We start from the raw sequence: 56436 nt of genomic DNA on the forward strand, positions 1-56436 counted from the left end.
TGGCCGGCAATGACGACGGTTCCGAAGATCAGCCCGGTCAGCGTGACGCTGCCGGCGCCCGCGCTGCTGCCCAGGGCCCGCAGGGTGATGCTGCCGCCGTCGCCCCCGCTGGCGCCCAGGCCGCCTTCGGCGAGGATCCCGCCCAGGACGATGTTGCCGTCGGCCGATTCGACCTTGACGTCGCCGGCCCGCGCGCCGACGTCGCTGCAGCAGAACGGCGAAGCGCTCGCATCGATGGAGAAGCCGGAGATGTCCTTGCGTGCGCTCAGCGTCACGGTGCCCCCGGCCAGGCCGGAGAACGAGCCGCGCGAGTGGATGGAGCCGAACGCGAGCGAGCCGCCGCTGGCCGTGAGCGTGACGGCGGCCCCGGGCGCGAAATAGTTCCCCGCACCCGTGATGCTGCCGGTGGCGCTCACGTCGATGGTGCCCGGCGCGAACGTGCCGTCCTGGTTGAAGCGGGGAAAGGCGCTGACGAAGCCGTCGACCTGCGCGTCGCCGGCGCGCGCCTCCAGCCTCACCTTGCCACCCGCGGTGGACACGGTGTTGGCGCTGATGAATCCGCTGTGGGTCAGGCTGCCGGCGAACATCGCGACGGCATCGCCGCTGAGCGTGCCGAGGTTGATCGCCTCGCTGCCGGCGGGAAGGGTCATCACGATGCCTTCCAGGCCGGGACCGGTGACGTCGACGCTCTGGCCGGCCGCGAGCACGACCCTGCCGCCGTCCGTGCTGACGATCGCGCCGCCCGCCGGGTTGTCGGTCGTGCGGGCATCGACCTCGATATGCGGGCTGATCAGGATCACGTCGCCGGTGGCCGTGATCGCGCCGCGGACGAACAGCCCACCGGGCACGCCCCTCGCGGTGTCGACGCCGAAACGCATCCTGCCGTTGATCGCATCCGCATCCGTCATCCACAGCGTGGAAGCGGTGAAGGCCGCGGTGTCCACGGCGACGTTCGGGCCGATGGTGATGCCGGCCTGGTTCACCAGCACCAGCCTGCCGTTGGAGGACAGCCGCCCGTAGATCTCGGAAGGGCTGGCGGTCGTCACCACGCGGTTGATGGAGAGGCTGGCGGCATCCGGCTGCGTGAAGACGACTTGCGCCTGGCTTCCGATGGAGAACGACTTCCAGTCGATCACGGTGTGGGTGGTCGGCGCGCCAGCCGGCGTCCTGTGGTCGGTGACCACCGTCAGCACGGGATTGGTCGGCGTGCCCCCCGTCGTCGGCGTGGCGGTCCCCAGCCTCACCTGATCGAGCACAGGCACCGTCGTCGGCGCGGGCTGGGCCCAGGCGTAGGGGGGCATCGCGCAAGCGGCGGCGACCGCGAGCATCACCGCCGTCGGCCGGAAGCGCCGGTCGGACCTGGTCGAAATGCTGGCCATGTTCTTCTCCTGCTGCCGCCCGCATTGTCCTCGCGCCGACGGCTTCGTGCCCTCGCTGAACCCGCCTGCCGCCTCCGCCTTGCGGACGATGCGCGGCCTGCCCTCTGTGGAGTTCGACGGTAGCACGGCGCCAGAACGGTCCGCAATGCCACCGGTGACGGATGCCTGTGGCGCCGTTGATAACATGGCGTGACAAAGTTGCCATGCGCCTGTTCGTCAGCATCGCGTCGTATTGCGATCCGGTCCTTGCCTTCACGCTGCGGCGCGCGGTGGCGGCGGCGGCCGATCCCCGGCGGCTGCACTTCGGCGTCGTGGACCAGTCGCCGGCGGGCACGCCGCGCGTGGCGCATCCGGGCGGCGGCTGCCGGCTGTCGCAGGTGCGACTCGGCGTCGAGGATGCGCGCGGCCCGTGCTGGGCGCGCGCGATCGCGATGTCGCTGCACGAGGGCGAGGAATGGTTCCTGCAGCTCGATGCGCACATGGACTTCGATGCGGGCTGGGACGAGCGCCTGGTCGCCGCCGCCCGCGCGCTCGGCGCGCCGGGCCGCCCGCTCGCGATCTCCACCTATCCGGCGGCGTTCCGGCTGGTGCAAGGCGGGGTCGTGCGCGACACGCTCACGCGCGGCGTGCTCGCGCAGGTCGTGAAGCCCGGCGCGTCGTTCGAGGCCGGGCATCCGGTGCTGCCCTTCCAGGCCCATCCGGTGGACACGGACGCGCCGCTGCCGGCCTTCCACGTCGGCGCCGGCTGCCTGTTCGCGCCGGGGCGCATCGTGCAGCAGTTCCCGTACGACCCCTGGCTGTACTTCCACGGCGAGGAACAGGCGCTGGCGCTGCGCCTCTACACGCACGGCTGGGACGTGTTCCACATCCCCGACCTGCCGATCCACCACCAGTACAACGAGCCGGGGCCCGACGCGCCGGCGCGGCCCCTGCACTGGGATGCCGCGCACGACGCGGACCGCGAGGTGGACTGGTGGACGCGGGAGCGGCACTCGCGCGCGCGGCTGGCGCGGCTGGTCGCGGGGAAGGACCTGGGCGTGTACGGGCTCGGCGCGATGCGCACGCTGGCCGACTTCGCGGCCTTCAGCGGGATCGATTACCGGGCCCGCACGATGGGGCCGCAGGCCTACCTGCCTATGCGAGCCCGCGCATGACGCTCTGCGCCAGGCACAGGTCGGCCCAGGCCTTGGCCTTGTCCGGCAGGTTGCGCAGCAGGTAGGCGGGGTGGTAGGTGACCACCAGGGGCACGTCGTTGTAGCGATGCACGCGCCCGCGCAGCTTGCCCACGGGCTCGGTGGTCTGCAGCAGCGTCTGTACGGCGAAGCGGCCCATGGCCAGGATGATCTTCGGCCGCAGCAGTTCGACCTGCCGGCGCAGGAAGGGCTCGCACTGCGCGATCTCCTCCGGCAGGGGATTGCGGTTGCCGGGCGGCCGGCACTTGAGCACGTTGGCGATGTACACGCCCTGCCCGCGGCGCACGCCCAGCGCCGCCAGCATGTTGTCCAGGAGCTTGCCGGCCTGGCCGACGAAGGGTTCGCCCTGCAGGTCCTCCGTCTCGCCGGGCGCCTCGCCGATCACCATCCAGTCGGCCTGCAGGTCGCCGACGCCGAAGACGGTCTTCGTGCGGCCTTCGCACAGGCGGCAGGCGCGGCACTCGGCCACCGCGCCGGCCAGCGCTTCCCATTCCATGCCGGCGACGCCGGGGATGCGCTGGCGCAGGGGGGCTTCGGCGATGGCGGGTGCCTGGCGCTGCGGCGGGGCAACGGGCTCGGGTGGGCGGGCTCGCACGGGGGCTTCGGCGATCGGCGCCACCTGCGTCGGCGCCAGCTGCACGGGCTGCTCCGCAGGCGCTTCCTCGCGCACCTCCGCCGCGGGCCAGAACAGCTCGATGCCGATCTCGCGCAGCATTCCCCGCTGCCTGTCGCCGAGGTCGAGGCTCACAGCTTGTAGCTCATGACGATCGCGTCCTCGCGCCCATGGTCCGCCGGGTAGTAGTTCTTGCGTTCACCCACCCGCCGGTAGCCATAACGTTCGTACACGTCCTGCGCGCGCTCGTTGCTCGTGCGCACTTCCAGCCAGACCCAGTGGGCGTTCTGGGCCCGCGCCCACAGCGAGATCGCATCCAGCATCACGCGGCCCCAGCCCTGCCCCTGGAAAGGCACGTCCACGGTGATGTTCAGCAGGTGCACCTCGTCCACGCCCAGCATGGCGACGAAGTAGCCGATCACCACGTCGCCCGCGCACAGCAGCTGGGCCTGGTAGCCAGAACGCAGGGAATCCGAGAAGTTGCCGCGCGTCCACGGGTGGCCGTAGGCGCGCCGCTCGATGGCCACGACCTCGTCGAGCCTCAGGTCGGTCATGGGTTCGAAACCCGCTTCGACGGTCTTGAATACGGCGCTCATGAAGAAGAATCCGCCGCGGCGCGGCGCAGGTCCTTGCGCGCCCGCTCGGCGGCGCGCTCTTCCGTAGTTTGCGCCACTTTGTCGCGGATGTAGAGCGGAAGGGCTTGCGCCGCCTCGTGCGGGCGGCCATCCGCCAGCGCCGCGGGGGCCAGGCGCAACACGGCGCGGGCCGTGGGCTGCGCCGCCACCCGCGCGGCCGCGGCTGGCAGGCGTTCGCCATGCAGGTCCAGCACGTTGCCGGCGATGGCCCAGCCCGGGGGCACCTGCGCGTCCTCCGGCCGGCCGAGCGCGGGAGGCGTCCGGGTCACCCAGGCCTCGCCCACGCGCTCGTAGGCGGCGAAGTACACCTCGCCCATCCGGGCGTCCAGCATGGCGACGACCTGGGTCACGCCGGCAAGGCCGTGCGCTTCCTCCGCGATGGCCAGCAGCGTGCCGATCGGCAGCACGGATACGCCGGCGCCGAAACCGAGGCCCTGCGCGACCGCCGCGGCCGTGCGCAGGCCGGTGAAGGAGCCCGGCCCGTGGCCGAAGGCGATGGCGTCCAGCGCCTGCAAGGCTAGGCCCGAGCGCGCCAGCAGGTCCTCGATGGCCGGGATCAGCGTGGCCGAAGCCTGGGCGCCGCCCGGCCCGGTGAACTCCAGCAGCGGCCGGCCCGGCCCGCTCGCGAGGGCGATGGACAGGGTTTCGGTGCTGGTGTCGAAGGCGAGCAGTTTCAAGTGGATCCCGTGCGGTGCGCCATTATCGAAGCTTCGCCGAACCCATAATGGCGCGCATGCCGCGCTGGTTCCGCCTCGCCTGCTGCCTGCTCGCCTGGGCGGGTGCGCAGGCGCTGGCCCAGCCGTTGCCGCCGGAGATCGAGGCGGTGCTGGCGCAGGGCGAGCTGCCCCGCGATGCGGTCACGGTGCTGGTCGCGCCGGCCGAAGGCGGGCCACCCCGCATCGCCCACCGCATCGACGCGCCGGTCAATCCCGCCTCGATCGCCAAGCTGGCCACCACCTTCGCGGCGCTGGAGCTGCTGGGGCCCACCTTCACCTGGACGACGCCGGTCTACTTCGACGGCCCGGTGCGCGACGGGGTGCTGCAGGGCAACCTGGTGATCAAGGGCCAGGGCGACCCGAAGCTCGTGATCGAGCGGCTGTGGCTGCTGCTGCACCAGGTGCAGTCGCTCGGGGTGCGCAGCATCGCCGGCGACATCGTGCTCGATCGCAGCGCCTTCGCCCTGCCGCCGCACGACCCGGCCGCCTTCGACGGCCAGCCCCTGCGCCCCTACAACGCCAGCCCGGACGCGCTGCTGGTGAACTACAAGGCCGTGACGCTGACCATCACGCCCGCCAACGGCGCCGCGCGCGTGCGCGCCGACCCGCCGCTCGCCGGCGTGCAGTGGCCGGCCGCGGTGCCTCTCGCCACGGGCACCGACTGCGGCGACTGGATCACGGCGCTGGCCGCGGACTTCAGCAACCTCTCGCAGGTCCGCTTCGCCGGCCGCTTCCCCGCTTCCTGCGGCGAACGGGTCTGGCAGCTCGCCTTTCCCGACCCCGCCGGCTACACGCTGCGGGCGGTGGCCGCCATGTGGCGCGACATGGGCGGACAGCTGCGTGGCGGCGTGCGCGACGGCAGCGTGCCGCCAGCATCGAAGCCCGCGTTCGAGTTCGCCTCGCCGCCGCTCGCCGAGGTGGTGCGCGACATCAACAAGTACAGCAACAACGTGATGGCGCAGCAGGTCTTCCTGACGCTGAGCCTGCAGCAGCGCGGCACCGGCACCTTCGAGGGCTCGCGCGAGGTGCTGCGCGCCTGGTGGCGCGATCGCTTCGGCAGCGAACCCCCGGTGACGGAGAACGGTTCGGGCCTGTCGCGCTTCGAGAGCATGACGGCGCGCCAGCTCGGGGCCTTGCTGCAGGCCGCCTGGGTGTCGCCGCTGATGCCGGACCTGGCCGCTTCGCTGCCCGCGCTGGGTCTGGACGGCACCCTGCGCCGGCAGCGCCAGAACGTCGGCCTGGCGCACCTGAAGACGGGCAGCCTCAACGAGGTGTCGGGGGTCGCCGGCTACGTGCATGGCGCCAACGGCCGCCGCTGGATCCTGGTGGCGATCGCCAACCATCCCCGCCGCGCCGGCGTGATCCGCAACGCCGCGCAGGCCCTGGTCGAATGGGCGGCACGGCTGCCATGAGCGCCACGGAGGCGATCGGGTACGCGGCGGCGTTCCTCACGACCTGCAGCTTCGTGCCGCAGGCCTGGCTGACCTTCCGCACGCGCGACGTGCGCGGGATCTCGCTGGGCATGTACGGCGTCTTCACCCTCGGCGTCGGCCTGTGGCTGCTGTACGGCCTCATGATGGCCGCGTGGCCGATCGTGATCGCCAACGCGATCACCTTCGCCCTGGCCGGCGGGATCCTGCTGATGAAGATCGCCTACGGCCAGGGAAAGTGAGTTACCAGCGCTCGCGGATGCGGTTGAAGGCGAAGTCGCCGAAGATCACGTGGCCGCGCGGCGTGGGATACACGCGGTCGGCGAACAGGAACTTGTTGTAGTCCGCGCCCGCCGTGACCGTGGCCGGCGTGCACAGGTTGGAATTGACCTGGCCCGCGCCGGTCCCGATGCCCGGGCCGGGATCCACCGAGGTGCACACCACCGTATTGGCGTTCGTGAGTTCGAAACCGCTGGAGCCCGGGTTGGCCGTGACCAGGTTGTATTCGAGCGCGGCGTCGATGTAGAGCACGGTCGCGCCGAGGTCCACCATCGAGATCAGCAGCCGCTCGTTGAAGCTGCGCGGCTGGTTGGCGCCGGTATTGCCGGACACCGCGCTCAGGCGCTCCAGCAGGGCGGCCCGGCCCGTTTCCACCGCCCAGGCCGAGCGGCCCAGGTTGTAGGGCCCCACCACGGCGACGTGCTTCGCGCCCGCGTTCACCAGCCGGCGCACCTGCGCGGCGAGTTCGTCGGCGGCCTGCTGCACGTTCTGCTGCGCCTGCGCTTCGCTGATGGTGCCGTCCATCGCGGCCTTCGCCTGGACGATCACGTCCGAGGTGCCGGCGCTCACCAGGACCAGGTCGTTCCCGGTCAGCGTGTTCGAGCCGAGGAAGGCATCGATCTGCTGCGTGACCGAGGGCGTGCCGGTGTTGCCGGCCGCGTCCGTCGTCGCCGTCACGCGCGCATTGCCACGCGCGAAGGACAGGCCACCGCTGGCACTGGCGGCCAGCGGCAGGCCGAAGCCGTTGGCGACGAACTGGGTCCAGTTGTTGACGGCGCTGTCGTTGACCGTGAAGCGTCTCCCGTTCTGGCCGAGGTCGGCCATCGCATCGCCGAAGGCGACGACGCGGGTGGGAACGAAGCTGGAAACGATCGAGCCGCCGCCGCAGGCGGCGAGCAGCAGGGCGCTGGCGCAGGCGGCGATCAGCCACGGGCGACGCAACCACTGAGTTGCCATGGAAATCTCCGATGAAACCGGCGAGTGTACCGAGGGCGGGTAAACCGCTCGTAAGGGAGCAGGAACGCGGCTCAGCCGGCCGCCGCTCGCCGCAGGCGATCGCGCACGCCCTCCCATTCGGGCGCCTCGGGCGGCGCCTCGACCCAGATCAGCTTGACGCCGGCGGCGTCGAACTCGCGCAGCACCGCGAACAGCTGGCGCGCCGTCTCCGCGGCGTCGTCGGGCATGCGCCGGTAGTGCGGCGTGCGGGTGCGCAGCGTGCTGCGCGCGTACACCGCGACGGCGGCGGCGTCGGAGCCGAGCACGTCCAGCGCGGTCTGCAGCGCCCGGGCGTCCATCAGGCGCACCCGCGCATTCGGCGCGTAGTGGGAAGCCAGCGTGCCGGAGGCGCGGGGGGCCGCCTCGGCGCGTTCCTCGGGCAGCCACACGCGCTCGCCGCAGGCGGCCTCGATCTGCGCGCGTGCCAGGGTGCCGGGGCGCAGCAGCACCGGCACGCCGCGGCTGCAGTCCACGATCGCCGACTCGATGCCCACCGTGGTGGGCCCGCCATCGAGCACCAGCAAGTCGGCGCCGAATTCGCTCGCGACGTGCGCCGCCGTGGTGGGGCTCACGCGGCCGAAGCGGTTGGCGCTCGGCCCGGCGACGCCGAACACCGGTGGCGTCGCGCGCGCGGCGGCCAGGAGCAGCGCGTGGGCGACGGGATGCTGCGGGCAGCGCAGGCCGATCGTGTCCTGCCCGCCGGCGGCGGCGCGGCCCGTCTCGGGGCGGCGCGGCAGGATCAGCGTGAGCGGGCCGGGCCAGAAGGCGTCCATGAGGCGCTGCGCCACGGGCGGGATGCTGGCGGCGAAGCGGCCCGCGGCCGCGGCGTCGGGCACGTGCACGATCAGCGGATGGTCGCTCGGGCGGCCCTTGGCGGCGAAGATGCCGGCCACCGCTTCGTCGCTGCCCGCGTCGGCGCCCAGGCCGTACACGGTCTCGGTGGGGAAGGCCACGAGCCCGCCTGCGGCGAGCACGCGCGCCGCTTCGGCGATGGAGCTGTCCTGCCGGCCGTCGAGGATCATGGATTCAGAAAGCCTCGATGCCCAGGCGCTGCGCCGCATCGAGCGCGGTCTCGCGCACGGAGGCGGCGGTGGGGCCGGTGAGCGTGAGGTGCCCCATCTTGCGTCCGGGCCGCGCCTCGGTCTTGCCGTACAGGTGCAGGTGGGTGCCGGGCAGGGTCAGGACGCTCGCCCAGTCGGGCGTCCGCGCGTTCGCCGCGCCGGCGGGGAACCACAGGTCGCCCAGCAGGTTCAGCATCAGCGCCGGGCTGTGCTGGCGCGGCTGCACCAGCGGCAGGCCGGCCAGGGTGCGCACCTGCAGCTCGAACTGCGAGACGTCCGCGCCTTCGATGCTCCAGTGGCCGCTGTTGTGCGGCCGCGGCGCCATCTCGTTGACCACCAGCGAGCCGTCCTCCAGCCCGAAGAACTCGATGCACAGCACGCCGACGTACTGCAGGCCTTCGGCGATGGCCTTGGCCGCCTCGATGGCGCGCAGGCCGAGGGCGGCCGGCACGCACTGCTCGTGCACCTCGGTGACGGCGAGGATGCCGCCGCGATGCAGGTTGCGCTGCACCGGCAGGTGCACCATCACGCCGTCGGCGCCGCGCGCCACGACCACCGAGCATTCGAAGGCCAGCGGCAGCATCTTCTCCAGCACGCAGTCGGCGCGCTTGAGGCTCTCCCACGCGGCGGGCAGGTCGGCGCGCGAGGTGACGCGCACCTGCCCCTTGCCGTCGTAACCGAGGCGCGCCGTCTTCAGGATGCCGGGGAAGAGCTCGTCGCCGATGGCCGCAAGCTGGTCCTCGCCCGTGATCACCGCGTGCGGCGCGCACGGCACGCCGCAGCGCGTGAAGTGCGCCTTTTCCTCGGCGCGGTCCTGCGCGATGGCGACGGCGGCGGCCGCCGGCGACACGGGCCGGTGTTCGGCCAGCCGGGCCAGCGCCGCGGCGGGCACGTTCTCGAATTCGGTCGTGATCGCGTCGCTGTGGCCGCACAGCTTCGCGAGCCCCAGCTCGTCGAGGTAGTCGCTGCGCACGTGCCAGTGGCTCACGCGGCCGGCGGGGCTGCTCTCGTCGGGATCGAGCACCGCGGTGAAGTAGCCCATGCGCTGGGCGGCATGCACGAACATGCGACCGAGCTGGCCGCCGCCCATCACGCCCAGGGTGGCACCCGGAAGCACCATGGTCATGCGGGATCCCTGGGCGGCGGCAGCGTCATCGAGCGGGCGGCCTCGGTCTGCTGCTGGCGGAAGGCCTCCAGCTTCGTGCGCAGGGAGGCATCCTCGCAGGCGAGCATCGCGACCGCGAACAGCGCCGCGTTCGCCGCGCCGGCCGCGCCGATGGCGAAGGTGGCGACGGGAATGCCCTTGGGCATCTGGACGATGCTGTGCAGCGAATCGACCCCCTGCAGGTGCCGGCTGGCCACCGGCACGCCCAGCACCGGCACCGTCGTCTTGGCGGCCAGCATGCCCGGCAGGTGCGCCGCGCCGCCGGCCCCGGCGATGATCGCCCTGAGCCCGCGGCCCGCGGCCGCCTCGGCATAGGCGAACATGTCGTCCGGCATGCGGTGGGCGGAGACCACCTTCGCCTCGTGGGCGATGCCGAAATCCTGCAGGATCTGCACCGCGTGCTGGAGGGTCTCCCAGTCGCTGCTGGAGCCCATCACGACCCCTACCGTCACGCCGCTTGCGCTCTTGTCCATAGAATTCCTGCAAAGAACCCCGAATTTTACTTTTTGACAGCGGAGGGACCCCGGCCATGATCGACGTCACCATCGAGAACTTCGAACAGGAGGTGATCGCCGCCTCGCTGAAGCAGCCCGTGCTGGTGGATTTCTGGGCGCCCTGGTGCGGCCCGTGCAAGTCCATCGGGCCGATCCTGGAGAAGCTGGAAACCGAATACGCCGGCGCCTTCAAGCTGGCCAAGGTCAACTCCGACGAGGAGCAGCAGCTGGCCGGCGCCTTCGGCATCCGCAGCATACCGACCATCGTCCTGATGAAGAACGGCCAGCCGGTCGACGGCTTCATGGGCGCGCTGCCCGAAGGCAAGGTGCGTGAATTCCTCGACAAGCACGTGCAGGCGCTGGAAGGCGAGCAGGAGGAGGAGGAACCGTTGCCGGAGGAGCCCGCCGACGCCGACCCCGCGGCGCAGCTGGAAAAGCTGCAGCACGCGGTGGCCACCGACCCGGCCAACGACGACGCGCGCTTCGACTACGTCAAGGCGCTGCTGCTGGCCGGCCGCGAGGCGGATGCGCGGCGCGCCTTCGAGCCGGTGGCGAACAAGGCCGGCGTCTCGCGCCGCCTCGATGCGCTGGCGCGCTGGTTCGACGCCCTCTCCTTTGCCGTGCAGCACCAGTCACCCGCCGACCTGGACGCGAAGATCGCCGCCAACCGGCGCGACTTCCAGGCCCGCTTCGACCGCGCGCGGCTGCTGGTGGCGCAGCAGCGCTGGACGGCGGCGATGGACGAGCTGCTGGAGATCCTGATGCGCGACAAGGCGTGGAGCGAGGACCTGGCGCGCAAGACCTACATCGCGATCCTGGAGATCATCGAGCCGCCGAAACCGAAGGTGGCCGAAGGCCAGGTGCCGCCGGAGGACGCGACGGTGGCGACGTACCGGAGGCGGTTGTCTTCGGTCGTGCTGTCGTGAGCGGAACGGCGGCACGGCGTCGGTAGGCTGGCGGTGAGCCGCGCCAGCGCGCGAACCCCAGCGCTGGGGTTCCCGCGCTTCGCGCGTCACCACCAGCCTACGCTTGAGCCGCTCCGCGCGTCATCCCGGCCTGCGGAATGCCTAGCGCGTCACGCTCACCACCCGCTCCGCCGGAACCCGCACCCGCAGTTCCACCAGCTCGCCGCCCGTGCGCAGCTTGGGGAAGCTCACGCCTTCCACTTCCACCACGCCGCGCGAAAGCGCGGGCACCGGCGTCTTGCGGCCGGCCGCTTCGCTGTCGCCACTCGCCAGCGGGCGGTCGCCGTCACAGCGGGACAGCAGCGCCGGGCGGGCGAGGTCCGCGCTCTTGACGGCGGCGAGCGACTGCCGGTCGGCGCGCGCGATCACGCGGCCATCGGCGCCCCGCATCTGCACCGCCTGCAAGCGCGGCGCCCAGTGGCCGTCGCTGACACGGCCGGCGACGATGCACTGGGCGTCGCCTTGCGCCAGTGCAGGCGCGGCGACTACCGCGAAAAGGAGCAGGAGGGCAGGCTTCATCGGGGCAGCATAGCGCCCGCGGGCGCGCGCCGGCGCGCCCTTTACACGCGAATCAGGGCGCGGTGAGCCGCTCCAGCGCCTCGCGGTACTTGGCGGCGGTCTTCTCGATCACCTCGCGCGGCAGGCGCGGGGCGGGCGGCGTCTTGTCCCAGGGATGGCCGTCGATCTTCACGCTCTCCAGCCAGTCGCGCACGAACTGCTTGTCGTAGCTGGGCGGGTTCTCGCCGGCGGCGAAGGCGGCCTGGTAGCCCTCCACCGGCCAGTAACGCGAGGAGTCCGGCGTGAGCACCTCGTCCATCAGCACCACCCGGCCCTGCGCGTCGAGGCCGAACTCGAACTTCGTGTCCGCGATGATCAGGCCCTTGGTGAGCGCGAAGTCCGCCGCTTCCCGGTAGATGCGGATGCTCAGGTCGCGGATCTGCTGCGCGAGCTGCGGCCCGATCATCTCCACGACCCTGTCGTAGCTGATGTTCTCGTCGTGCCCGCTCGCCGCCTTCGCCGCCGGCGTGAAGATCGGCTCGGGCAGCTTGCTCGCGTTCTTCAGGCCCGCCGGCAGCGGCACGCCGCACACCGACTGCGTCTGCTGGTACTCCTTCCAGCCGCTGCCCGCCAGGTAGCCGCGCACGACCGCTTCCACCAGGATGGGCTTCAGGCGCTGCACCAGCATCGAGCGGCCCTGCACCTGCGGCACTTCGGACGGCGTGACCACGCTTTCGGGGGCCTCGCCGGTGAGGTGGTTGGGGCAGATGTGACCGAGGCGCGCGAACCAGAACAGCGCCATCTTCGTCAGGATCTCGCCCTTGCCCGGGATCGGCTCGCCCATGATCACGTCGAAGGCCGAGAGGCGGTCGCTCGCCACCATCAGGATCCGGTCGCTGCCGACGGCGTAGTTGTCGCGCACCTTGCCGCGGGCGAGCAGGGGCAGCGAGGTGATGTTGGAAGTGTGCAGGGCGGTGGGCATGGCTGGATCCGAAAGAAAACGGCCCGCAGCGCGGCGGGCCGTCCATTATCGCAAGCGGGTGGAACCCGGGCCTACTTCACGACCTGCGCCAGCTCGCCCTTCGCGTACTTCGTGGCCACCACCTGCAGCGGCTGGGCCTTGATTTTGGCGGCCTGGCCTTCGCAGCCGAACTCGAGGTAGCGCTGCTTGCAGATCTGCCTGGCGGCTTCCCGCGCGGGCTTCATCCAGTCGCGCATGTCGAACTTCTCGGGGTTCTCGGCCATGAACTTGCGCACCGCCCCCGTCATCGCCAGGCGGATGTCGGTGTCGATGTTGATCTTGCGCACGCCGTGCTTGATGGCTTCCTGGATCTCCTCCACCGGCACGCCGTACGTTTCCTTCATGTTGCCGCCGTACTGGCGGATGATCGCCAGCAGCTCCTGCGGCACCGAGGAGGAGCCGTGCATCACCAGGTGCGTGGTCGGGATGCGGCGGTGGATCTCCTTGATGCGGTCGATCGCCAGGATGTCGCCCGTGGGCTTGCGCGAGAACTTGTAGGCGCCGTGGCTGGTGCCGATGGCGATGGCCAGCGCGTCCAGCTGCGTCTTCTCGACGAAGTCGGCGGCCTGCTCCGGGTCGGTCAGCAGCTGGTCGCGCGTCATCGTGGCCTCGGTGCCGTGGCCGTCTTCCTTGTCGCCGCGCATCGTCTCCAGCGAGCCCAGGCAGCCGAGCTCGCCCTCGACGGTCACGCCGAGCTTGTGCGCCATCTCCACGACCTTCTTCGTCACGTCGACGTTGTAGTCGTAGCTGGCGATGGTCTTGCCGTCGGATTCGAGCGAGCCGTCCATCATCACCGAGGAGAAGCCCAGGTCCATCGCGCCCTTGCACACGTCCGGGCTCTGGCCGTGGTCCTGGTGCATCACCAGCGGGATCTGCGGGTAGGCCTCCAGGGCGGCCTGGATCAGGTGCTTGATGAAGGACTCGCCGGCGTACTTGCGGGCCCCGGCGCTCGCCTGCAGGATGACGGGGGCGCCCACTTCCTTGGCCGCTTCCATCACGGCCTGGACCTGTTCGAGGTTGTTGACGTTGAAGGCCGGAATGCCGTAGCCGTTGGCGGCGGCGTGGTCCAGCAGTTCGCGCATGGAGACGAGGGGCATGGCAGTTCCTGGGGATGGACGACGATGGAGCGGACGGTCGCTGTAACCGTGCGGTAACCGGACGATTCTACCGGCTGAGCCCCTGCCGTCGGCACTGCGGAACGTCAACCCCGCGTCAATATGTGATCGTCAGCGTGTGGGTGCGGGTGGCGTTGCAGCTGCCGCTCGGGCAGGTCCCGGCCTGCCCCGCCGGGATGGTCGCGGTGACGGTGTGCGTCTGCGGCGCGCCGATGCCGTTGGGCGCCGTGGCGCTGAGGCTGAGCACGTAGCGCAGGCCATTGAGCACCCCTTCGGGCACGTCGGTGCCGAGCGTGTAGGGCATGCCGCTGGTGCAGTTCACGCCGATCGTCGTGCTGCCGGCTACCTGCGCCCCGAACGCTGCGTAACTCAGGCTGATGTTGCCGGGCGGCGAGGTCACGGTGCACAGTGCCGGCGCGTAGATGTTGACCGCGACGGTGCCGGGCAGCGTCTGGTTGCCGCCGTACGTGAGCGTGAGGCCGACGCTGTCGGCGTACACGCCGCTGCTCGGAGCCGCCTGCGCGCTCACGATGCAGGCCCAGAAGCTGGTCTGCTTGGTGATCGGCCCGGTCGCGCCCGCCGGCCACGTGATCGTGTCGGAGACGGTCATGCCCCCCTTCCACTGGGTCCCGCAGGTGGAGGCGGTGAAGAAGTCGTAGCGGATGGTGGAGCCGCTCGCGTGCGTGGCCTTGTTGTTCACGCCGCTCGGATTGCCGCCGTTGTCGGCCTTGACCGAATAGCTCACCGACGTGGGGTCGCCCGTGTTGCGCGTGCAGGTGACGGCGAACACGGCCTGCAGCGTGGCCAGGGTGTTGGGCTGGTAGTTGATCGACACGCCCGGCGACGCGAGGCTGGTGCAGGTGATCGCCGCCCGGGCCGCACCCGGCAGCACCAGCAAGGCGAGCAACGCCGGCAGGATGCGCAGCCACACTGTCTTCATCGCGTACTCCTGCATGGCACCGGGCCGATGCGCAGCACGTCGTCGTTCGCCGCGGGAGGCACCGCCAGCGCGAGGCTGCAGCGGCCGCCCGGCCAGTGCACGTCCAGGCGATTGGCGGCTTGCAGGCCCGTGACGAAGGCCTCGCCGCGGCGGCCGACATAGATCTCTTCCTTCTGGCCTTCGACCTGCACCTTGGCCCCGGCGGGCACGGGCTCCCCGTTCTCCTGCTGCATGCGCACCAGCGCGGCGCGCCCGCTGCGCACGGGAAAGTCCACCAGCACCGCGCTGCGCCAGGAGGGCACCACCACGCGCTCGATCGAATCGAGCTCGGCGCTGATCGGCAGGTCCTGGGCGTTCAGGCGCACCTGGTTGGACTGGTAGGGGCTCAGGTAGGGAAGGAAGGCCATCCCGTCCGCGTCCGTCTGCGTCATCGTCGTGGAACCGAGGCCGACGCCCACGCCGGGATACCCCTTGAGCGCGACGACCGCGAAGCTCTCTTCCAGCCTGCGGCTGAAGAAGACCCGACCGGCGGCGGCGGCCATGCCGCCGGAGGCGCCCAGGCGCAGCGACTGCTGCGAGGGCGAGGCGCTCACGTCGCCGTACACGCGCCCGCGCGTGCCGGCGAAGTCCACGCCTGCTTCGGCGTGCGCCTCCTCGTTGAGGCGGCCGCCCAGCACGCGCCAGCCCAGCTCGCCGGGTTCGCCCGGGAAGCGGGTGGCAGTGGCGTAGACGTCGTGCACGCTGCCGTGGCCGCTGTAGGCGAAGCTCGTGAAGCGGTGGTTGTCCAGCGGCACCTGCAGGGTCACGCCGAAGGAGGTGCCGCCACCGGCCCCCAGCACCTTGCTCAGGTTGCCGTTGAGGCTGGCCGCGCTGTCGTCGAAGCGGTAGCCGAAATTGAAGCCGACCGTCGTCACGGCCGCGGCGTCGTGCCGTTCGATGCGCGCGAAGCCGATGCCCAGCGAGGTGTTGCCGAACTGGCGCGTGAGGTTGGCGGCCAACTGCGCGCGGGTGGGGAACTGCAGGTCCGACAGGCCCAGCTCGCGGTAATCGCGGCTGGCGCCCGAGGCCTGCACGGTGAGCGCCGCCTGCAGCCACTGGCGCTCGAACGCCAGCAGCCAGAAGCCGCCGTCGCCGACGCGGTCGTTCATGCTGCGCGCGAAGGCGCCGCGCACCAGCAGGTCACCGGGCAGCGCCGCGATCGCGCCGGCGCCCAGCGTGCGCTGCGCCCGCGTCGCTTCGGCGCGCCCTTCGAGGGTGAGCCAGGGCCGCACGCCACGGCGCCAGGTGCCGGCGGCGAAGGGTTGGCCGTAGTCCGCGCTGGCAAGCCCCAGGTTCTCGCGCAGGAAGCCCGCCTCGACGCTCCAGTCGTCCAGCCCCGGCGCCAGCAGTTGCACGCTGGTGAAGAAAGGCTGCACGACCACGACCTCGCGTCCCAGCACGTCGCGCACCACCAGGCGTGCTTCGCCGCTGCCGGTGAGCCCCAGGTTGTTGTCGACGACGAAGGGGCCCGCCGGCACCTGCGACACCTTGCGCAGGACGTCGTTCACGTACAGCTCCACCGTCGAAGGCGCCGCCGAAACCCCGGACAGCAGCGGCAGCGGCTGCGTGATGAAGCCCGGCGTGAGCCCGTAGTTGGTGCCGAACTGCAGGCCGCCGAAATAGACGTTGCGGCCCCACAGGCCCGCGCGCGTGCTGCTGTCGCCCAGGCGCAGCGACAGGTTGCGCTCGGGAAGGTGGTGCGTGAAGGTGGACTCCAGCCGCACGGCCTGCGCCGCCTGCCCCGGCAGGCCACCGGCCAGGTTGCGCCCGACCTCGCTGGTGGTGAAGACGCCCCAGGGGCCGGAGGCGCCCAGTTCCAGGAGGGCGCCCAGGTCCGTGACGCCCGGGCTGCCGCGATGCTCGGAACGCTGCAGGTTCAGGTCGTAGTTCAGGAACAGCGTCGGCAGCACGGGGCTGGGCCTGGGCTTGAGCAGCTCGCGCTCCATCACCAGGCGCGTGCCGGTGAAGGCGTCGGGCGAAAAGGAGAGTTCGACGGTCAGCGTCGAATAGTTGATGCGCGCGCCGTAACCGGCGAAGGCGGCCAGCGGATAGAAGTCGTTGCCGCGCACGCGGACCGGAAGGGTGTCGGCCGGCAGCCGCAACCGCCATTCCTCGATCGCGTCGGCGCCGGCGAACAGCGCGCCCTGCCGCTCGACGAAGGGCCAGGTGCCCACGCGGTCGCCGTTGACCGTCGCTTCCAGCGGCACGATGCGGTCCTGCACCGGTGCCGTGCCGGCGGGCGTTTCAGGTCGCGTCGCCTGTGCCCCGGCGCCGGTCGCGAGGGTCTGCATGAGGGCGATCGCCATGGCCGTGCATACCCTCGTGAGGCTCATTCCGGCAATGTGGCGTCGAATGCCTGCAGGCTGCCGTCGTCCAGCGCCACCTGCAGCTTGACCTTGCCGGGGAGGATGCGTCCGTCCGCGGCGCGGATGTCGAACGAGCGGCGCACCGAGGGCAGCAGGTAGCCGCCGGAATCGCGCGCCGCCACCTTGGTGCCGCGGGCGTCGAGCACCTCCAGCGCGCGGACCTGCGCATAGGCGTTGCCGCCGTTGCTGCAGACGGCACGCACCAGGTCAGGCGCCGCGCGCTCGAGGTCGCACTGCAGGTCGCGCTTGACGCCCGGCGGGCTGATGAACACCGGCAGCGAGAAAGCCAGCGCCACCTGCAGTTGCAGCTTGTCGGTGGTGCGCGCCTCCGGCACCTCGCGCATCACGAGGCGGTACGTCTGCTGCATGCCGCCCGGCGGCGGCGACAGGCGCGCGAGCCGCACCACCTGGCGCGCGCGCGGCGCGAGCTTCATGATGGGCGGGGTGAGGATCAGGTCCTCCGTGAGCTGCAGGTCGTCCGAGCCGTCCGGCCGCTGTTTCCACACGTACAGGTCCGCCTGCATCACGACTTCCTCGTCGCTGTCGTTCGTGACCGTGACCGCCACGGCGCGGTCCTTGGTGGTCATGAAGATGCGCACGGGCGTGATCGTGAACTGGGCCGCCCCGGCCGGCAGCGCGCAGGCAGCGAGGAGGAGGAGCGCGGGAAGGTAGTGCTTCTTCATCGGGACGGCTGTGGGACTCACCAGGAAAAGGTCATTTCGACGTACTCGCGCCCGCCGGCGACCACCCGCCGCGAGGAGCGCTCGCTCCAGGCGATGGGGTTGCTCTCCAGCCAGGCGTAGTAGTTCTCCGCGCCCACTTCGACCATTTCGCCCGCCACCCGCACCGGCGTTTCGCTGCGCAAGTACAGCGCGCCGGCCGGCTGGCGCGGATCGCCGCCGGAGGCCGAACCCACGGAGCCGACCACGGTCGGCCTGCAGGTCAGCTGGGGCGCACCGAGCTCGGTACTGGCGCTGCAGCTGCCGGGGGCTTCCGGCAGCACCTGGATGGTGATGCGGAAGCCGGCGCCTGCCTCACCGGCCCGCGAAGGCAGGCCAGCGAGACAGGCGGCGGCGAGGAGCCACGCCGCCAGTGAAGATGCCCGGGCAGCAGGGGAGGTCATGGAACGCACGGTGACGATCATGATGTGCGGCCACGGCCCCGCTGTTGATGCCGAGCATGAAACGGGTTCAGCCGCTTCAGTACGAGATCGTGAGCACGCGCACGTGCGTGCCCGACCCGCTCGCGCCGTTGCCGGCCTGATCGCCTGCGATGTCGGCGTTGATGCTGACCGTGTACTGGTCGGCCGTGCCGTCGCTGCCACCCGTGCCACCGGCGCCGGCGGCGGCGGCCGTTCCGGTCGTGCTCTTGGCGCTGCTGCCCGACAGGGTGTAGCGGATGCCGCTGATCACGCCTTCGCCGGTGATGGCCGCGCCCACGGCGCCGGCCGCCGAGCCGGTCTGGGCGGCGCCCGTGTTGTCGAACTTGAAAGTCGGTGCCAGGCCGCGGCTGCACTTGAACACCGTGCTGGTGCTCTTGGTATCGGCGACGCCGAAGGCGGCATAGGTGAACGCCATGTCCGTCGCGGGCGTCAGCACCTGGCAGGCGCCGGTGAAGTTGACCGAGACGTTGAAGTTATTGGTCACGTCCACTGCGTAGGCAGCGCTGGAAGCGAACAGGACGGCCAAGGCGATGAGATTGAGCTTTTTCATACCAACGACTCCTTTGCGTAGAGCCACCAGGTACTGCAATCGGGTTAAGGGAAATCACCCTGGTGTTGCTACGAATTTAGTCGGTGCTGAAACGTCTTGCAACATCTCGTGTCAGCAAAATCAAAGACTTACGGCGACAGGCGGCCGGATTCGCGTCTTTCGTCACGGCCGCTGGGCCGGCGGGAACCGGATCGGTGATGGGCGGCGCACGGGGTCCGACGAACGCGCTTGGCGGCGCGTCGCGTTTCGGTGCGCTCAGGCGGCGCGGACGATCTTCAGCATGTTGGTGCCGCCGGGGGCGCCCATCGGCTCGCCGCAGGTGATCGCGTAGATGTCACCGGAGGCGACGATGCCGCGGCTCTTGAGGTGCTCCTCCGCCTGGGCGAGCGCCGTGTCGCGGTCCGCGCTCTGGTCCATGAGCAGGGGACGCACGTTGCGGTACAGCGCCATGCGCCGCTGCGTGACCAGCTTGGGCGTGAGCGCGTAGATCGGGATGTGGATGCGGTGGCGGCTCATCCACAGCGGCGTGGAGCCGGAATCGGTGAGCGCGATGATCGCCTTGCATCCGAGGTGGTAGGCCGTGAACAGCGCGCCCATCGCGATCGACTGGTCGATGCGCGAGAAGGCCATGCCGGTGAAGTCGGCGTCGAGCTTCACGTCCTCCGCCATCTCGGCTTCCTCGCAGATGGCGGCCATCTGCTGCACCACTTCCACCGGGTACTTGCCGGTCGCCGTCTCGGCGCTGGTCATCACAGCGTCGGTGCCATCGAGCACCGCGTTGGCCACGTCGCTCACCTCGGCACGCGTGGGCACCGGCGCGGAGATCATGGACTCCATCATCTGCGTCGCGGTGATCACGACGCGGTCGTGCTCGCGCGCGAGCCGGATCATGCGCTTCTGCAGCGCCGGCACCGCGGCGTTGCCGACCTCCACCGCGAGGTCGCCCCGCGCGACCATGATGCCGTCGCTGGCCTTGAGGATCTGCTCCAGGTTCGGGATCGCCTCGGCGCGCTCGATCTTGGCGATCAGCGCGGGCTTGTGGCGGAATTCGGCCGCGGCCACGTTGCACAGCTGACGCGCCATCTCCATGTCGGTGGCGTTCTTGGGAAAGCTCACGGCAACGTAGTCGGCCTGGAAGCTCATCGCGGTGCGGATGTCCTCCATGTCCTTGGCCGTGAGCGCCGGCGCGGTCAGGCCGCCGCCCAGCTTGTTGATGCCCTTGTTGTTGGACAGCACGCCCCCGAGCTTGACCGTCGTGCGGATCTGGTCGCCCTTGACGGAGTCGACGGTCAGGACGATGAGGCCGTCGTTGAGGAGCAGGTGGTCGCCCGGCTTCACGTCGCGCGGGAGTTCCTTGTAGTCCAGGCCCACGCCGCCGATATCGCCGGGTGCATCGCGCCCCGCGTCCAGCACGAACTTCGTGCCCGCCTCGAGCATCACCTTGCCTTCGGCGAACTTGCCGACGCGGATCTTCGGCCCCTGCAGGTCGGCCATGATCGCGACCTCGCGGCCCGCCTTCTGCGCCACCTGGCGCACGAGTTCCGCGCGGGCGATGTGGTCCTGCGCGGTGCCGTGGCTGAAGTTCAGCCGCACCACGTTCACGCCGGCGCGGATCATGCGATCCAGCACGGCCGGCTCGCTCGACGCGGGGCCCAGGGTGACGACGATCTTGGTGGCGCGACGTGCCATGACAGGCGGTCTCCTCGTGACTCGGTTTTCGATTCTCACACGGAACCGGTTACGTACCGGGTACCAACGTACGAAGGACAGGCGGACGCGCAAGCACGACAGCCGGCGCGGCGTCGCCGTCCCTTACAAGGACCCGTGATTCCGTACCAACGACCCGTGCGAAGACGCTGGCGTTGTTGCGGCCGAGCAAGGTGGAATGCACGCATGGCTGACCTGGGAGGGTTGGAATGCACAAGGGCAGTACGTGCGACTTCGGCAAGCTGGTGGCGGTCGCCCTGCTGGCGCTGGGCCTGTTGCCGGCCCGCGCGCAGGACCAGCGGGGACAGGCCATGGACGCGGCGGTCGCCGACGGCGTGACCACGGCGGTCGGCCTGGCGGCCAGTGGCGGCCTGATCAATCCGTTGGGCCCGCTGCTGGCCACCGCGATGAAGGCCGTGACCTTCCATCGCGCCAGCACGCTGCCCGAAACCGAGCAGCCCGCGGCGTATGCGGCCGCCTCCGCCTGGTGGCAGGGCGGCACGGTCAGCAACGTCTGCATCACCGCCGCCTTCCTCACCGGCGGCGGCATCGCGCCGGCCTGCTTCGCCCTCGGCGCCGCGTGGGGCATGAAGACGTGGAACGACAGCGAGCACGAGCGCCGCTTCTGGGAGCGCTGCGAGATCGTGCGGCAGTTCGCGCAGCGCCAGCCGGTCAGGTGCGTCTATGGGCCGGCAGCGCGGGAAGCCGCGCTGCACGAGGCCGCGCCCAGGCAGGCCGCAGGCAGGAAGGCGCCGGCGAAGCCGCCGGCGCGCAAGCAGGAGCTGGTGCTCCAGGCCTTCGCGCCGGCAGCGGCGGCGCCGCCGGTGCTCGCCGCCCCGCACGAAGTCGAGGCGCCCTGAGCTCGCGCGCGCTCAGGACTTGGCGCGCTTTTCCAGGATCTCGAACGCCGGCAGCTTCTTGCCCTCCAGCACTTCGAGGAAGGCGCCACCGCCGGTGGAGATGTAGCCCACGTCCTTCTCGATGCCGTACTTGGCGATCGCGGCCAGCGTGTCGCCGCCGCCCGCGATGCTGAAGGCGCTGGAGTCGGCGATGGCGCGCGCGATGGTCTCCGTGCCCTTGGCGAAGGCATCGAACTCGAACACGCCCACCGGCCCGTTCCACACGATGGTGCCGGCGGCCTTGAGCTGCTTCGCCAGCCGCTGCGCGGTCTCGGGCCCGATGTCGAGGATCAGGTCGTCGGCGGCGACGTCCTGTGCCTTCTTCACGGTCGCCTGCGCGTCGGCGGCAAAGGTCTTGGCGACGACCACGTCGGTGGGGATCGGCACCTCGGCGCCGCGCGCCTTCATCGCCTGGATCACCGCCTTGGCCTCGTCGACCAGGTCGGCCTCGGCCAGCGACTTGCCGATCGGCAGGCCCTCGGCCAGCAGGAAGGTGTTGGCAATGCCGCCGCCCACGATCAGCTGGTCGACGTTCTTCGCCAGCGACTGCAGGATGGTCAGCTTGGTGGAGACCTTGGAGCCGGCGACGATGGCCACCAGCGGGCGCTTCGGGTTCGCGAGCGCCTGGGTGATGGCGTCGATCTCGGCGGCGAGCAGCGGGCCGGCGCAGGCCACCTTCGCGTATTCGGCGATGCCGTAGGTGGTGGCTTCGGCGCGGTGGGCGGTGCCGAAGGCGTCGTTGACGTAGATGTCGCACAGCGCGGCCATCTTCTTCGCCAGCTCGGGGTTGTTCTTCTTCTCGCCCTTGTTGACGCGGCAGTTCTCCAGCAGCACGACCTCGCCCTGCTGCACGTCCACGCCGTCCACCCAGTCCTGCTTCAGCGTCACGGGGCGCCCCAGCAGCTCGGACAGGCGCGTGGCCACGGGCGCGAGCGAATCCTCCGGCTTGAGTTCGCCTTCGGTCGGGCGGCCCAGGTGCGAGGTGACCATCACGGCGGCGCCGCCGGCCAGCGCCAGCTCGATGCAGGGGACCGAGGCGCGGATGCGCGTGTCCTCGGTGATGTTGCCGGCGTCGTCCTGCGGCACGTTCAGGTCGGCGCGGATGAAGACGCGGCGGCCGCGGGCGCGGCCTTCGTCGCAGAGGTCGGAGAAGCGCAGGACGTTCATGGCTTGCTTTTCTGTGGAGGGGGAACCCGCCATTCTAGGAATGTGGTCGCGGCTGGTATTGACGTAGGCTGGCGCTGGAGCGATAGCGAAAGCCCAGCGATGCGCGAAGCGCTGGGCTTTCGCTAGCGCTCCAGCGCCAGCCTACGAAGCCCACCCGAGCTACCAGCCGAGCACCAGATGCAGCGGCAGGTACACCGCCATCCCCGCCAGCATCGTCACCAGCACGCTGCGCCGCCAGAAATACAGGACCGCGCCGGCGGCCGCCCCGAAGATCCGCGCGTCCTGCCAGGTCGCCACGAGATGTCCGTTGGTCATCACGATCTCCGGCACCACCACGCCGGCCAGCGCGGCCACCGGCGCGTAGTACAGCGCGCGATGCGCCCATGCGGGCAAGGTCCACGGCCGGTCGAGGATGAAGAAGAAGCAGCGCGCCAGCACCGTCACGCCGGCCAGGCCCGCGATCACGAACAGCGTCCAGCCGTCGGTCGCGCCGTTCATGCGAGCTTCCTCCGCCGCGGCAGCGCGGCGCGCCCCTCCAGCCAGAAGCAGGCGAGCACCGCGATGGCGATCGCCGCCACGATGTTCAGCTTCAGCGGCAGCGCGTACGCCGCGACGGCGGCACCACCCGCGATCACCACCGCCAGCATCCGCAGCCGCGTGTTGGCCAGCGAGCACAGCACGCCCACCAGGCACAGCACGCCGGCGAAGCCCAGCCCCCAGGCGCTGGGGATCCAGTTGGCCAGCGCGATGCCCACCAGGCTCGCGCCGTTCCACGCCGCCCAGGTGAGGAAGTAGTTGCCCGCGAGGTACGCCTCCTGCGCCAGCCGGCCCGCGCCGTCGTGCGCCGGCTCCGGGAAGCGGCTGGTGAAGAGCGCGTAGCTCAGGTCCGCGGTCAGGAAGCCGTTGACCAGCCGCCGCCACCGCGGCAGGTGCATCAGGTAGTTGCGCAGGTGCAGGCTGAAGACGACGAAGCGCAGGTTCACGCAAAAGCCGGTGGCCCAGATCACCCAGAAGGGCGCGCCCGCCACGATCAGCGGGATCGCGGCCAGCTGCGAACTGCCCGCGTAGACGAACAGCGTCATCGCCACGGCCTCGACCACGCTCATGCCGGACTTGACCATCGCCACGCCCGTCATCAGCCCCCAGGCGGCGATGCCCGGTGCCACCGAGGCGGTGGCGCGCATGCCGTTGCCGAATTCCGGGTGGCGATGGATCGCGCGCAGGAAGAACATCAGGCGGCGAAGCGCTGGCCCGCTTGCAGCGGGAAGCCGCGCAGGAAGTCGGAGGCGCCCAGGCGCTTGCCGCCGGGGCGCTGCAATTCGGTGATCTCCAGCAGACCCTGGTCGCCGCAGGCCACGGCGATGCCCTGCGCATCCACCGACACGATGGTGCCCGGCTCCACGCTGCCGCGCCCCGGCAGGACGCGCGCCCGCCAGATCTTGAGCGTCTCGCCGCCGATCTGCGCGCTCGCGCCCGGGAAGGGATCGAAGGCGCGGATGCGGCGCGCGATCGCGTCGGCGCCGTGGCGCCAGTCGATGGCCGCTTCGGCCTTCTCGATCTTGTGCGCGTAGGTGACGCCCTCCTGCGGCTGCTTGACCGGCTTCAATCCGCCGCAGGCCGCGAGTTCCAGCGCCTCGACGATCAGGCGGCCACCCAGGGCAGCGAGCTTGTCGTGCAGCGTGCCCGTGGTGTCGTCCGGCGCGATGCCGACGCGCTCCTCCAGCAGCATGTCGCCGGTATCGAGCCCGGCGTCCATCTGCATGATGGTCACGCCGGTCTCGGCGTCACCCGCCTCGATCGCGCGGTGGATCGGCGCTGCTCCGCGCCATCGCGGCAGCAGCGAGGCATGGATGTTCAGGCAGCCCAGGCGCGGCAGGTCCAGCACCCATTGCGGCAGGATCAGGCCATAGGCGGCCACCACCATCACGTCGGCGCCCGCCTCCTGCAGCGCGGCCTGCGCGGCGGCGGCCTCTTCGGGGTACTTGCCGTCCAGGCGCAGGCTGCGCGGCTGCGCCACGGCGATGCCCTGCTCCAGCGCGAACTGCTTGACCGGCGAGGGCTGCAGCTTCATGCCGCGGCCGGCCGGGCGGTCCGGCTGCGTCAGCACGAGGGGGATCGTGAAGCCGGCGGCATGCAGCCGCGCCAGCGCCACCCGGGCGAACTCCGGGGTGCCCGCGAAGACCACCCGCATCAGTCTCTATCCTGGGGCGAGTTGATGAACTCCATGCCCGGATGCGCGCGCTGCACCACGCCGCCCGGGTCCACGTAGACCCAGTAGAACATCGGCTCGTTGCGCTCCGCCCAGCGGTAGGTCAGCACGTCGCCCTGGAAGCTGGTGACGTGGTCGACCAGCGCCGGCGGGCCGAACTCGCGCTCGACGTCGCCGCGCGTCCAGCGGCCCGGCTCGATGCGCTGGAAGTTGGTTTCCGTCAGCACCTGCCGCGCGCTGGTGACGCGCCCGGCCGGATCGAGATCGACTATGAAGGCATAGCGGCCCAGGGGCTGCAGCGTGTACTGCAGGCGCTGGCCGCCGTCGGCCAGCGGCAGCACGCGCACCGGCTGCCCGGCGCGCGCGATGACCAGGTCGCGCGGCGTGCCCGGCGCGACGTCGGCGATGTTCCAGGGATGGGCGCAGCCGGCCAGCACCAGCCCGGCGGCCAGGATCAGCGAACGCATGCGGACCTCCTTCAGACCCGCTCGGTGTCGCGGCGGGCCTTGAGCATCTTGGTCTTGATGCGATTCCTCTTCAACGGGGACAGGTATTCGACGAACACCTTGCCCAGCAGGTGGTCCATCTCGTGCTGGATGCACACGGCCAGCACGCCCTCGGCGCCGAGCTCGCGCGACTGGCCGTCGCCGTCGAGCGCGCGCACCTTCACGGCGCGCGAACGCTCCACGCCGTCGTAGATGCCGGGCACGGACAGGCAGCCTTCGTCGCCGACCTGCGTCTCCTCGCTGGCCCAGGTGATCTCCGGGTTGATCAGCACGATCGGTTCGTTGCGCTGCTCGGACACGTCGATGACGATCAGGCGCTCGTGCACGTCCACCTGGGTGGCCGCGAGCCCGATGCCGTTGGCGTCGTACATCGTTTCGAGCATGTCGGTGATCAGGCCGCGGATGCGGGCATCGACGGCCTGCACCGGCTTGGCGACGGTGTGCAGGCGGGGATCGGGATAGGTGAGGATGGTCAGGACGGCCATGGCGGGACAGATGGGGACTGTCGCTATTTTCGCCACTTTTGGGCGCGCGGGTCGGCGACAGACGGCATAAACATTGCCCAATCAAGGACTTGGGCCCAGAATCGGCTGCAACTTGTCAAGAGCGGACCCCACCCAAATGGATTCCTCCAAGCGCCTGGCGACCCGCCGCAGCATCGTCGCCTGTGCCGCCCTGATCGTGGGCGGCGGCTTCGCCCCTGCCGTCCTGGCGCAGAACTTCCCCATCACGCCCGGCCAGCGCTCCACCGCCGAACAGGTGGCCGCCGCCGGCGTCCCGCTGTCCGAGCTGGCGCCCAACGCGCCGGATACGTACACCGTCAAGCCCGGCGACACGCTCTGGCGCATCTCCGGCCTGTTCCTGCGCAGCCCGTGGCGCTGGCCCGAGCTGTGGGGCATGAACATGGAGCAGATCCGCAACCCGCACCGGATCTACCCTGGCCAGACGCTCTACCTGGAGAAGATCGACGGCCTGGCGCGCCTGCGCGCCGGCCAGCCGCCCGTGGAGCCGGTCGAGACGGTGCGTGTGTCGCCCAGGGTGCGCATCAACTCGCTGCCGGACACGGCGATCCCGACCCTGCCGCCGCAGATCATCGAACCGTTCCTGAACGAGGCGATCCTGGTGGAGGATGCCGGGCTGCTGGACCGCGCCCCCCGCATCGTGTCCGCGCCCGAGGAACGGGTCATGATCACCGAAGGCGACCGCGCCTACGTGCGCGGCCGCACCGGCACCCCGCTGGTCGAGACCGACCCGCGCCGCGTCGAGGCCTTCCGGGTGTTCCGCAATGCCGTCCCGCTGCGCGACCCGCTCAGCCGTCGCGTCGTCGGCTACGAGGCCGCCTACCTCGGCAGCGCCGAGCTGGTGCGCAGCGAGTCGATCCAGCCGGTGCGCGCGCCCAACGGCGAGGTGGTGGACACGATCGTCCCCGCCACCATCGACATCACCCGCGCCAAGGAGGAAATGCGCGTGGGCGACCGGCTGCTGCCGGAGCCGCCGCGCGTCTTTTCCACCTACGTGCCCCGCGCGCCGACCCTGCCCATGGACGGCAACATCATCTCCGTGTACGGGGATGCGGTGGCGCTCGTCGGCCAGAACCAGGTCGTGACGATCAACCGCGGCGCGGCCGAAGGCATGGAGAACGGCTACGTGATGGCCATCCTGCGCTCCGGCCGCCGCGTCGAAGACCGCTCCGAGCCGCGCGAGCGCGCCAACATCAAGCTGCCGGACGAGCGCTCGGGGCTGCTGATGGTGTTCCGCACCTTCGAGCACCTGTCGTACGCGCTGGTGCTGGAGATCACCGACACGGTGATGGTCGGCGACCGCGTGACCAACCCGCGCTGATCCGCCCGTGCAGCGCGACGAGCTGGCCGTCTGGCTGCGCCTCGCGCTGACCCCGCAGCTCGGCCCCGTCGCGGCGCGCAAGCTGCTCGCCGCCTTCGGCCTGCCCGATGCGATCTTCGCGCAGGGCGAGGCCGCGCTCGCGCAGGCCGTGGGAGGCCCGCTGGCGCAATCGCTGCGCCAGGCGCCCGAGGGCTGGCAGGAACAGCTGGAGGCGACCCTGGCCTGGCTGGCGCAGGATCCCGGGCGGCGCCAGGTCGTCACGCTGGCCGACGCCGACTACCCCGCCGCGCTCCTGACGATCGAGGATCCGCCGCTCATGCTGTACCGCATGGGCCGCATAGGCACCGCGCCGCAGCGCGCGCTGGCGGTCGTCGGCAGCCGCAACGCGAGCCCGCAGGGACTGCAGAACGCGCGCCGCTTCTCGCGCGCCTTCGCGCAGGCCGGCGTGACCGTCGTGTCCGGGCTGGCGCTGGGCATCGACGGCGCCGCGCACGAGGGCGCGCTGGAGGGCGCCGCTCCCGGCGCCGTGGCGACGATCGCGGTGGTGGGCACCGGCCTCGATCGCGTGTATCCGAAGCGCCACCTGGAGCTGGCGCACCGGATCGCCGAGCGCGGCATGCTCCTGAGCGAGTATCCGCTCGGCACGCCGCCGCTGGCGGCCAACTTCCCGCGCCGCAACCGCCTGATCGCGGCCCTCGGGCAGGGGACGCTGGTGGTGGAGGCGGCGCTGCAATCCGGCTCCCTCATCACCGCGCGCCTGGCGGCCGAACAGGGGCGCGAGGTCTTCGCGATCCCCGGTTCGATCCACTCGCCGCATGCGCGCGGCTGCCACGCGCTGCTGCGCCAGGGCGCGAAACTGGTGGAAAGTGCGCAGGACGTGCTGGAGGACCTGCGATTCGTGCTGCCGGCGGCGGCCGCGCCCGCGGCGGACGACGGCGAGGAACCGGAAGGCGAGGGCGAAGCGGCAACGGGCGAGGACCCGCTGCTCGCCGCGATGGGCTACGACCCGATCGGCCTCGATGCGCTCATCGCGCGCACCGGCATCCCCGCGTCGCGCCTGTCGGCGCGCCTGCTCGAACTCGAACTCGCGGGCGAAGTCGCCCGGCTTCCCGGCGGCCTTTACCAGCGGCAGGCGAGCGCGTGAACGCCTGCGTGCGCGCGGCACCTTGGAGCCTGGGCGGCAGAGAAACGGGCCTGCGTTTCTGTGCCGCCCCGGCTCCTTGGTGCCGATGCGCAACGTGGGCACGTAAAACCGATGGCGCTCCCCGGCCCCGGGGGGCTATATTGGGACTCATGTTTGAAGTGCTGGTGTTCGTTTACGAAAACTACTGGCGCGGCGATGCCTGCCCCGAGCCGCATGCGCTCGAACGCAAGCTCAGCGCCCATGGCTTCGAACCCGAGGAAATCCACGAGGCCCTGGTCTGGCTCGATGGCCTCAACGTCGCGGCGCAGAACATCTGCGTCCCGGTCGAACCGCAGCTCCATGGGTTGCCGCAGCCTGGCGCCGCGAGCATGCGCGTCTTCTCCGTCCGCGAGCAGGACCGGCTGGGCGCCGACTGCCTGGGCTTCATCTCCTTCCTCGAATCCTCGGGCGTGCTGCCGCCGGCGCTGCGCGAAATCGTGGTGGACCGGGCGATGGCCGCGCCCGGCGACGACTTCTGCCTCGACGCGCTGAAGATCATCGTGCTGATGGTCTACTGGCGCTTCGGGCACGAGCCGGATGCGCTGATCCTCGATGAACTGTGCGATGACGCGGAGGACCGGATCGCGCATTGAGGGAAGCCGTCACCCTGCGCAGGCGGGGGTCCAGAGCAAAGGGGCGCGTTGCGCCCCTTTGTCTTGGAAGCCCTCGATTCCCGCCTGCGCGGGAATGACGGCGTTGCCTACTGCAGCAAGCGCTCCGGATTCGCATCCAGCTTCGCCAGCGCGTCCCGCGTGGCGCGCACGGTGAGCGCTTCCTCCTCGGTCGGCACCAGCAGGCCCGCCTGCAGGTAGGAGGCCAGCCGGCGCAGGGGCATCAGGTAGCAGTGGCCGTCGCCGGAGGCGAACAGGTGCAGCTGGCGGCGGTCGCTGGCCCAGGCGTACTGCACCTGCGCGATGCGGCCGTTGTGGTCCAGCGTGAACCAGTTGCCGATGGTCAGTTCGTTGGCCCACGACTGCATCGCGGCGCTCGGCTGCGCACCGCCGGCGCCGATCACCTCGATCATCGAGGCGTCGATGCCCAGCATCATCTCGATGCTTTCCTGGTCCAGCGGGAGCTCGCCGGCGGCATCGTCGGAAACGAAGTCCTCGAGGTTGGCCAGGCGGCGCGTCATCTCCTCGATGCGCGCGTGCGGGATCGCCTCGGTCTTGGACAGGAAGGCATCGGCCAGCGTGTCGCCGATCACCTTGATGTGGTTCTCCTGCTCGCTCGCCTCCAGCCCCAGCAGGGTCATGCCGCGGCGCAGACGCGTGAGCAGGTCCGGCAGGTCCTGGATCACCTTGGCGCGGTCGTTGCGGTTCGGCTTGGCGCTGGCGGCCCACACCAGGTCGGAGGCCGACTTCTTCAGCGCCAGCGTCTCCTCGTGCTGCGGACCGTTCTTGACGGCGGCCACGGCCAGCACCTCGGCCCAGACCTTGAACAGGAACTCGCGGATCTCCTCGCGCACCGGCACGTCGTTGAGCATCTTGCGCAGCTCGATGGTGTACTGGATCGCCATCGTCTCCTTCTGCTCGACCTGCTGCGCGACGCTCACCAGCTTCTGCGTCGGGCCCTTTTCCGTCAGGTACTTGGACAGGAAGCGCTTGAACTCGTCGTACACGAGCTGGAACACGCGGCGGCCCGTCTCGGGGTACTGCTCGATCACCTGCACCACGCGGCGGATCTCGTTTTCCATCGCGCTGCCGGAGATGGCACTGGAGTCGAATCCCATCACGCAGGCGCCCATGCGGTCGATCAGCTGGCGGGCCGGGTGCTCCAGCGAGCCGAAGAACTCGGGCTCGGACAGCGCCACGCGCAGCACCGGCATCTGCAGGCGCGCGAACCAGACGCGGATCGCGGCCGGGATGCGTTCCTCGGACAGGATGGCCTGGAACATCAGGGCGACGATCTCGATGGTCGCCTTCTCCGAGGAGGTGGCGGCCTGGCGTTTCAGTTGCTGGGTGCGCTGGCGCAGGTCGAGGGCGACTTCGCCGACGGCATCGTCGTCGAAGACCACGATGTCGCCGTGCGACATCGCCTCGTTCTGGCGCGTCTGGACCTGCGTCTGCACCTGGGTCTGGTGGTGCGTGACCGCCTGCACCAGCGAGGGCGACGGCTGCATGCCCCCGCCATCCTGCGCTTCGTAGCCCGCGACGCGTTCGCGCAACAGGCGCTTGAGCTGGCCGATGACACCGGTGGCGCGCATGCGCGCCCGCGCCAGCGGCGTGGTGGCCGAGGAACCGGTCTCGCCGCCGGCCGCCGCAGCGGTTGCCGGGCTCGGCGCGAAGAAGGAATCGTCCGCGGAGCCGCCTGCGCCGCCCTGCGCGCCCGGGACATGGCCGTTGGAGCCGCCCGGCGCCGCGCCATTTCCGCCCTGGGCGCCGCCACCGCCCTGGGACCAGCCCTGGCCGCCGGCGCCGCCCTGGGCCCAGCCCTGCGCAGACCCGCCGGCGTAACCGCCCTGGCCGCCTTGGCCCTGGCCGCCCTGTCCGCCTTGGCCCTGGCCACCCTGGCCACCCTGGCCCTGGCCGGCGTAGCCGCCCTGGCCGCCATAGCCGGCCTGGCCGCCGTAACCGCCCGCACCGCCACCGCCCTGGCCGCCCTGGCCGCCGCCGTAGGCCCCGGGATGGCCGCCTGCGCCGTGACCGCCTGCGTAACCGCCCGCCGCGTACCCTCCGCCGAAGCCCGTGCCCGCGCCCTGGTCGCCGCCGGGACCCATCGGGCCACCCGGACCCATCGGGCCGCCGGCGTCACCGTAGCCGCCGTACCCGCCGTAGCCGCCCATGTCGGCACCGCCTGCGGCGCCGTCCGCGGGCTGCCCCTCGGCGCCCTGCTGTTGCGGGGGCGGCGCGCCGCGGCCGGGGGCGCGGGGCGGGCGCTTCACGCGCGACTTCAGGTCGATGTGGGGCAGCACGCCGCTTTCGACCAGGAATTCATTGGCCTGCTGGTAGCCCGCCAGCGCGCGCGGCACGATGTGCTTCTGGATCACATCCTTGGCCAGGATCCACGTCTCGCGCGGCAAGGCGGCCGCGCTCCATTGCTCCACCAGCACCTGCGCCAGCGCCTCCGGCCGCAGCACGTCCTCGCTCGCGAGTTCCTCGCCGCCTTCCAGGTGCGTGATTCGCAGCTTCAGGTCGTTGAGGTCCCAGACCGCCTTTTCCTGCACCGCCATCGCCAGCCGCGAGGAGAGGATCTTGTTCTCCACCACGTCGTCGCCGATCAGCTCGAGGGTGGCGAGCTCCAGGCGGGCGCGGCCCGTCGTGGTGGGCGGCACCACGGCGCGGCGCCAGGCCTTGCCGGCGAGCTCGACCCACTTGGCGCAGGTCTGCTCGAATTCGACCAGCGCGTCGCGGCGCTGCTGCATCTCGCGGCTGCTCTGCGCGTTGTTCATCTGCTCGCTGAGCGTCGAGCGGATCGCGTCGGAGAGCTCCGGCAGCACGCCTTCCATGTGCGAGACGAAACGCTCCCGCGCCTGCCGTGCCAGCGGCGCGGATCCGGGGGTGAGCGTGGAGGACATCAGCAGGGCCTCAGACCGTCGCGCCCGCGTTGGGGTCGTTCGGGTCGCCCTCTCCCCGCTTGCGCTCGCCCTTGACGAGGTCTTCGCGCTTGATGCCCAGCCACATGGCGATGGCCGCCGCGACGAACACCGAGGAGTAGATGCCGAACAGGATGCCGATCGTGAGCGCCAGCGCGAAATAGTGCAGCGTCGCGCCGCCGAACAGCAACATCGACAGCACCATCATCTGCGTCGAGCCGTGCGTGATGATCGTGCGGCTGATGGTGGAGGTGATCGCGTTGTCGATCGTCTCGACCGTGTTCATCTTGCGAAAGCGGCGGAAGTTCTCGCGGATCCGGTCGAAGATCACCACCGACTCGTTCACCGAGTAGCCCAGCACCGCCAGCACCGCGGCCAGCACGGCCAGCGAGAACTCCCACTGGAAGAAGGCGAAGAAGCCCAGGATGATCACGATGTCGTGCAGGTTGGCGATGATGGCCGCCACGGCGAACTTCCACTCGAAGCGGATCGCCAGGTAAAGCATGATGCCGGCGACCACCATGGCCAGCGCCTTGAGGCCGTTGGACACGAGTTCCTCGCCGACCTGCGGGCCGACGAATTCCACGCGCCGCAGGCTCACGCCCGGGTCGGTGGCTTTCAGGGCCTGGAAGGTGCGGTCGCTCTGTTGCGCCGAACTGACGCCCTTGACGGCGGGCAGCCGGATGATGACGTCGCGCGCCGTGCCGAAGTTTTGCACCTGGACGTCGGTATAACCCAACGAACTGACGGTGCGGCGCACGTGCTCCACGTCCGCCGGCTGCGAATAGCTCACCTCCATCACCGTCCCGCCGGTGAATTCCACCGACAGGTGCAGCCCCTTCGTGGCGAGGAAGAACACGGCGGCCAGGAACGTGACCAGCGAAATCACGTTGAAGACCAGCGCATTCTTCATGAACGGGATGTCCCGCCGGATCTTGAAGAACTCCACTAACTTTGTCCTTGTTGCGGGATGCGAAATGCGCCCGTACGTAGTTTGCCTACTCGGCCTTGGTTATAGCGCCATCGGCGCCCGGCCGCCAGACCGTTCCGATGGATACCGACTTCAATTTCTTCTGCCGTCCGTACCAGAGATTCACGAGCCCGCGCGAGAAGAACACGGCGGAGAACATCGAGGTCAGGATGCCGATGCAGTGGACCACGGCGAAGCCGCGCACGGGGCCCGAACCGAAGGCGAGCAGCGCCACGCCGGCGATCAGCGTCGTCACGTTGGAGTCCAGGATGGTCGCCCACGCCCGGTCGTAGCCGGCGTGGATCGCCGCCTGCGGGGTCGCGCCGCCTCGCAGTTCCTCGCGCACGCGTTCGTTGATCAGCACGTTGGAGTCGATGGCCATGCCCAGCGCCAGTGCCATGGCGGCCATGCCGGGCAGCGTCAGCGTCGCCTGCAGCATCGACAGGATCGCCACCAGCAGCAGCAGGTTGACGGCCAGCGCCAGCCCGGAGAACAGGCCGAACAGCATGTAGTAGATGCCCATGAAGGCCACGATCGCGGCAAAGCCCCAGGCCACGCTGTGGAAGCCCTTGGCGATGTTCTCGGCGCCCAGGGTCGGGCCGATGGTCATCTCCTCGATGATTTCCATCGGCGCGGCCAGCGAGCCGGCGCGCAGCAGCAGCGCCACGTCGTTGGCTTCCTTGGTCGTCATGCGGCCGGAGATCTGCACGCGCCCGCCGCCGATCTCGCTGCGGATCACCGGCGCCGTCACCACCTCGCCCTTGCCCTTCTCGAACAGCAGGATGGCCATGCGCTTGCCGACGTTCTCGCGCGTGACGTCGCGGAAGATGCGCGCGCCCTTGGCGTCCAGCGTCAGGTGCACGGCGGCCTCCTGCGTCTGGTTGTCGAAGCCGGCCTGGGCGTCCGTGAGGTTCTCGCCGGTGAGGATCACCTGCTTCTTCACGATCACGGGGCGGGCTTCGCGGTCCATGTAGCGCTCGGCGCCGAAGGGCACCGGGCCGTTGCCCACTTCGGCGGCGCGGCCCTCCGTGCTTTCGTCGACCATGCGCACTTCCAGCGTGGCGGTGCGGCCCAGGATGTCCTTGGCGCGCGAGGTGTCCTGCACGCCGGGCAGCTGCACCACGATGCGGTCGGCGCCCTGCTGCTGGATCACCGGCTCGGCCACGCCCAGCTCGTTGATCCGGTTGTGCAGCGTGACCATGTTCTGCTTGAGGGCCTGGTCCTGCACCCGGCGCGCCGCTTCCGGCTTGATCGTCGCGGTGAGGAGGGTGGTATCTCCCTCGACGCGTTCGGCCACCTGCAGGTCGGGGAACTGGTCGGCGATGACATTGCGGCCGGCGGTCAGCGCCTCGGGGTCGCGGAAGCGGACTTCGACGGCCTGGCCGTTGCGGGCGATGCCCGCATGCCGCACGTTCTTCTCGCGCAGGATGGAGCGCAGGTCGCCGGCATAGGATTCGGCCTTCTTGGTGAGCGCCGCCTGCATGTCGACCTGCAGCATGAAGTGCACGCCGCCGCGCAGGTCCAGGCCCAGGTACATGGGCGCGGCGTTGATCGCGGCCATCCACTGCGGCGTCTTGGACAGCAGGTTGAGCGCCACGACGTAGGCCGCATCGTTCGGGTCCGGGTTCAGGGAGCGCTGGATCGCGTCCTTGGCCTTGAGCTGGACGTCGGTGCTCTCGAAGCGCGCCTTGATCGAATTCGGGTCGACGATGATCGACAGCGGCTTGATGCCGGCCTGGGCCAGCGCCTGCTCGATGCGCGCGCGGGTCGTCTGGTCGATGGCGACGCTGCTGCGGCCGGACGAAACCTGGACGGCGGGGTCCTCGCCGAAGAAATTGGGCAGGGTGTAGAGCACCCCGATCAGCAGCGCGATCCCGATGATCGCGTACTTCCAGAGAGGATATCGGTTCATCACGAGGACGAGGGCGCCGCGGCTCCCTCGTGTTGTCCCTTACTTGATAGACCCCTTGGGGAGGACCTGGACGACGGCTGTGCGCTGGACCTGCACTTCCACGCCGGGGGCGATCTCGACGCCGAGGTAGCTGTCCCCCAGCCTGGTCACGCGGCCCAGCAGGCCGCCCGACGTGGCCACTTCGTCGCCTTTGGCCAACGCCTCCACCATCGCGCGGTGCTCCTTCTGCCGCTTCATCTGCGGGCGGATCATCACGAAATAGAGGACGACGAACATCAGCACGAGCGGCAGCAGGCTCATGAAAGAGGACTGCATGTCGCCGCCCGCGGCGGCCGGCGCCGCTTGGGCGAAGGCGGAAGAAATGAACACGGTGTCTCCAGCTGGAAAGCCGCACGGGCGACAGCCCGGGGCACAAACGGCCATTGTATGCGGGGGGCGCCCCGTCATCCCCGCGCAGGCGCGGGGAACCCGGGCTGCCGATGCCACGCGCTGCGCGCGGGCCCCGGCTCCCCGCCTGCGCGGGGATGACGCGGCGGATCAGGCCGCCTTGCGGGCGCCCTCGCCGTCGCGCCACCGCTGCAGCAGCTCGCGCCACTGCGGCCGCACCGCCTCGAGGTTGCGCGCCTTCACGTGGCCGTAGCCGCGGATCTTCTCCGGCAGGACAGCGATTTCCACCGCCAGGGCGTGGTTGGCCGGCTGCAGGCGCTCGAGCAGCTCCAGCACCGTCGCGCGGTACTCGTCGATCAGGGCGCGCTCGGTGCGGCGCTCTTCCGTGCGGCCGAAGATGTCCAGCGCGGTGCCCCGCAGCCCGCGCAGCTTGGCGAGCACCCGCAGCAGGTGGATGGTGCCCGGGCCGAACTTGCGCTTGACCAGCTCGCCCTTCTCGTTCCGCCTGGCCAGCAGGGGCGGCGCCATGTGGTAGTGGATGGCGAAATCGCCCTCGAACTGCGCCGCCACCTGCTCGCGAAAACCCGACTCGGCGTGCAGGCGCGCCACTTCGTATTCGTCCTTGTAGGCCATGAGCCGGAACAGCTGCTTGGCCACCGTTTCGGCCAGCGTCGTCTTGCCCAGCGGCGCCTCGGCGCCGCGCACGCGATCGACGAAGTCGCGGTACTTCGCGGCGTAGCCAGCGTCCTGGTAGGCCGTGAGGAACTCGAAGCGGCGCGCCACCAGGCTGTCGAGCGTCTCGCGCTTCCTGAACTCGATCACCTGGGCGCCCGCTTCCAGCAGCGAGGCGACGCGCGCCGGATCGTGCGCGGCCCGGCGGCCCCATTCGAAGGCGGTCTTGTTGTTCTCCACCGCCACTTCGTTGAGCTCGATGGCGCGCAGCAGCGACTCGCGCGCCAGCGGCACCCAGCCCTTCTGCCACGCGTAGCCCAGCATCATCGGGTTGGTGTAGATGCTGTCGCCCATGAGGCGCGAGGCCAGTTCGTCGGCGTCGAAGGCCGCGAGGTTCCCGTCGCCGACGGCCTTGGCGATCTCCGCGGCGCAGGCCTCGGAGGGATTGCTCCACTCGGCGTTCTTGACGAAGGCCGCCGTCGGGGTGCCGTGGCCGTTGAGCGCCACGCGGGTGCGGCCCGGGCGCATGCGCAGCACGGTTTCGTTGCTGCCCGTCACGATGGGGTCGCAGCCGATGATGAGGTCGGCCGCGGCCATGCTCACCCGCGTGGTGCGGATCGCCTCCTGCGTGTCCGCGATCAGCACGTGGCTCCAGGTCGCGCCGCCCTTCTGCGCCAGGCCGGCCGAATCCTGCGTGACGATGCCGCGGCCCTCCATGTGCGCCGCCATGCCCAGGAGCTGGCCGATGGTGATCACGCCGGTGCCGCCGACGCCCGCCACCACGATGCCGTAGGCCTCGCCGGTGGGCGGCAGCTGCGGCTCGGGGATCTCGCCGCCTTCGTAGGGCGAGGCGGTGGACTGCGCCTTGGCCTTGCGCTTGAGGGTGCCCCCCTCGACGGTGACGAAGCTGGGGCAGAAGCCCTTGAGGCAGCTCGTGTCCTTGTTGCAGGTGCTCTGGTTGATCGTGCGCTTGCGGCCGAACTCGGTTTCCAACGGTTCCACCGACAGGCAGTTGGACTTGGCGCTGCAGTCGCCGCAGCCTTCGCACACCAGGTCGTTGATCATCACGCGCAGCGCCGGATCCGCCATGGTGCCGCGCTTGCGCCGGCGCCGCTTCTCGGTGGCGCAGGTCTGGTCGTAGATCATCGCCGTGACGCCGGGCGTGTCGCGCAGCTCGCGCTGGACGCGATCGAGCTCGTCGCGGTGGTGCACCGTGGTGCCCGCGGGCAGCTTGGCGCCCTCGTACTTCTCCGGCTGGTCGGTCACCACCACCAGCTTGCTCACGCCTTCCGCGTCGAGGCTGTGCGCGATCTGCAGCGGCGTGTGGCCCTCGGGGCGCTCGCCCACGGGCTGGCCGCCGGTCATGGCCACGGCGTCGTTGTACAGGACCTTGTAGGTCATGTTCACGCCCGAGGCGATCGCCATCCGGATCGCCAGCAGGCCGCTGTGGAAGTAGGTGCCGTCCCCGATGTTGGCGAAGACGTGCTTCTCGTTGGAGAAGGGCTGCTGGCCGACCCACGGCACGCCCTCGCCGCCCATCTGCGTGAAGCCCACGGTGGCGCGGTCCATCCACACCGCCATGAAGTGGCAGCCGATGCCGGCCATCGCGCGCGAGCCCTCGGGGACCACGGTGGACGTGTTGTGCGGGCAGCCGGAGCAGAACCAGGGCATGCGCTCGCCCTTGACCTGGACCACCTGCATCGCGCGTTCCTTCGCCTCGATGATGGCCAGCTGGGCGTCGATGCGGGCCTCGATGTCGGCGTCGAGAATGAGTTTCTTGAGCCGCTTGGCGATCGCGCGGGCGATCAGGTGCGGCGACAGGTCGGCGTTGGCGCGCAGCAGGGTGTGCGCGGTGGGATTGGGGATCGACCACTCGCCGCCGGGGAAGCCGTCGTCCTGGTCGAACTTGCCGACGACGTTGGGACGCACGTCGGGCCGCCAGTTGTACAGCTCCTCCTTCACCTGGTATTCGATGACCTGGCGCTTTTCCTCCACCACCAGGATCTCGCGCAGGCCCGAGGCGAACTCGCGCGTGCCCTGCGCTTCCAGCGGCCACACCACGCCCACCTTGTGCAGCCGGATGCCCAGGCGGCGGCAGGTGTCGTCGTCCAGGCCCAAGTCCAGCAGCGCCTGGCGGGTGTCGTTCCAGGCCTTGCCGCTGGCCATGATGCCGAAGCGGTCGTTGGGGCCCGAGACGGCGGTGTAGTTCAGGCGGTTGGCGCGGATGTACGCGAGCGCCGCGTACCACTTGAAGTCGAACAGGCGCGCCTCCTGCTCCAGCGCACCGTCGGGCCAGCGGATGTGCAGGCCCCCGGGCGGCATCTGGAAGTCCTCGGGGATGACGATCCGCACGCGCTCGGGATCGATCACCGCGGTGGCGCTGGATTCGACGATCTCCTGGATCGTCTTCATGCCCGACCAGACGCCGGCATAGCGGCTCAGGGCGAAGGCATGCAGGCCCATGTCGAGGATCTCCTGCACGGTGGCCGGGAAGAACACCGGCAGCCCGCAGGCCTTGAAGATGTGGTCGCTCTGGTGGGCCGCCGTGGAGCTCTTGGCCACGTGGTCGTCGCCGGCCACGGCGATCACGCCGCCCCAGGGCGTGGTGCCGGCCATGTTGGCGTGCTTGAAGACGTCGCCGCTGCGGTCCACGCCGGGCCCCTTGCCGTACCAGATGCCGAAGACGCCGTCGAAGCGGTTGCTGCCCTTGGGCGCGAACCCGAGTTGCTGCGTGCCCCACAGCGCGGTGGCAGCCAGTTCCTCGTTGACGCCCGGCTGGAACACGATGTTCTGCGCCTGCAGGTACTTGCGGGCCTTCCACAGCATCTGGTCGTAGCCGCCCAGGGGCGAGCCGCGGTAGCCGCTGATGAAGCCGGCGGTGTTCTTGCCCGCGAGGGCATCGCGCTGGCGCTGCAGCATGGGCAGCTTGACCAGCGCCTGCACGCCGCTCATGAAGGCGCGGCCGACGTCGAGCGAATACTTGTCGTCGAGGGTGACGGTTTCCAGTGCCTTGCGGATGTGTTCGGGCAGCGGTGCGTTCATCTTCTGCTTGTCTCCTGGGCGCCCCAAGTGTCCACGGCGCACCGGGGGCGGCTGCACAGTGTATGTCCCAAGGAGGGACAGATGTTTGCTTTCCATGCCCGGTCTCGGCCCCTATGCGCAAGGATCTTTCGCGGACAATGCGCAAATGGAAAAGCTTGACCGGTACGACCTGCAGATTCTGGGCGAACTGCAGGCCGACGCGCGCCTGACCAACACCGAACTCGCCCAGCGCGTGGGGCTATCGGCGGCGCCTTGCTGGCGCCGCGTGCGGGCGCTGGAGGACGCCGGGTACATCAAGGGCTACCACGCCGAGATCGACCGCCACAAGATCGGGCTGGGGGTGCTGGCCTTCGTGCGCGTGGACGCCGAGCGCGTGACGGGGCAGAGCGCGCGCGAGATGGAGAACGCGATCCGCCAGGTGCCGGAGATCGTGTCGTGCCACTACATCAGCGGCACGGGGACCTTCGAGCTGCAGGTGGTGGCGCGCGACCTCGACACCTTCTCCCAGTTCGCGCGCCAGGTGCTGATCAACCTGCCGCACGTGAAGGACCTGCACACGAGCTTCTCGCTGGGGGAGATCAAGGCGAGCAGCAGCTTGCCGCTGGGGCATCTGGAGGGGTGAGGACCGGGCTCAGGGCAGGCCGTCGAACTCGCCGAGATCCTGGCGCAGATAGGACAGGTAGGCGCCGCGGCTCGCCGCGTTCACGCACCCCTGCAGTACCCCCGCGCACTCCTCGCGCGCGGTCACGTTGGCCGCCAGCCACTCGTCGAAGCGCACGCCCGCCACCTGGGCCAGCAGGCCTGGCAGGAACGAGACGTCCAGCCGCCGCAGCGCGGCGTCCCGGCGCAGGTGGCCGGCGTTGCTGCTCACCTGGTACCAGGTCTGGAAGCGGGCCGGCACCACGCCCTGCGGTGTCGGAACCGACTGGATGCGGTCGCGCAACTGCAGCGCATTGCCGAACGGCGGCTGGTGGTCGCCGAACCAGGCCAGCACCGCGGGCCGGCCCGCATCGAGCACGGCCGTCCGCGTGGCGGCGAGCGCGCTTTCGAACTCGCGCGTGCGCCAGATGTAATCCGCGACGTTGATCGCGAGCTTCCCCTGCGGGAAAGAGCCGGCCGCCTGGTCGACCAGCGCGGTTGGCACCCGGTCCATGCGGGCGCCGTGTTCGGCGTGGTTGAAGATCGTCACCACCATCAGGAACACCGGCTGGCCGTGCCGGCGCTCCTCTTCCAGCACGCGCCGCGCTGCCGCGTGCACGTCATGGTCGCTCGTATGGTAAGAGCCCGAGAGGCCGAGATCGTCGGAGTCGAGGAAGCGGTCGAAGCCGTAGGAGGCGTAGGCCCTGCGGGCGTTCATCATGCCGCCGCGCACCGGGTAGACCGCCACCGTGCGGTAACCGGCCGCCTTCAGGGAACGGGCGAAGGAACGGTGCATGCCGGGGGCCACGGTGAACGGCGCGAAGTCGCCCGCCGGCCCGAAGGTCGTGTGCGGCACGCCGCTGGCGAGCGCGAACTCCGACAGCCAGGTGCCGCCGCCGAAGACGTTGACCTGCAGTGGTCCCTGCGACACGGTGTCGCCGCGAGGCTGGAACACGTCGAGCCGGCACAGCGCGGGCGGACAGCCGTCGATGGTCGCCGGGTTGAACTGGCTCTCCTGCAGGAACAGCACGATGTCGGCCGGTTCGGCCGCACCGGGCGCGGCGGCCATCTGCCGCTGCACTTGCTGGCGGAAGGTCGCCGTGTCGACGGACGGTGGCATCCAGCGGGGCGCTCGGGCCGCCGTCGCGAGGAAGCCCGAGAGGGGCCGTTCGTAGTTTCCCAGGCCGCCCAGGACCCAGGCGTCGTACCGGCCCAGCGCTTCGATTTCGCCGCGCAGGAGATGGAAGCCCCAGCCCGCCAGCAGCAAGGCCACCAGCACCGCGGCGATCTGGCCCCCCGGACCCGAGGCGCGGGCCGCCGCGCGGTCCAGGCGCCAGCAGAACCAGCCGAGCGCGGCCAGGCCTGCCAGGACGGCCGCGCAATAGACCAGCAGCGTCGGCTGGCTGGCAATGACGCCGACGTTGTCGCCGAACTGCAGGAAGAAGAATCTCAGGTCCTGCCACGTCAGCACCGCGCCCGCGAAGCGCTCCTTGAAGCGGATGCCGATCGTGAGCAGGGCCAGCAGGACGACGCCGGCGGCCGCGGCGAAGCGGGGCCGCCGGGTCGCGGCGAACACGCTGGCGCTGGTGGTCGTCATGAGCAAGGGACCGAGCCAGAGTTCCACACCGTCGCCGGCGGCGATCGGCAGGGCGAGAAGCGCTGCGTCCCACACGTTTCGGCGCAGCAGGTAGCCTGCCAGGGCCAGCGCGAAGCCGAGGCCCAGGGGCGACGCCATCAACGGCCCGAAACGCGGCGCGAGCAGCCACGCCAGCAGCGCGAGGACCGCCGCTCCCACGAACAGCTCGCGGCCCGTCGGCCGGCGCCACCCGATCCCCGCCGCCGCCGTCATTCGTACAGCCAGACGTGCGCGGGAGGGAAACTGCGGGCGACGAAACTGGCGCGCCGCGCCGTGCGGAAACCGCTGCCGGCCAGCGGATCCTTCCACCCGTAGGTGTAGAGGACGAAGAAGCGGATCAGGCCGGCGGCATAGCGGTCGGCGATCAGGCGCTTGAGGTCGCTGGATTGCGGATTGTTCAGGAGCGGGATCGACGAGACGATGCCGGCGGGCGCCTCCAGTTGGCCCAGCGCCTCGGAAGCGCATTGCTCGCGCACTTCCAGCGTCGGGAAACGATGCCGCAGCAGGCGCGCCCAGCCCATGTCACGCTCCACCAGCACAGGCTGGAGGCGCGTGATGCCATGCGTGAGCGCGCCGGTCCCCGCGCCCAGCTCCAGCACCTGCAGCCGGCCGTCGTCCGCGGCACGATGCCGCGCGTAAACCTCCTGGGCTGCTGCCGCAACGCTGCGCGACAGGGCATGCGTGGCGGGTGCCACGGCCCCCGTGGCGTGGGGATTGCGGATGAAATTGCGCAGGAATCTGTGGCTATCCGCCAGCATCGAGTGACCTCCGTCGAACAGTGTATCCACCGGGCCTCGCCGCACATGGGCTGGATCAGGGGGCCCGGGAATGTTCCACGGTTCCCCGGTCGGCGCTGCCCGGCGGCGACCGGACCGTGGTCCGGCGACCACATGGGGTCAACGGGGCCAGAGCACCCACAGCGCCAGCGGCTGCTTCAACCGCCCCGCCAATTCGCCGGCCTCGGCGCCCCAGCCGGTGAAGTAGTCCGCGCGCAGGGCGCCGACGATCGCGCTGCCCGTGTCCTGCGCGAAGACGAGGCGGTTTAGCGGCAACAGCGGCCCCGGGGAGGACAGCCACATCGGCGTGCCGTACGGAACGCTGTCCTTCTCCACCGCGATCGAGCGGCCCGGCGTCAGCGGCACGCCCTGCGCGCCGCGCGGGCCGAAGCCGGCGTCGAAATCCGACAGCGGTTCCTCGCGGAAGAACACCACCCGCGGATTGCTCCACAGCAGCTCCTGCAGGCGCTGCGGATTGGCCCGCGCCCAGGCCTTGATGCCGGGCCAGGAAGCATCGCGCACGGCACCCTGCTGCAGCAGCCAGGCGCCCACGCTGCGATAGGGCTGCTCGTTGCTGCCCGCATAAGCGAGCCGCACGACGCTGACGCGCCCGTCCGCCTCCGTGACGCGCAGGCGCCCGGAACCCTGGATCTGCAGCGCCAGCGCATCGAGCGGATCGGCCAGGTACGCGATCTCGCGGCCGCGCAAGGCGGCGCGCGCCTGCGGCAGGGTGTCGATCTCCTGGCGCGTGTACCAGGTCCGCCGCGCGGCCAGGTCGGCCGGCAGGCTGTACAGCGGCACCTGCTGTGCCCCGCCCGGCACCCGCGCGGCATCCAGCATCGGCTCGTAGTAGCCGGTGAGCAGCGGCTCGGCGGGCTGCAGCGGTTCGATGCGGTACGGCTGCAGCCGCTGCTGCATCCAGGCGCGCTGTTCTTCCGCCGTGGCGATGGACAGCCGGCGCACCTCGGGGCAGAGCGCGGCATGGGGCGCCGAGGGCCGCTCGCAACTGCGGATCCAGGCGTTCCAGGCTTCGTGCAGCGCGTCCTCGCCGAAGCCGGGCAGCTCGGACCAGCGCACCGGCTGCCACCGTGCCTTGCCGCGCACGAGCGCCGGCGGCAGCGTGCCGTCCTCGGGCGCGACCGGCGCGCCCGTGGCAGGCGCAGCCGCGGGCGCAGGCGCGGGAGCGGCAGGCGGCAGCGGGCGCATCGGCGGCAGCGGCACGGAAGTGCAGGCGGCCAGCATTCCTAGAATGCAGCCAGTTGTCAGGACCCGGAACATGCTGCTGATTCTGCTGGAAGCGCTCGTCGCGCTGGTGCTGCTTGTGGCCATCGTGTGGTGGACCATGTTCTCCGGCCGCAAGGGCGGCGAACCGCCGAGGGATGACGACAGTGGCTCGTCATGAGCGTGATTCAACAGCCGGACGCAGAGGGCGCAAAGGGTACGCAGAGGACGCAAAAAACATCCTCTAAGAGGTAGTCCTTTTGCGTCCTCTGCGTACCCTTTGCGTCCTCTGCGTCCGGAAGTCCGTATTCGACTTCAAAGATCCCGCAGCAGGTTCGCCAGCTCCACCGCCGATTTCACTTCCATCTTGTCGAAGACGCGTGCGCGGTGCACTTCCACCGTGCGCACGCTGATGGCGAGCTGGTCGGCGATCAGCTTGTTGGGCAGGCCCCTGGCCACCAGGCGCATCACGTCGCGCTCGCGCTCGGTGAGTTCCGCCAGCCGGTGCTGCAGCACCCCCTTCTCGCGCTGCGAGGCCTGCACCTCGGCCGAGCGGCGCAGCGCTTCCTCGATGCGGTCCACCAGCGCGTTGTCGGAGAACGGCTTCTCGCAGAAGTCGAAGGCGCCGCGCTTGACCATGTCCACCGCCGTCGGCACGTCCGCATGCCCGGTCAGGAAGATCACCGGCATCACCTGCTGCAGCCCGCGCTCGACCAGCTGCTCGAACAGGGCCAGGCCGCTCATGCCCGGCATCCGCACGTCCAGCAGCAGGCAGCAGGGTTGCGCGGGCTGGAAGCCGCCCAGCAGCATGGCCTCGAACTCCTCGGCGCTGCCGAAGGTGGACGACAGCAGCCGGCGCGAGCGCAACAGCCAGGCCAGCGCATCGCGCACGCCGACGTCGTCGTCGACGATGAAGACGGTGGCATCGGCGGCAGGCTGCATGGTCAGGCGGGTGTGGCTTCGGCGGGCAGGGTGAAGCGGAAGATCGTACCCTGCGGATGGTTGGGCTCGAACAGGAGATACCCGCCGTGCTGTTCGACCACCGTGCGGCACAGGCTCAGGCCCAGGCCCATGCCCTCCGCCTTGGTGGTGAAGAAGGGCGTGAACAGCTGCTTCTTCACCTCCTCCGCGATGCCGGGTCCGCAGTCGGCCACGGAAAATTCCAGCCAGCGCTTGCCGGCTTCCGTCGCCGGCGTCGCGCGCACCTGCAGCACCAGTTCCGGGTCGGGCACGCGGGCCTCGTCCATCGCCTGCATGGCGTTGCGCGCCAGGTTGAGCAGCACCTGTTCGACCATCGTGCGGTCGCACAGCACGCGCGGCAGGCCGTCCGGCACGTGGATGTCGACGCGCACGCCGAGCTTGTGCGCCTGCAGGTTCACCAGCGGCAGGACGGCGTCGACCAGTGCGCGCGGCGCCACCGCCTCGCGCGCCTGCACGCGCCGGCGCACGAAGTCGTGCACGCTCTTGATCACCCGGCCGGCGCGGTCGGCCTGTTCCGCGATGCGGGCCATGGCCACCTGCAGCATGTCGGTGGCAGGCGCGCCGTCCTGCTGCAGCAGGTTCATCGAACCGTTGGCGTAGCTGGCGATCGCCGCCAGCGGCTGGTTCAGCTCGTGGCTCAGGAGCGAGGCCATCTCGCCGACGGTCGCCAGCCGCGCGGTGGCCTGCAGGCGTTCCTGGCTGGCACGCGACAGCTCCTCGACGCGGCGCTGCTCGCTGATGTCCAGCACTGCGCTCATCCAGCCGGTCTGCAGGCCCTGCGCGTTGATCAGCGGCGCCTCGATCACCAGCACCGGGAAGCGCGTGCCGTCCTTGCGCATGAACATCGACTCGTAGCCCTCGCGCGGCGGGATGTTGCGACCGGCCAGCCGCACCTCCTGGCGCTTGCGGTATTCCTCGGCGCGTTCCGGCGGCCAGTACGGCGCGGGCACGCCCTTGCCCATGATCTCCTCGGGCGAGAAGCCCACCATCTGGCAGAAGGCGGGATTGACGTAGGTGGTGCGGCCCTGCAGGTCGCGCGCCCGCAGGCCGGTGACCAGCGAATCCTCCATCGCCTTGCGGAAGGCGAGCGCATCGGCCAGGTCCTGCTCCACCCGCAGGCGCCGGCGCGTGTCGTGCCCCAGCATGAACAGCACCGTGACCAGCGCGATCGACATCACGGTGACCAGCGCCGTCAGCACGTTGGGGAACAGGTCGGGTTCGGAGCGGCGCCAGCTGTCCATGCGCAGCACCATCGTGTTGCCCGGCAGGTCCAGGATCTGCTGCGCCGAGAACACGCGCCGGCCGCGGCGCGCCAGGCCGTGCATCGCCAGCCGCGTGCCGTCCGCTTCGGTGAAGGAGATCTCCTGGCTCTTGCCCATCTGCGGCCCGATCTGCGTGGCCAGCAGGTCGACCAGCGAATAGGTCGCCACCACGAACCCGATCAGGCGCCCGGCCTCCACGTGCGGCAGGCACAGCTCCATCAGCTCCAGGCCGAAGCCGTCCGCCTGCGGCACGAAGTGGCTGCGCGCGTAGGCGTGGCTGCTGATGCGGGTGGCGGCGGCGCAGGCCTGCTGCACTTCCGGCAGCGAGTTCTCGCGGCCGAAGCGGCCGAACACCGGCGTGCGGTAGGGCGTGTCGGCGCCATTGAGCAGTTCCAGCTTCGGGCCGCGCCATTCGATGCGCACCCATTCGCGGTGGCCGCGCAGCAGCCGGTCGGCTTCGCTGCGCCACTGCTCGCGCGTGGGCTGGCCGCTTTGCAGAGCCTGCAGTTCCTGCACGTTGCGCGTGAGCGCGGAGCGGATGTCGCTCAGCGCATCGGCCACGTCGCGTTCGACATTCCCTTGCGCCACGCTCGCTTCGTAGCGCGCGGCCAGGTACACCAGCGTGACGAGCAGTGCGACGACCAGCACGCCCAGCAGCACCCACAGCGACCAGCGCCTGAGGGTCGACAGGCGGATCGCGGAAATGCCGGGGACGAAATGCGACGTCACGACACCCAGTTGCAGCTCACAACACCCGGTGCTGCAGGGCCGGCAGCTGGCCGCGCACCTGCTGCAGGCGCTCGTGCGCGATCTCGGCGACGACGACCCCGGCGCCTTCCTCCTCGCGCTGCGCCAGCACCACGCCCCAGGGATCGACCACCATCGAGTGGCCCCAGGTGCGCCGGCCGTTGTCGTGCCGGCCGCCCTGCGCCGGCGCCGCGACATAGGCGAGGTTCTCGACCGCGCGGGCGCGCAGCAGCAGCTCCCAGTGGGCCTGGCCGGTGCCGTAGGTGAAGGCGCTGGGCACCAGCAGCAGGTCGGCGACCAGGGCGCGATACAGCTCCGGGAAGCGCAGGTCGTAGCAGACCGACATCCCGACGCGCCACGCATGCCCGTCGCGCGAGGGCAGGGTAAAGGACTGGGGCGTGCGCCCGGCCTCGATCACGCGCGACTCGTCGTACTGCTCGCCGCGGCCGTTGTCGTAGCGGAACAGGTGGATCTTGTCGTAGCGCGCCACGCACTCGCCCTGCGGCGAGAACGCGAGGCTGGTGTTGCGCACGTGCTGCGCCGAATCCGCCACCAGCGGCAGCGTGCCGCCGACGATCCACATCCCCAGCTCGCGGGCGGTGGTGCCCAGGAAGGACTGCACGGCGCCCTCGCCGAACGGCTCGCGCACGCCGAGCTTGTCGGCGTCGCGCTGGCCCATGAGGCAGAAGTACTCGGGCAGGATCGCGAGTTCGGCGCCGGCCGCCGCCGCCTGCGCCAGCAGGCCGTGGGCGGCATCGAGGTTGGCGGCGACATTCGCGCCGGAGACGGTCTGGAGGGCGGCGATCTTCATGGCGGGTTCCCCCTTCAGCGGGTGGCGGGTTCGGCGGGTGCGCCGGCGGCGCCGGTGGTCTCGGGCGTGACGGTGCGGGCCACCCGCGTGACGCGCGGATCGGTCCAGGTGCCGTCGACGTGGAATTCCTGCGTGGCGGCGCGGATCAGCGGCTGGCGCAGGAACATCTGGGCCAGGAAGGAGCCGAGCCCGAGCGCCGGGTTGATCACGGTGGCCACCAGCGAGGCCGTGCCGGCGTTGATCTCCGGCACCACCACCACCTTCAGGTCCTGGGTCTCGCGGGCGAGGTCGGCCTTGCCTTCCATCAGCACCGCGGCGTTGACGCCCTTCATCTGCAGGTTGTTGGTGGCGGCGATGCCGTGCTCGATGGTGATGTCGCCGCGCACGAAGTCGAAGGAGAAGCCCTCGCTGAAGACGTCGCGGAAGTCCAGCGCCAGCCGGCGTGGCAGCGACTGCAGGCTCAGCACGCCCAGCAGCTTGGCGAGGCCCGGATCGGCCTTGAGGAACTGGCCGTTCTCCACCTGCACGTTGAAGGTGCCGGTCATGCTCGGGTAGTCGAAGGCGAGCGGCGAACCGATCCAGGACACGTTGCCTTCCATCGCCCCGCGGCCGCGGCGCAGGACGTCCTTCATGCCCACCCGCGCCAGCAGCCCGCCGGCATCGGCGATGTCGAGGCGGAACTTCATCGAGGTGCGGCGGCGCTCCGCACGGCTGGTGGCCTGGCGCGGCGCGCCGGGCGCGACCGCCTGCGCGCCCAGGGCCGCCCAGTTGCCCGACGCCGTGAACGCCCCTTCCGGCATCGTGAGGCTCAGCTTGTTCAGGCGCCACTCGCGGATGCCGCCCTCGCGTGCCACCGTGCCGGCGCCGCGGTTGACCGCATCGATCTCCAGCCGGCCGAGGCGGCGGCCCTTCAGTTCGAACTCGTCGACGATCACGTCCAGCGCGGGGATCGCGCTTTGCTGGTCCAGCAGATCCTCCACGTCGGTGGCGGCGGACGCGGCCATGTTCAGGCGGGCGAGGCGCGCATACACGCGGCCGGCGCCGGTGCTCTGCGGCTGCCGGTATTCGACGTAGCCATTGAGTTCGTCGGCCTCGATGTTGGCGCGCCAGACCCGGCCGTCGCGCGAGCCGCCGACCACCACGTTGTGCAGCGTGCGGCCCTCGGCGCTGAGTTCCTTCGCCCGCAGCGCGATCACGGTGGGCAGGTAGGACTGGCTGGCGCCGAGGTCCTTGGCCGGGGCCGGTGCGGCAGCGGCAGCGGCAGCAGCTGGCGCGGGGGCGGGGGCCGCAGGGGCCGCAGGGGCCGCAGCCGCCTCGGGGCCGGACACGCGCGCGAGGGCGTCCTCCCAGGCATCGATGTTGAACTGGCCCAGCTGCACGTTGGCCGTCACGCCCTCGTCGGGCAGCACCACGCCCTCGCCCGGCGCGAGGCCGATCGCGATCGCGCCGCGCACCACGTGGGGTTCGGCGCCGGACAGGTCGCGCACGAAGCTGACCGCGCCGACGCGGCCGAGGTCCACCGAGAGCAGCTCCTGCAGCTTCGCCTGCGGCGCGAGCGCTTCGCGCGTGAGCGCCGTCTCGTAGCGCAGCGGCAGCAGGCTCTCGGCCGCCTTGTTCAGCGGCGGCGGCAGGTTCACGGCCAGGCCCTGGAGGTTGCTCGTGACCTGCACTTCCGGCGGCCCGCGCCGGAACGTGAGGGCCAGGTTGTAGTTGGTGGAGCCGCTGAAGTCGCGCGCCAGCCGGGAGACGAAGCCCAGCTCGCGGGCCTGCCGCAGGCCTTCGGCCGTCGCCGTGCCCTGGCCGCGCAACTGCACGACCGGCGGCTCGCCGTTGCCGCCCGGGCGCGAGCCGCCCTCCAGCCGCACGTCGCCGCCGAGCGCGCGCGCCTGCACGCCGGCAAGCTGGAATCCCTTGTCCGAGAACAGCACGGCGCCGCGGGCCCGCGCCAGCAGCGGGCTGTCGGGCGTCATCTGCACGTCGTTGTTCACCAGCGTCACGGTGCCTTGCACCTGCGAGCGCGCCAGATCGCGCAGCAGCAGCGCCAGGCGCAGCTGGACGTCGGCATTGCCGCTGCCCGTGGTGCGGGCGAGCGCCTGGCTGGTCATGGCGGCCACCGGCGAGGTGTTCACCACCGCGAGCGATTCGCTGACCGGCCCTTCGATGCGCCCCAGCACGTTCACCTGCGGATGATGGAAGTCGGGGATCTGCGCATCGGCCCGGATCTGCAGCAGCGGCCGCCCGTGCACCCGGCCGGCCGCGTCCTTCACCTGCATGCCGTTGCCCTGGAACACCAGCTCGCCCCCGAGGCCCGTGAACGCGGGCCAGTTGCCGGGGCCCTGGTTGATGCCGGGCGGCACGTACGCGAACACGACGTCCTTGACCTGCGTGGTGACCAGGAACTCGCCGCCGCGGTTGTCGGGGAACGGGAACTGGCGCAGCTCGCCCTTGACGCGGAACTTCGTTCCCGTCGCCGCGCCGCTCACCACCGACTCCTGCACGTAAGAGCGCGCCTTCGCCGGCACGGCCAGCGGCAGGTAGCGCCACACGCGCGAGCCGTCGGCCCGGCTCAGGCTGCCCTGCAGGTCCAGCACGCCCGGGAAGCGCGGCGCGCCCGATTTCGGATCGGAGGTGCGCCAGCTCGCCTGCGCCTCGCCTTCCGCGTCGGCGTTGGCGAACTTCAGGTTGCCGACGTTCAGCGAGAGCTGCTCGCCCTGCACCTGCCACTGCAGGTCGGCGCCCAGGCTCGCCACGGGAATCACCGGCTCGTCGAAGACCCCGGGGAAGTCCAGCGTCCCCTGCGCGATCGCCAGCCGCGCCTTGCCGCCGCCCTGGTTCAGGTCGAAGTCGAGGGAGGCCCCGCGCAGGCCCGGGATGCCGGCATGGCCGTCCGCCTGCGGCTGCGCCGCCGTCTGCAGGCCGGTCGCGCGGCCGCGGGCCTCGTATTTCTGCAATGCGTCGAGCGGCCCCTGCCAGCGGGCCTGCAGTGTCTCCACGAGGCCCTGCGGGGCATAGGCCTGCAGCGCCGCGCGCGTCGGCACGCCGAGCGGCAGGCGGGTGGCGATGTGGCTGAGCGCATGCAGGTCCAGCCGGTCGGCCCGCAGCTCCCCGTGAGCGGGAGCCTGGCCTTCGGCGCCGCTCCAGCTCAGGGCCACGTTGCCGCCGGGCCAGGCCTGGCCGTCCTCGGTGAGGAACTGCAGGTTCTGGGTCTGGAACTCGAAGCCGGTGGCCGTGCGCTTGCCGCCGAGGCGCCCGGACACGGACTGCAGCACCAGCGGGTCCAGTTCCGGCCCGAGCGTCGCCCGCACCCCGGTCAGCACCACGTCCGCCGTGCCGCCCACGAACTCGCCCCGGTCCACGTCGGCCCAGGCCCGCAGCCGCCCGCGCCCCTGCGCGATGTCGAAGCCCAGGTCGGCGTGCCGGCGCAGCTGCGAAAGATCGACGGTGCCGAACTGGGCGTGCACCTCGCCCGTCCACAGCTGCCAGCGGCCGGCATGGGCGGACAGCAGCGGCTGGCGGAAGATGCCCGTGAGCGTGAAGCGCTCGCCCCAGTCCGCCGGCGGCGTCGCATCCAGCCGCAGCAGGTGGCGCCGAGCCTGCGCGCGCGTGACGAATTCGACGTTCGCGAGCGCCAGGGTCGGGGCGCCGCGCAGTTCGTCCGTCCATTCCAGGGTGCCGCCCTGGATGATGAATTCCCGCTGGCTGAAGAACCAGTCGGCCGCCCGCCCTTCGTTGTCGCTGCCGCGGGAGACGTCGAGGCCGGCGATGAAGATGCGGCCGTCGGCCGCGCGCCGGATCGCCAGCGTCGGCCGGTCGATATAGAGCTGCTCGAAACCGAGATTCCACAGGGATCGCGGGGACAAGGCGGCCATCACCAGCGGCAGCCGCAGCGCCTCGCGGCCCTGCGGGTCCAGCAGCACCACGTTCTCCAGCGTGAACGAGGGCACCAGGCCCTCGGTGCGGGCGCTGATGTTGCCGATGCGCACCGGGATCCCCAGCACCTTGCTGGCCCGGATTTCCAGTGCCGGGCGCAGTTCGCCGATACGCGGCACAATGAATCCATGCAGCGCACCCCAGGCGACCGTGAGCAACAGCGATGCCGCGAGCAGCAGCCACAGGGACCACTTGATCGCTGCGGCAAACAACCTCAGCGCCCGTGAGGGATTCGGCGGCGTCGCATTCATGAAGACTTGGGAGTGGCGGGAATTATGACCCTCGGCGACGCGCCGGGTTCTGGCATCGGCGGCACCGCACCGGACAACGGGGCCGCGCCCACCGCCCGGGACAGCGGCGGCAGTGCACTGGTTCCTCTCTCCGGCGAATCCCGGTTCGTGCAGCGCCTGCGCCGCCGCTATGCGGGGGAACTGGGATTGTTGCCCACCGGTGCGCCCTCGCACGCGACGATCACCGTCGCTTACGAGGCTTTACGTGCGCGCGGCTTCGACGTGCCTGCGGCGCTGCGCGTGCTGCGCCAGCTGGTGATGGAACGGCTGGTGGTGCTCGATTGCGACCGCCAGGCGCCGCTCGCGACGATCACGCTGGCCGTCACCGAACTCGCGGAGTTCGCGCTCGACACCGCCTGCCGCCACGCCTGCGCGGAGCTCGACGAGGTGTACGGCGCCCCGGTCAAGGCCGACGGCCAGCGCTCGCAGCTGTGGATCGTGGGCATGGGCAAGCTGGGCGCGCGCGAGCTGAATGTCTCCAGCGACATCGACCTCGTGTACGTCTACGAGGAAGACGGCGAGACGGCCGGCAACAGCGACGGGCGCAACCGCATCAGCAACCACGAGTACTTCGCCAAGCTGGTGAAGTCCATCTACGGGCTGATCGGCGACGTGACGGAGCACGGCTTCGTGTTCCGGGTCGACCTGATGCTGCGGCCGAACGGCAACTCGGGCCCGCAGGCGGTGTCGCTCGGCGCGCTGGAAGACTACTTCCAGGTCCAGGGCCGGGAGTGGGAGCGCTTCGCCTGGCTGAAGAGCCGCATCGTCGCCCCCCGCAGCTGCATCGAGGACGGCGGCGCGCAGCAGTTGCGCGGTGCGGTGCTGCCTTTCGTGTTCCGCCGCTACCTCGATTACGCCGTCTTCGACTCCCTGCGCTCGCTGCACCGCCAGATCCGCGAGCACGCGGCCAAGCGCGCGGCCGGCCGGCCCGAGCGCGCCAACGACGTCAAGCTGTCGCGCGGCGGCATCCGCGAGATCGAGTTCATCGTGCAGCTGCTGCAGGTGGTGCGCGGCGGCCAGTATCCCGAGCTGCGCACGCGCCCCACCCTGCAGGCACTGGAGCGGCTGGCCACGGCCGGCCTGATGTCCGACGCCGCCGCCGGGGCGCTCGCCAGCGCCTATATCTTCCTGCGCCGCGTCGAGCACCGCATCCAGTACCTCGACGACCAGCAGACGCACGTGCTGCCCATGGGCTGCCGCAACGAGGATGAGGACGGCGACCTGGCCTGGATCGCGCACACGATGGGCTACGCGGACTGCTGCCCCTTCCTGCACGAACTGGACGGCCACCGCGAGCTGGTCGCCGAGGAATTCGACAAGCTGCTCGGCGGCCAGCAGGAGTGCAAGAGCTGCGCCGGTCCCAAGGGCAGCAAGCCGCCGCCGGACCTGAACGAGCTGCTGGAACAGTTGCCGGCGCAACTGCAGCAGCGCATCCACGGCTGGTGCGGCCATCCGCGCGTGATGGCCTTGCGCGACGACGCGCGCATCCGCCTGTCGCGCCTGATCGCGCGCACGGCCCAATGGCTGCAGGAAGGCCGCGTGACGGAGGAAGCTGCGCTGCGCATGGTCGACTGGATCGAGCCGCTGCTGCGCCGCGAGAGCTACCTCGCGCTGGTGTGGGAGCGCCCCGGCGTGCACGAGCGGCTGCTGCGCCTGCTGGGCGCGGCGCGCTGGCCGGCCCGCTACCTGATCCAGCACCCGGGCGTGATCGACGAACTCGCCAGCGACGGCCTGCTCAAGGAACGCTTCAGCGCGCAGGACTACGAGCGCGAACTGGAGCACCGCAAGCGCTCGGTGATGATCACCGGCGAGGACGACGACGAGATGCTCCTGAACCTGCTGCGGCGGGCCCACCATGCGGAGCTGTTCCGCACGCTGGCCCGCGACGTGGAAGGGGCGCTGACGGTCGAACAGGTGGCGGACGAACTGAGCGCGCTGGCCGACGCCACGCTGTGCATCACGGCGCGCTGGTGCTGGGAGCGCCTGCGCCAGCGCCACCGCGAGACGCCCCAGTTCGCCATCCTGGGCTACGGCAAGCTCGGCGGCAAGGAGCTGGGCTACGGCAGCGACCTCGACATCGTGTTCGTCTACGAAGACGAGGACGAGCGCGCGCCGGAGGCCTACGCCGCCTTCGTGCGCAAGATCATCATCTGGCTGTCCACCAAGACGGCCGAGGGCGACCTGTTCGAGATCGACACGGCGCTGCGGCCCAACGGCAACTCCGGCCTGCTGATCACGACCTTCCAGTCCTACGACGACTACCAGCAGCGCCGCGGCAGCAACACGGCATGGACCTGGGAACACCAGGCGATGACGCGGGCGCGCTTCGTCACCGGCCTCGAAGCCTTGCGGCCGAAGTTCGACGCCGTGCGGCAGGCGGTGATCACGGCGCCGCGCGACGTCGAGGCGCTCGAGCGCGAGATCGTGGTCATGCGCGAGCGGGTGCGCAGCGCCCACCCGGTGCGCGCGGGCCGCTTCGACCTCAAGCACAGCCCCGGCGGGATGGTCGACGCGGAGTTCGCGGTGCAGTTCCTCGTGCTGTCGCAGTCGGCCAGGCACCCGGAGCTGATCCCCAACCTGGGCAACATCGCACTGCTGCAGCGCGCCGAGGCCGCCGGGCTGCTGCCCGCCGGCGTCGGCAAGCGGGCGGCGGCGGCGTACCGCGAACTGCGCCGCCACCAGCACCACGCCCGCCTGAACGAGGAATCGACCCAGGTGCCGCAGGACCTGCTGGCGGGCGAGCGGGACGCAATCCTGGCGCTGTGGCAGCACGTGTTTGTTTGAAAGCGGACAGCCGGACGCAGAGGACGCGGAGGGTACGCAGAGGACGCAAAGGAACATCCAATTCAAGATGACTTCTTTTGCGTCCTCTGCGTACCCTTTGCGTCCTCTGCGTCCGGAAGTTTGACTCTTGGGGTATAGACGTGGCAGCCAACCCGGCAGTGCGGGCCGGTGGTAGTCTGGCGGGCTCTTCGCACATCCAGGCATGACCCACTCGCGCCCCCTCGCGGCGGCCGGCTTGCTGCTGTTGTTCACGCTGGCTGGCTGCGCGTTACCCCGTCCCCCCGCTGCCGTCGAGGCCCCCGAGCCTTCGCGCTGGCACGCTCCGCTGCCGCATGGCGGCAACGTCTCCGACCTCACGCAGTGGTGGACGCAGTTCGGCGACCCGCTGCTGGTCGACCTGGTCGAGGCCGCGCAGACGGTGAGCCCGACCGTGGCCACCGCGGGCACGCGGATCGCGGAGGCGCGGGCCACGCGCATCGCGGCCCAATCGGCGCTGCTGCCCTCGGTGGACGCCAGCGTGTCCGTCACGCGCGGCAATGCGCAGACCGGCATCCCGCTGTCGACCATCTCGCAGGCGAACCTGCAGAGCTCCTGGGAGGTCGACGTGTTCGGCGGCCGCCGGTCGCAGGCCGATGCGGCGGCGGCACGGCTGCGCGGCGCCCAGGCCGGCTGGCACGATGCGCGCGTCGCGGTGGCGGCCGAAACGGCGACGACCTATGTGGACCTGCGCATCTGCGAGCGCCAGCTCGCGGTGGCGCTCAACGACGCCCGCTCGCGCGCGGAAACGGCACGGCTCACGGGCCTGAGCGCCGATGCGGGCTTCACGGCACCAGCCGTCGCCGCGCAGGCCCGCGCCAGCGCGGCCGAGGCCGCGGCCCGCGCGACGCAGCAGCAGGCGCAGTGCGACCTCACCACCAAGGGGCTGGTCGCGCTGACGGGCCTGGCCGAAGGCGAACTGCGCCAGCGGCTGGCCCTCGGCTGGACCGAGCCGAGCGGCATCGCCGCCGGTGCCATCCCGCCGCTGCCGGCCGCCCTGCTCGCGCAGCGCCCCGATGTGTACGTGGCCGGGCGCAACGTCGAGGCAGCGAGCGCCGACGTCGGCGCCGCCCGCGCGGACCTCTATCCGCGCCTGTCGCTCACCGGCCAGATCGGCGTCGGCCTGCTGCACGCGGGGGGCCAGACGACCGGCGCGCAGACCTGGCAGATCGGCCCGGTGGCCGTGAGCGTGCCGGTGTTCGACGCCGGCCGGCGCCAGGCGCAGACCGAGGCGGCGCAGGCGCGCTACGAGGAGGCCGTGCTGCAGTACGGCGCCCGCGTGCGCCAGGCCGTGCGCGAGGTCGAGGAAGCGCTGGTCAACCTGCGCAGCGCCCGCGACCGCAGCGACGATGCCCGCACGGCGGTGGAGGGCTACCGCGTCTCCTTCGCCGCCGCCGAGGCGCGCTACCGCAGCGGCCTGGGCAGCCTGATCGAGCTGGAGGACCAGCGCCGCGTGCTGCTGGCGGCCGAGACCACGCTGGTCGGGCTGCAGCGCGACCGCGTCTCGGCCTGGATCGCCCTCTACCGCGCGCTCGGTGGCGGCTGGCACGCGCCCGACACCACGGCCCGCACCGAAACCAACGAGGAACCCAACCGGTGAGACTCCACACCCTGCCCACCGCGATCTTGCTGCTGCCACTGGCGATGCTGCTGGCCGCCTGCGGCAACAAGGAAGAAGCCGCGAAGAAGACGGCCGCGACCGGCAAGCCGGCGCTGACCGTGAGCACGGTGATGCCGCAGCAGGCGATGCTGCCGGTCACGCTCGCCGCCAACGGCAACCTCGCCGCCTGGCAGGAAGCGAGCATCGGCGCCGAAGGCGGCGGCCTGCGCATCGCGGAAGTGCTGGTGAACGTCGGCGACCGGGTGCGCCGCGGCCAGGTGCTGGCGCGCTTCGATGCCGGCACGCTGAGCGCGGAAACGGCGCAGGCCCAGGCGGCGCTGGCGGAAGCGGAAGCTGCCGCCGCGGAAGCCGCCAACAATGCGGCGCGCGCCCGCACGCTCTCTCAGACCGGCGCCATGAGCGCTTCGCAGATCAACCAGTACATCACGGCCGAAGCGACCGCCAAGGCGCGCGTGGCCGCCGCCCGCGCGCAACTGCAGCAGCAGCAGGTGCGGCTGGCGCAGGCCGCCGTCCGCGCGCCCGACGACGGCGTGATCTCGGCGCGGGGGGCCACGGTCGGTGCGGTGGTCAACAACGGCACCGAGCTGTTCCGCCTGATCCGCAAGGGCCGGCTCGAGTGGCGCGCCGAAGTGACCTCGGCGGAGCTGGGCCGGATCACCGCCGGCACCCACGCGATCATCACCGCCACCAGCGGCGCGCGGCTCGAAGGCCGGGTGCGCATGATCGGCCCGACGGTCGATCCGCAAACGCGCGTGGCGATCGTCTACGTGGACGTGAACCCGCTGCCTGGCCCGGCCTCGGGCAGCGCGCGCGCCGGCATGTTCGCGCGCGGCGACTTCGAGCTCGGCGCGGCGCCGGCGCTCACCGTGCCGCAGCCCGCGGTGGTGGTGCGCGAGGGCTTCAGCTACGTGTTCCGCGTCAACCCCGACAACCGCGTGAGCCAGGTCAAGGTGCAGATCGGCCGCATCGCGGGCGACCGCGTGCAGGTGCTCTCCGGCGTCACCTCCGACATGAAGCTGGTGGCCAGCGGCGGCGGCTTCCTCAACGACGGCGACCT

Annotated in this window: 48 protein-coding genes (2 of these 48 running past the window's edge); 13 read left to right on the forward strand and 35 right to left on the reverse strand. The window is 70.9% G+C overall.

Annotation, left to right across the window (positions count from 1 at the left end; translation table 11 throughout):
- Window positions 1–1379 carry the 5' portion of a beta strand repeat-containing protein gene (locus tag WG923_RS20295; RefSeq protein ID WP_340352810.1) on the reverse strand. It extends 2008 nt beyond the left edge of the window, so the window shows 1379 of its 3387 coding nt (coding positions 1–1379); the start codon lies at window positions 1377–1379; its stop codon lies beyond the left edge, outside the window.
- Window positions 1380–1582: 203 nt separating this feature from the next.
- Between WG923_RS20295 and WG923_RS20300 the strand changes: the two genes are divergently transcribed.
- The gene (locus tag WG923_RS20300; protein WP_340352811.1) at window positions 1583–2533 is read left to right on the forward strand and encodes a GlcNAc-transferase family protein; all 951 of its coding nucleotides are present in this window, start codon (window positions 1583–1585) and stop codon (window positions 2531–2533) included.
- Here WG923_RS20300 and WG923_RS20305 read toward each other — a convergent pair.
- The 3 genes from WG923_RS20305 to tsaB are packed head-to-tail and all read right to left on the reverse strand — an operon-like array spanning window position 2514 to window position 4497.
- Window positions 2514–3320, reverse strand: a complete 807-nt coding sequence (locus WG923_RS20305; RefSeq protein WP_340352812.1) for a uracil-DNA glycosylase — start codon at window positions 3318–3320, stop codon at window positions 2514–2516. The genes WG923_RS20300 and WG923_RS20305 overlap by 20 nt on opposite strands.
- Window positions 3317–3781 carry a ribosomal protein S18-alanine N-acetyltransferase gene (gene rimI, locus WG923_RS20310; protein ID WP_340352813.1) on the reverse strand — a complete coding sequence of 155 codons (465 nt, stop codon included), beginning with the start codon at window positions 3779–3781 and terminating at the stop codon, window positions 3317–3319. Before rimI ends, WG923_RS20305 begins: the two co-directional genes overlap by 4 nt.
- Window positions 3778–4497, reverse strand: coding sequence for a tRNA (adenosine(37)-N6)-threonylcarbamoyltransferase complex dimerization subunit type 1 TsaB (gene tsaB, locus WG923_RS20315; RefSeq protein WP_340352814.1), 720 nt, complete (start codon window positions 4495–4497; stop codon window positions 3778–3780). Before tsaB ends, rimI begins: the two co-directional genes overlap by 4 nt.
- Before the next feature lie 56 nt (window positions 4498–4553).
- Here tsaB and dacB point away from each other — a divergent pair, with 56 nt between their 5' ends.
- Window positions 4554–5948, forward strand: a complete 1395-nt coding sequence (gene dacB / locus WG923_RS20320; protein WP_340352815.1) for a D-alanyl-D-alanine carboxypeptidase/D-alanyl-D-alanine endopeptidase — start codon at window positions 4554–4556, stop codon at window positions 5946–5948.
- Window positions 5945–6208 carry a SemiSWEET transporter gene (locus WG923_RS20325; RefSeq protein ID WP_340352816.1) on the forward strand — a complete coding sequence of 88 codons (264 nt, stop codon included), beginning with the start codon at window positions 5945–5947 and terminating at the stop codon, window positions 6206–6208. The genes dacB and WG923_RS20325 overlap by 4 nt, the downstream gene beginning before the upstream one ends.
- A 1-nt stretch (window position 6209) precedes the next feature.
- Here WG923_RS20325 and WG923_RS20330 read toward each other — a convergent pair whose 3' ends face one another.
- From WG923_RS20330 to purE, 4 genes are all read right to left on the reverse strand, one after another.
- Window positions 6210–7202, reverse strand: coding sequence for an SGNH/GDSL hydrolase family protein (locus WG923_RS20330; RefSeq protein ID WP_340352817.1), 993 nt, complete (start codon window positions 7200–7202; stop codon window positions 6210–6212).
- A gap of 71 nt (window positions 7203–7273) precedes the next feature.
- Window positions 7274–8263, reverse strand: a complete 990-nt coding sequence (locus WG923_RS20335) for an L-threonylcarbamoyladenylate synthase (RefSeq protein WP_340352818.1) — start codon at window positions 8261–8263, stop codon at window positions 7274–7276.
- A gap of 4 nt (window positions 8264–8267) precedes the next feature.
- Complete coding sequence (locus WG923_RS20340) at window positions 8268–9422, reverse strand: 5-(carboxyamino)imidazole ribonucleotide synthase (protein ID WP_340352876.1); 1155 nt, start codon at window positions 9420–9422, stop codon at window positions 8268–8270.
- A gap of 2 nt (window positions 9423–9424) precedes the next feature.
- Entirely contained in the window at window positions 9425–9940 is a 516-nt protein-coding gene (purE, locus tag WG923_RS20345; protein WP_340352819.1) for a 5-(carboxyamino)imidazole ribonucleotide mutase, read from the reverse strand.
- 56 nt (window positions 9941–9996) lie between these two features.
- Here purE and trxA point away from each other — a divergent pair, with 56 nt between their 5' ends.
- The gene (gene trxA, locus WG923_RS20350) at window positions 9997–10887 is read left to right on the forward strand and encodes a thioredoxin (RefSeq protein ID WP_340352820.1); all 891 of its coding nucleotides are present in this window, start codon (window positions 9997–9999) and stop codon (window positions 10885–10887) included.
- A gap of 141 nt (window positions 10888–11028) precedes the next feature.
- Here the strand turns inward: trxA and WG923_RS20355 are convergent, their stop codons facing one another.
- The 9 genes from WG923_RS20355 to pyk form a co-directional block, all read right to left on the reverse strand.
- Window positions 11029–11445 carry a hypothetical protein gene (locus tag WG923_RS20355; protein ID WP_340352821.1) on the reverse strand — a complete coding sequence of 139 codons (417 nt, stop codon included), beginning with the start codon at window positions 11443–11445 and terminating at the stop codon, window positions 11029–11031.
- Window positions 11446–11497: 52 nt separating this feature from the next.
- Window positions 11498–12406 (reverse strand): phosphoribosylaminoimidazolesuccinocarboxamide synthase, encoded by a 909-nt coding sequence (locus WG923_RS20360; RefSeq protein ID WP_340352822.1) that lies wholly within the window; start codon window positions 12404–12406, stop codon window positions 11498–11500.
- 71 nt (window positions 12407–12477) lie between these two features.
- Window positions 12478–13542: a class II fructose-bisphosphate aldolase gene (fba, locus tag WG923_RS20365; RefSeq protein WP_340352823.1), complete on the reverse strand. Its 1065-nt coding sequence runs from the start codon at window positions 13540–13542 to the stop codon at window positions 12478–12480.
- Between the two features lie 115 nt (window positions 13543–13657).
- Window positions 13658–14500 (reverse strand): spore coat protein U domain-containing protein, encoded by an 843-nt coding sequence (locus WG923_RS20370; protein ID WP_340352824.1) that lies wholly within the window; start codon window positions 14498–14500, stop codon window positions 13658–13660.
- Entirely contained in the window at window positions 14497–16845 is a 2349-nt protein-coding gene (locus WG923_RS20375) for a fimbria/pilus outer membrane usher protein (RefSeq protein WP_340352825.1), read from the reverse strand. Before WG923_RS20375 ends, WG923_RS20370 begins: the two co-directional genes overlap by 4 nt.
- A 23-nt stretch (window positions 16846–16868) precedes the next feature.
- On the reverse strand, window positions 16869–17609 hold the full coding sequence (locus WG923_RS20380) for a fimbrial biogenesis chaperone (RefSeq protein ID WP_340352826.1): 741 nt from the start codon (window positions 17607–17609) through the stop codon (window positions 16869–16871).
- Window positions 17606–18037, reverse strand: a complete 432-nt coding sequence (locus tag WG923_RS20385) for a hypothetical protein (protein WP_340352827.1) — start codon at window positions 18035–18037, stop codon at window positions 17606–17608. Before WG923_RS20385 ends, WG923_RS20380 begins: the two co-directional genes overlap by 4 nt.
- A gap of 67 nt (window positions 18038–18104) precedes the next feature.
- A complete protein-coding gene (locus WG923_RS20390; protein ID WP_340352828.1) occupies window positions 18105–18617 on the reverse strand; it encodes a hypothetical protein in 513 nt (170 codons plus the stop codon).
- Window positions 18618–18872: 255 nt separating this feature from the next.
- Window positions 18873–20306, reverse strand: a complete 1434-nt coding sequence (pyk, locus tag WG923_RS20395; protein WP_340352829.1) for a pyruvate kinase — start codon at window positions 20304–20306, stop codon at window positions 18873–18875.
- A gap of 227 nt (window positions 20307–20533) precedes the next feature.
- Here pyk and WG923_RS20400 point away from each other — a divergent pair, with 227 nt between their 5' ends.
- Entirely contained in the window at window positions 20534–21184 is a 651-nt protein-coding gene (locus WG923_RS20400; RefSeq protein WP_340352830.1) for a hypothetical protein, read from the forward strand.
- 12 nt (window positions 21185–21196) lie between these two features.
- Here WG923_RS20400 and WG923_RS20405 read toward each other — a convergent pair whose 3' ends face one another.
- The 6 genes from WG923_RS20405 to def all read right to left on the reverse strand — a co-directional run bounded on the left by WG923_RS20405 (window position 21197) and on the right by def (window position 25590).
- The gene (locus WG923_RS20405; RefSeq protein WP_340352831.1) at window positions 21197–22390 is read right to left on the reverse strand and encodes a phosphoglycerate kinase; all 1194 of its coding nucleotides are present in this window, start codon (window positions 22388–22390) and stop codon (window positions 21197–21199) included.
- Window positions 22391–22549: 159 nt separating this feature from the next.
- Entirely contained in the window at window positions 22550–22888 is a 339-nt protein-coding gene (locus WG923_RS20410; protein WP_340352832.1) for an AzlD domain-containing protein, read from the reverse strand.
- The gene (locus tag WG923_RS20415) at window positions 22885–23622 is read right to left on the reverse strand and encodes an AzlC family ABC transporter permease (RefSeq protein ID WP_340352833.1); all 738 of its coding nucleotides are present in this window, start codon (window positions 23620–23622) and stop codon (window positions 22885–22887) included. Before WG923_RS20415 ends, WG923_RS20410 begins: the two co-directional genes overlap by 4 nt.
- Window positions 23622–24581, reverse strand: a complete 960-nt coding sequence (gene fmt, locus WG923_RS20420; RefSeq protein ID WP_340352834.1) for a methionyl-tRNA formyltransferase — start codon at window positions 24579–24581, stop codon at window positions 23622–23624. The genes WG923_RS20415 and fmt overlap by 1 nt, the downstream gene beginning before the upstream one ends.
- A complete protein-coding gene (locus tag WG923_RS20425; RefSeq protein WP_340352835.1) occupies window positions 24581–25066 on the reverse strand; it encodes a hypothetical protein in 486 nt (161 codons plus the stop codon). The genes fmt and WG923_RS20425 overlap by 1 nt, the downstream gene beginning before the upstream one ends.
- Window positions 25067–25077: 11 nt before the next feature.
- On the reverse strand, window positions 25078–25590 hold the full coding sequence (gene def, locus WG923_RS20430; RefSeq protein ID WP_340352836.1) for a peptide deformylase: 513 nt from the start codon (window positions 25588–25590) through the stop codon (window positions 25078–25080).
- Between the two features lie 136 nt (window positions 25591–25726).
- Between def and WG923_RS20435 the strand changes: the two genes are divergently transcribed.
- From WG923_RS20435 to WG923_RS20445, 3 genes are all read left to right on the forward strand, one after another.
- On the forward strand, window positions 25727–26947 hold the full coding sequence (locus WG923_RS20435; RefSeq protein WP_340352837.1) for a LysM peptidoglycan-binding domain-containing protein: 1221 nt from the start codon (window positions 25727–25729) through the stop codon (window positions 26945–26947).
- A gap of 7 nt (window positions 26948–26954) precedes the next feature.
- Entirely contained in the window at window positions 26955–28091 is a 1137-nt protein-coding gene (dprA, locus tag WG923_RS20440) for a DNA-processing protein DprA (RefSeq protein WP_340352838.1), read from the forward strand.
- A 149-nt stretch (window positions 28092–28240) separates the two neighbouring features.
- Window positions 28241–28723 carry a DUF494 domain-containing protein gene (locus WG923_RS20445; RefSeq protein WP_340352839.1) on the forward strand — a complete coding sequence of 161 codons (483 nt, stop codon included), beginning with the start codon at window positions 28241–28243 and terminating at the stop codon, window positions 28721–28723.
- Window positions 28724–28830: 107 nt separating this feature from the next.
- Here the strand turns inward: WG923_RS20445 and WG923_RS20450 are convergent, their stop codons facing one another.
- The 5 genes from WG923_RS20450 to WG923_RS20470 all read right to left on the reverse strand — a co-directional run bounded on the left by WG923_RS20450 (window position 28831) and on the right by WG923_RS20470 (window position 38645).
- Window positions 28831–31644 (reverse strand): DUF1631 family protein, encoded by a 2814-nt coding sequence (locus WG923_RS20450; protein ID WP_340352840.1) that lies wholly within the window; start codon window positions 31642–31644, stop codon window positions 28831–28833.
- A 10-nt stretch (window positions 31645–31654) separates the two neighbouring features.
- Window positions 31655–32611, reverse strand: coding sequence for a protein translocase subunit SecF (gene secF / locus WG923_RS20455; RefSeq protein ID WP_340352841.1), 957 nt, complete (start codon window positions 32609–32611; stop codon window positions 31655–31657).
- A gap of 49 nt (window positions 32612–32660) precedes the next feature.
- Window positions 32661–34544 carry a protein translocase subunit SecD gene (secD, locus tag WG923_RS20460; RefSeq protein ID WP_340352842.1) on the reverse strand — a complete coding sequence of 628 codons (1884 nt, stop codon included), beginning with the start codon at window positions 34542–34544 and terminating at the stop codon, window positions 32661–32663.
- Between the two features lie 39 nt (window positions 34545–34583).
- Complete coding sequence (gene yajC / locus WG923_RS20465; protein WP_340352843.1) at window positions 34584–34913, reverse strand: preprotein translocase subunit YajC; 330 nt, start codon at window positions 34911–34913, stop codon at window positions 34584–34586.
- 168 nt (window positions 34914–35081) lie between these two features.
- Window positions 35082–38645: an indolepyruvate ferredoxin oxidoreductase family protein gene (locus tag WG923_RS20470; RefSeq protein WP_340352844.1), complete on the reverse strand. Its 3564-nt coding sequence runs from the start codon at window positions 38643–38645 to the stop codon at window positions 35082–35084.
- 145 nt (window positions 38646–38790) lie between these two features.
- On the opposite strand from WG923_RS20470, the gene WG923_RS20475 reads away from it, so the two are divergent.
- Complete coding sequence (locus WG923_RS20475) at window positions 38791–39267, forward strand: Lrp/AsnC family transcriptional regulator (protein WP_340352845.1); 477 nt, start codon at window positions 38791–38793, stop codon at window positions 39265–39267.
- 9 nt (window positions 39268–39276) lie between these two features.
- On the opposite strand, the gene WG923_RS20480 is transcribed toward WG923_RS20475, so the two are convergent.
- The 3 genes from WG923_RS20480 to mltA all read right to left on the reverse strand — a co-directional run bounded on the left by WG923_RS20480 (window position 39277) and on the right by mltA (window position 43025).
- Entirely contained in the window at window positions 39277–41133 is a 1857-nt protein-coding gene (locus WG923_RS20480; RefSeq protein ID WP_340352846.1) for a sulfatase-like hydrolase/transferase, read from the reverse strand.
- A complete protein-coding gene (locus WG923_RS20485) occupies window positions 41130–41678 on the reverse strand; it encodes a hypothetical protein (RefSeq protein ID WP_340352847.1) in 549 nt (182 codons plus the stop codon). The genes WG923_RS20480 and WG923_RS20485 overlap by 4 nt, the downstream gene beginning before the upstream one ends.
- Window positions 41679–41816: 138 nt before the next feature.
- Window positions 41817–43025 (reverse strand): murein transglycosylase A, encoded by a 1209-nt coding sequence (gene mltA / locus WG923_RS20490; protein WP_340352848.1) that lies wholly within the window; start codon window positions 43023–43025, stop codon window positions 41817–41819.
- On the opposite strand from mltA, the gene WG923_RS20495 reads away from it, so the two are divergent.
- Window positions 42973–43098, forward strand: a complete 126-nt coding sequence (locus WG923_RS20495; protein WP_340352849.1) for a hypothetical protein — start codon at window positions 42973–42975, stop codon at window positions 43096–43098. The two genes, mltA and WG923_RS20495, sit on opposite strands and share 53 nt — an antisense overlap.
- Window positions 43099–43232: 134 nt before the next feature.
- On the opposite strand, the gene WG923_RS20500 is transcribed toward WG923_RS20495, so the two are convergent.
- Genes WG923_RS20500 through WG923_RS20515 form a run of 4 tightly spaced genes read right to left on the reverse strand, consistent with a single transcriptional unit; the run spans window position 43233 to window position 50860 of the window.
- On the reverse strand, window positions 43233–43859 hold the full coding sequence (locus WG923_RS20500; RefSeq protein WP_340352850.1) for a response regulator transcription factor: 627 nt from the start codon (window positions 43857–43859) through the stop codon (window positions 43233–43235).
- A gap of 2 nt (window positions 43860–43861) precedes the next feature.
- The gene (locus tag WG923_RS20505) at window positions 43862–45889 is read right to left on the reverse strand and encodes a two-component system sensor histidine kinase NtrB (protein ID WP_340352851.1); all 2028 of its coding nucleotides are present in this window, start codon (window positions 45887–45889) and stop codon (window positions 43862–43864) included.
- Between the two features lie 16 nt (window positions 45890–45905).
- On the reverse strand, window positions 45906–46718 hold the full coding sequence (locus WG923_RS20510) for a carbon-nitrogen hydrolase family protein (RefSeq protein ID WP_340352852.1): 813 nt from the start codon (window positions 46716–46718) through the stop codon (window positions 45906–45908).
- 14 nt (window positions 46719–46732) lie between these two features.
- The gene (locus tag WG923_RS20515; RefSeq protein WP_340352853.1) at window positions 46733–50860 is read right to left on the reverse strand and encodes a YhdP family protein; all 4128 of its coding nucleotides are present in this window, start codon (window positions 50858–50860) and stop codon (window positions 46733–46735) included.
- Between the two features lie 63 nt (window positions 50861–50923).
- Here WG923_RS20515 and glnE point away from each other — a divergent pair, with 63 nt between their 5' ends.
- From glnE to WG923_RS20530, 3 genes are all read left to right on the forward strand, one after another.
- Window positions 50924–53722, forward strand: a complete 2799-nt coding sequence (gene glnE, locus WG923_RS20520; RefSeq protein WP_340352854.1) for a bifunctional [glutamate--ammonia ligase]-adenylyl-L-tyrosine phosphorylase/[glutamate--ammonia-ligase] adenylyltransferase — start codon at window positions 50924–50926, stop codon at window positions 53720–53722.
- Window positions 53723–53924: 202 nt separating this feature from the next.
- Window positions 53925–55358, forward strand: a complete 1434-nt coding sequence (locus tag WG923_RS20525; RefSeq protein ID WP_340352855.1) for an efflux transporter outer membrane subunit — start codon at window positions 53925–53927, stop codon at window positions 55356–55358.
- A 44-nt stretch (window positions 55359–55402) separates the two neighbouring features.
- Window positions 55403–56436 carry the 5' portion of an efflux RND transporter periplasmic adaptor subunit gene (locus WG923_RS20530; RefSeq protein ID WP_340352877.1) on the forward strand. 97 nt of this gene lie beyond the right edge of the window, so the window shows 1034 of its 1131 coding nt (coding positions 1–1034); the start codon lies at window positions 55403–55405; its stop codon lies off the right edge, out of view.

This window comes from Ramlibacter sp. AN1133 (assembly GCF_037890035.1).
Classification (GTDB): domain Bacteria; phylum Pseudomonadota; class Gammaproteobacteria; order Burkholderiales; family Burkholderiaceae_C; genus Ramlibacter.

Excerpts from the sequence above, each read along its gene's own strand:
- WG923_RS20300 (WP_340352811.1), top strand. The coding sequence starts at position 1,583 with ATGCGCCTGTTCGTCAGCATCGCGTCGTATTGCGATCCGGTCCTTGCC.
- rimI (WP_340352813.1), bottom strand. The coding sequence starts at position 3,781 with ATGAGCGCCGTATTCAAGACCGTCGAAGCGGGTTTCGAACCCATGACC.
- dacB (WP_340352815.1), top strand. The coding sequence starts at position 4,554 with ATGCCGCGCTGGTTCCGCCTCGCCTGCTGCCTGCTCGCCTGGGCGGGT.
- WG923_RS20325 (WP_340352816.1), top strand. The coding sequence starts at position 5,945 with ATGAGCGCCACGGAGGCGATCGGGTACGCGGCGGCGTTCCTCACGACC.
- WG923_RS20330 (WP_340352817.1), bottom strand. The coding sequence starts at position 7,202 with ATGGCAACTCAGTGGTTGCGTCGCCCGTGGCTGATCGCCGCCTGCGCC.
- WG923_RS20335 (WP_340352818.1), bottom strand. The coding sequence starts at position 8,263 with ATGATCCTCGACGGCCGGCAGGACAGCTCCATCGCCGAAGCGGCGCGC.
- WG923_RS20340 (WP_340352876.1), bottom strand. The coding sequence starts at position 9,422 with ATGGTGCTTCCGGGTGCCACCCTGGGCGTGATGGGCGGCGGCCAGCTC.
- purE (WP_340352819.1), bottom strand. The coding sequence starts at position 9,940 with ATGGACAAGAGCGCAAGCGGCGTGACGGTAGGGGTCGTGATGGGCTCC.
- trxA (WP_340352820.1), top strand. The coding sequence starts at position 9,997 with ATGATCGACGTCACCATCGAGAACTTCGAACAGGAGGTGATCGCCGCC.
- WG923_RS20355 (WP_340352821.1), bottom strand. The coding sequence starts at position 11,445 with ATGAAGCCTGCCCTCCTGCTCCTTTTCGCGGTAGTCGCCGCGCCTGCA.
- WG923_RS20360 (WP_340352822.1), bottom strand. The coding sequence starts at position 12,406 with ATGCCCACCGCCCTGCACACTTCCAACATCACCTCGCTGCCCCTGCTC.
- fba (WP_340352823.1), bottom strand. The coding sequence starts at position 13,542 with ATGCCCCTCGTCTCCATGCGCGAACTGCTGGACCACGCCGCCGCCAAC.
- WG923_RS20370 (WP_340352824.1), bottom strand. The coding sequence starts at position 14,500 with ATGAAGACAGTGTGGCTGCGCATCCTGCCGGCGTTGCTCGCCTTGCTG.
- WG923_RS20375 (WP_340352825.1), bottom strand. The coding sequence starts at position 16,845 with ATGGCGATCGCCCTCATGCAGACCCTCGCGACCGGCGCCGGGGCACAG.
- WG923_RS20390 (WP_340352828.1), bottom strand. The coding sequence starts at position 18,617 with ATGAAAAAGCTCAATCTCATCGCCTTGGCCGTCCTGTTCGCTTCCAGC.
- pyk (WP_340352829.1), bottom strand. The coding sequence starts at position 20,306 with ATGGCACGTCGCGCCACCAAGATCGTCGTCACCCTGGGCCCCGCGTCG.
- WG923_RS20400 (WP_340352830.1), top strand. The coding sequence starts at position 20,534 with ATGCACAAGGGCAGTACGTGCGACTTCGGCAAGCTGGTGGCGGTCGCC.
- WG923_RS20405 (WP_340352831.1), bottom strand. The coding sequence starts at position 22,390 with ATGAACGTCCTGCGCTTCTCCGACCTCTGCGACGAAGGCCGCGCCCGC.
- WG923_RS20410 (WP_340352832.1), bottom strand. The coding sequence starts at position 22,888 with ATGAACGGCGCGACCGACGGCTGGACGCTGTTCGTGATCGCGGGCCTG.
- WG923_RS20415 (WP_340352833.1), bottom strand. The coding sequence starts at position 23,622 with ATGTTCTTCCTGCGCGCGATCCATCGCCACCCGGAATTCGGCAACGGC.
- fmt (WP_340352834.1), bottom strand. The coding sequence starts at position 24,581 with ATGCGGGTGGTCTTCGCGGGCACCCCGGAGTTCGCCCGGGTGGCGCTG.
- WG923_RS20425 (WP_340352835.1), bottom strand. The coding sequence starts at position 25,066 with ATGCGTTCGCTGATCCTGGCCGCCGGGCTGGTGCTGGCCGGCTGCGCC.
- def (WP_340352836.1), bottom strand. The coding sequence starts at position 25,590 with ATGGCCGTCCTGACCATCCTCACCTATCCCGATCCCCGCCTGCACACC.
- WG923_RS20435 (WP_340352837.1), top strand. The coding sequence starts at position 25,727 with ATGGATTCCTCCAAGCGCCTGGCGACCCGCCGCAGCATCGTCGCCTGT.
- WG923_RS20445 (WP_340352839.1), top strand. The coding sequence starts at position 28,241 with ATGTTTGAAGTGCTGGTGTTCGTTTACGAAAACTACTGGCGCGGCGAT.
- WG923_RS20450 (WP_340352840.1), bottom strand. The coding sequence starts at position 31,644 with ATGTCCTCCACGCTCACCCCCGGATCCGCGCCGCTGGCACGGCAGGCG.
- secD (WP_340352842.1), bottom strand. The coding sequence starts at position 34,544 with ATGAACCGATATCCTCTCTGGAAGTACGCGATCATCGGGATCGCGCTG.
- WG923_RS20470 (WP_340352844.1), bottom strand. The coding sequence starts at position 38,645 with ATGAACGCACCGCTGCCCGAACACATCCGCAAGGCACTGGAAACCGTC.
- WG923_RS20475 (WP_340352845.1), top strand. The coding sequence starts at position 38,791 with ATGGAAAAGCTTGACCGGTACGACCTGCAGATTCTGGGCGAACTGCAG.
- WG923_RS20480 (WP_340352846.1), bottom strand. The coding sequence starts at position 41,133 with ATGACGGCGGCGGCGGGGATCGGGTGGCGCCGGCCGACGGGCCGCGAG.
- WG923_RS20485 (WP_340352847.1), bottom strand. The coding sequence starts at position 41,678 with ATGCTGGCGGATAGCCACAGATTCCTGCGCAATTTCATCCGCAATCCC.
- WG923_RS20495 (WP_340352849.1), top strand. The coding sequence starts at position 42,973 with ATGCTGCTGATTCTGCTGGAAGCGCTCGTCGCGCTGGTGCTGCTTGTG.
- mltA (WP_340352848.1), bottom strand. The coding sequence starts at position 43,025 with ATGGCCACAAGCAGCACCAGCGCGACGAGCGCTTCCAGCAGAATCAGC.
- WG923_RS20500 (WP_340352850.1), bottom strand. The coding sequence starts at position 43,859 with ATGCAGCCTGCCGCCGATGCCACCGTCTTCATCGTCGACGACGACGTC.
- WG923_RS20510 (WP_340352852.1), bottom strand. The coding sequence starts at position 46,718 with ATGAAGATCGCCGCCCTCCAGACCGTCTCCGGCGCGAATGTCGCCGCC.
- glnE (WP_340352854.1), top strand. The coding sequence starts at position 50,924 with ATGACCCTCGGCGACGCGCCGGGTTCTGGCATCGGCGGCACCGCACCG.
- WG923_RS20525 (WP_340352855.1), top strand. The coding sequence starts at position 53,925 with ATGACCCACTCGCGCCCCCTCGCGGCGGCCGGCTTGCTGCTGTTGTTC.